At 65.1% G+C, this 55,700-nt stretch carries 54 protein-coding genes (2 of these 54 running past the window's edge); 22 read left to right on the forward strand and 32 right to left on the reverse strand.

From position 1 onward, the window contains the following. Positions 1 to 254, reverse strand: partial view of an ATP-binding protein gene (locus tag FJ938_RS13920; protein ID WP_140694537.1) — the start only. It extends 1,249 nt beyond the left edge of the window; the window shows 254 of its 1,503 coding nt (coding positions 1–254); it begins with the start codon at positions 252 to 254; its stop codon lies beyond the left edge, outside the window. A gap of 513 nt (positions 255 to 767) precedes the next feature. Here FJ938_RS13920 and FJ938_RS13925 point away from each other — a divergent pair. Both FJ938_RS13925 and FJ938_RS13930 read left to right on the forward strand, forming a co-directional pair. Continuing rightward, positions 768 to 1,073 carry a hypothetical protein gene (locus tag FJ938_RS13925; protein ID WP_140611998.1) on the forward strand — a complete coding sequence of 102 codons (306 nt, stop codon included), beginning with the start codon at positions 768 to 770 and terminating at the stop codon, positions 1,071 to 1,073. Between the two features lie 128 nt (positions 1,074 to 1,201). Next, positions 1,202 to 1,576: an endonuclease domain-containing protein gene (locus tag FJ938_RS13930; RefSeq protein WP_140694540.1), complete on the forward strand. Its 375-nt coding sequence runs from the start codon at positions 1,202 to 1,204 to the stop codon at positions 1,574 to 1,576. A gap of 77 nt (positions 1,577 to 1,653) precedes the next feature. Here the strand turns inward: FJ938_RS13930 and FJ938_RS13935 are convergent, their stop codons facing one another. The 3 genes from FJ938_RS13935 to FJ938_RS13945 form a co-directional block, all read right to left on the reverse strand. Then, positions 1,654 to 2,484, reverse strand: a complete 831-nt coding sequence (locus FJ938_RS13935; RefSeq protein ID WP_140612004.1) for an aldo/keto reductase — start codon at positions 2,482 to 2,484, stop codon at positions 1,654 to 1,656. A gap of 223 nt (positions 2,485 to 2,707) precedes the next feature. Then, a complete protein-coding gene (locus FJ938_RS13940; RefSeq protein WP_140694542.1) occupies positions 2,708 to 3,340 on the reverse strand; it encodes a PQQ-binding-like beta-propeller repeat protein in 633 nt (210 codons plus the stop codon). Positions 3,341 to 3,431: 91 nt separating this feature from the next. Beyond that, positions 3,432 to 4,652, reverse strand: a complete 1,221-nt coding sequence (locus FJ938_RS13945; protein ID WP_140694544.1) for a helix-turn-helix domain-containing protein — start codon at positions 4,650 to 4,652, stop codon at positions 3,432 to 3,434. Between the two features lie 115 nt (positions 4,653 to 4,767). On the opposite strand from FJ938_RS13945, the gene FJ938_RS13950 reads away from it, so the two are divergent. The 3 genes from FJ938_RS13950 (at position 4,768) to FJ938_RS13960 (ending at position 6,153) form a co-directional block, all read left to right on the forward strand. After that, entirely contained in the window at positions 4,768 to 4,953 is a 186-nt protein-coding gene (locus FJ938_RS13950) for a hypothetical protein (RefSeq protein ID WP_140694546.1), read from the forward strand. Beyond that, positions 4,950 to 5,702 (forward strand): thioredoxin family protein, encoded by a 753-nt coding sequence (locus FJ938_RS13955; protein WP_140694548.1) that lies wholly within the window; start codon positions 4,950 to 4,952, stop codon positions 5,700 to 5,702. The genes FJ938_RS13950 and FJ938_RS13955 overlap by 4 nt, the downstream gene beginning before the upstream one ends. 148 nt (positions 5,703 to 5,850) lie before the next feature. Beyond that, positions 5,851 to 6,153: a hypothetical protein gene (locus FJ938_RS13960; RefSeq protein WP_140694550.1), complete on the forward strand. Its 303-nt coding sequence runs from the start codon at positions 5,851 to 5,853 to the stop codon at positions 6,151 to 6,153. 26 nt (positions 6,154 to 6,179) lie between these two features. Here FJ938_RS13960 and FJ938_RS13965 read toward each other — a convergent pair whose 3' ends face one another. From FJ938_RS13965 to FJ938_RS13980, 4 genes are all read right to left on the reverse strand, one after another. Beyond that, positions 6,180 to 7,688, reverse strand: coding sequence for a pyridoxal-dependent decarboxylase (locus tag FJ938_RS13965; protein WP_140694552.1), 1,509 nt, complete (start codon positions 7,686 to 7,688; stop codon positions 6,180 to 6,182). Continuing rightward, the gene (locus FJ938_RS13970; protein WP_140694555.1) at positions 7,688 to 9,232 is read right to left on the reverse strand and encodes a hypothetical protein; all 1,545 of its coding nucleotides are present in this window, start codon (positions 9,230 to 9,232) and stop codon (positions 7,688 to 7,690) included. The genes FJ938_RS13965 and FJ938_RS13970 overlap by 1 nt, the downstream gene beginning before the upstream one ends. A gap of 40 nt (positions 9,233 to 9,272) precedes the next feature. Then, positions 9,273 to 10,529 carry a tetratricopeptide repeat-containing protein gene (locus FJ938_RS13975; protein ID WP_140694557.1) on the reverse strand — a complete coding sequence of 419 codons (1,257 nt, stop codon included), beginning with the start codon at positions 10,527 to 10,529 and terminating at the stop codon, positions 9,273 to 9,275. A 141-nt stretch (positions 10,530 to 10,670) separates the two neighbouring features. Then, positions 10,671 to 11,297, reverse strand: coding sequence for a TetR/AcrR family transcriptional regulator (locus FJ938_RS13980; protein ID WP_140694560.1), 627 nt, complete (start codon positions 11,295 to 11,297; stop codon positions 10,671 to 10,673). A gap of 356 nt (positions 11,298 to 11,653) precedes the next feature. Here FJ938_RS13980 and FJ938_RS13990 point away from each other — a divergent pair, with 356 nt between their 5' ends. From FJ938_RS13990 to FJ938_RS14000, 3 genes are read left to right on the forward strand one after another with little or no spacing between them, the layout of a single operon-like run. Beyond that, positions 11,654 to 12,130, forward strand: coding sequence for a (2Fe-2S)-binding protein (locus FJ938_RS13990; RefSeq protein ID WP_140694565.1), 477 nt, complete (start codon positions 11,654 to 11,656; stop codon positions 12,128 to 12,130). Then, the gene (locus tag FJ938_RS13995; RefSeq protein ID WP_140694568.1) at positions 12,127 to 13,110 is read left to right on the forward strand and encodes a xanthine dehydrogenase family protein subunit M; all 984 of its coding nucleotides are present in this window, start codon (positions 12,127 to 12,129) and stop codon (positions 13,108 to 13,110) included. The genes FJ938_RS13990 and FJ938_RS13995 overlap by 4 nt, the downstream gene beginning before the upstream one ends. After that, positions 13,107 to 15,401 (forward strand): xanthine dehydrogenase family protein molybdopterin-binding subunit, encoded by a 2,295-nt coding sequence (locus FJ938_RS14000; RefSeq protein ID WP_140694571.1) that lies wholly within the window; start codon positions 13,107 to 13,109, stop codon positions 15,399 to 15,401. The genes FJ938_RS13995 and FJ938_RS14000 overlap by 4 nt, the downstream gene beginning before the upstream one ends. Before the next feature lie 174 nt (positions 15,402 to 15,575). Here the strand turns inward: FJ938_RS14000 and FJ938_RS14005 are convergent, their stop codons facing one another. Together FJ938_RS14005 and FJ938_RS14010 are read right to left on the reverse strand one after the other, a co-directional pair. After that, positions 15,576 to 16,334 carry a slipin family protein gene (locus tag FJ938_RS14005; RefSeq protein WP_140612031.1) on the reverse strand — a complete coding sequence of 253 codons (759 nt, stop codon included), beginning with the start codon at positions 16,332 to 16,334 and terminating at the stop codon, positions 15,576 to 15,578. Further along, positions 16,331 to 17,698 carry a nodulation protein NfeD gene (locus FJ938_RS14010; protein WP_140694574.1) on the reverse strand — a complete coding sequence of 456 codons (1,368 nt, stop codon included), beginning with the start codon at positions 17,696 to 17,698 and terminating at the stop codon, positions 16,331 to 16,333. The genes FJ938_RS14005 and FJ938_RS14010 overlap by 4 nt, the downstream gene beginning before the upstream one ends. A 294-nt stretch (positions 17,699 to 17,992) precedes the next feature. Here FJ938_RS14010 and FJ938_RS14015 point away from each other — a divergent pair, with 294 nt between their 5' ends. After that, complete coding sequence (locus tag FJ938_RS14015) at positions 17,993 to 19,954, forward strand: autotransporter outer membrane beta-barrel domain-containing protein (RefSeq protein ID WP_246673312.1); 1,962 nt, start codon at positions 17,993 to 17,995, stop codon at positions 19,952 to 19,954. A gap of 91 nt (positions 19,955 to 20,045) precedes the next feature. Here FJ938_RS14015 and FJ938_RS14020 read toward each other — a convergent pair whose 3' ends face one another. The 7 genes from FJ938_RS14020 to FJ938_RS14045 form a co-directional block, all read right to left on the reverse strand. Then, the gene (locus tag FJ938_RS14020) at positions 20,046 to 20,927 is read right to left on the reverse strand and encodes a DMT family transporter (RefSeq protein ID WP_140694575.1); all 882 of its coding nucleotides are present in this window, start codon (positions 20,925 to 20,927) and stop codon (positions 20,046 to 20,048) included. 141 nt (positions 20,928 to 21,068) lie between these two features. Beyond that, a complete protein-coding gene (locus FJ938_RS14025; protein WP_140694578.1) occupies positions 21,069 to 21,755 on the reverse strand; it encodes an aspartyl/asparaginyl beta-hydroxylase domain-containing protein in 687 nt (228 codons plus the stop codon). Positions 21,756 to 21,969: 214 nt separating this feature from the next. Beyond that, on the reverse strand, positions 21,970 to 25,125 hold the full coding sequence (locus tag FJ938_RS14030) for an efflux RND transporter permease subunit (RefSeq protein WP_140694580.1): 3,156 nt from the start codon (positions 25,123 to 25,125) through the stop codon (positions 21,970 to 21,972). A gap of 4 nt (positions 25,126 to 25,129) precedes the next feature. Beyond that, complete coding sequence (locus tag FJ938_RS14035; protein ID WP_140694582.1) at positions 25,130 to 26,401, reverse strand: efflux RND transporter periplasmic adaptor subunit; 1,272 nt, start codon at positions 26,399 to 26,401, stop codon at positions 25,130 to 25,132. Then, positions 26,385 to 26,558, reverse strand: a complete 174-nt coding sequence (locus FJ938_RS29480; RefSeq protein ID WP_181169086.1) for a hypothetical protein — start codon at positions 26,556 to 26,558, stop codon at positions 26,385 to 26,387. The genes FJ938_RS14035 and FJ938_RS29480 overlap by 17 nt, the downstream gene beginning before the upstream one ends. A 155-nt stretch (positions 26,559 to 26,713) precedes the next feature. Next, entirely contained in the window at positions 26,714 to 26,938 is a 225-nt protein-coding gene (locus FJ938_RS14040; RefSeq protein WP_140694585.1) for a hypothetical protein, read from the reverse strand. Next, positions 26,938 to 27,792 carry a hypothetical protein gene (locus tag FJ938_RS14045; protein ID WP_246673314.1) on the reverse strand — a complete coding sequence of 285 codons (855 nt, stop codon included), beginning with the start codon at positions 27,790 to 27,792 and terminating at the stop codon, positions 26,938 to 26,940. The genes FJ938_RS14040 and FJ938_RS14045 overlap by 1 nt, the downstream gene beginning before the upstream one ends. A gap of 209 nt (positions 27,793 to 28,001) precedes the next feature. On the opposite strand from FJ938_RS14045, the gene FJ938_RS14050 reads away from it, so the two are divergent. From FJ938_RS14050 to FJ938_RS14060, 3 genes are all read left to right on the forward strand, one after another. Further along, positions 28,002 to 28,727, forward strand: coding sequence for a response regulator (locus tag FJ938_RS14050; protein WP_140694588.1), 726 nt, complete (start codon positions 28,002 to 28,004; stop codon positions 28,725 to 28,727). Beyond that, entirely contained in the window at positions 28,724 to 29,965 is a 1,242-nt protein-coding gene (locus tag FJ938_RS14055; protein ID WP_140612056.1) for an ATP-binding protein, read from the forward strand. The genes FJ938_RS14050 and FJ938_RS14055 overlap by 4 nt, the downstream gene beginning before the upstream one ends. 96 nt (positions 29,966 to 30,061) lie before the next feature. After that, entirely contained in the window at positions 30,062 to 30,691 is a 630-nt protein-coding gene (locus FJ938_RS14060; RefSeq protein WP_246671583.1) for a sulfotransferase family protein, read from the forward strand. An 87-nt stretch (positions 30,692 to 30,778) separates the two neighbouring features. On the opposite strand, the gene minE is transcribed toward FJ938_RS14060, so the two are convergent. The 4 genes from minE to FJ938_RS14080 form a co-directional block, all read right to left on the reverse strand. After that, on the reverse strand, positions 30,779 to 31,051 hold the full coding sequence (minE, locus tag FJ938_RS14065) for a cell division topological specificity factor MinE (RefSeq protein WP_140612058.1): 273 nt from the start codon (positions 31,049 to 31,051) through the stop codon (positions 30,779 to 30,781). Continuing rightward, positions 31,048 to 31,863: a septum site-determining protein MinD gene (gene minD / locus FJ938_RS14070; RefSeq protein WP_140612060.1), complete on the reverse strand. Its 816-nt coding sequence runs from the start codon at positions 31,861 to 31,863 to the stop codon at positions 31,048 to 31,050. The genes minE and minD overlap by 4 nt, the downstream gene beginning before the upstream one ends. Before the next feature lie 123 nt (positions 31,864 to 31,986). Continuing rightward, complete coding sequence (gene minC / locus FJ938_RS14075) at positions 31,987 to 32,928, reverse strand: septum site-determining protein MinC (RefSeq protein WP_140694591.1); 942 nt, start codon at positions 32,926 to 32,928, stop codon at positions 31,987 to 31,989. 227 nt (positions 32,929 to 33,155) lie between these two features. Beyond that, a complete protein-coding gene (locus FJ938_RS14080) occupies positions 33,156 to 33,779 on the reverse strand; it encodes a TetR/AcrR family transcriptional regulator (RefSeq protein ID WP_140694593.1) in 624 nt (207 codons plus the stop codon). A gap of 162 nt (positions 33,780 to 33,941) precedes the next feature. Between FJ938_RS14080 and FJ938_RS14085 the strand changes: the two genes are divergently transcribed. The 7 genes from FJ938_RS14085 to FJ938_RS14115 all read left to right on the forward strand — a co-directional run bounded on the left by FJ938_RS14085 (position 33,942) and on the right by FJ938_RS14115 (position 43,107). Further along, positions 33,942 to 35,105 (forward strand): patatin-like phospholipase family protein, encoded by a 1,164-nt coding sequence (locus FJ938_RS14085; protein WP_140694596.1) that lies wholly within the window; start codon positions 33,942 to 33,944, stop codon positions 35,103 to 35,105. 110 nt (positions 35,106 to 35,215) lie between these two features. Then, positions 35,216 to 36,001: an acetoacetate decarboxylase gene (locus FJ938_RS14090; protein WP_140612072.1), complete on the forward strand. Its 786-nt coding sequence runs from the start codon at positions 35,216 to 35,218 to the stop codon at positions 35,999 to 36,001. After that, a complete protein-coding gene (locus tag FJ938_RS14095; protein WP_140694599.1) occupies positions 35,985 to 36,815 on the forward strand; it encodes a 3-hydroxybutyrate dehydrogenase in 831 nt (276 codons plus the stop codon). Before FJ938_RS14090 ends, FJ938_RS14095 begins: the two co-directional genes overlap by 17 nt. A 284-nt stretch (positions 36,816 to 37,099) precedes the next feature. After that, positions 37,100 to 38,182, forward strand: coding sequence for an efflux RND transporter periplasmic adaptor subunit (locus FJ938_RS14100; RefSeq protein ID WP_140694602.1), 1,083 nt, complete (start codon positions 37,100 to 37,102; stop codon positions 38,180 to 38,182). Then, positions 38,182 to 41,286 carry an efflux RND transporter permease subunit gene (locus FJ938_RS14105; RefSeq protein WP_281409097.1) on the forward strand — a complete coding sequence of 1,035 codons (3,105 nt, stop codon included), beginning with the start codon at positions 38,182 to 38,184 and terminating at the stop codon, positions 41,284 to 41,286. Before FJ938_RS14100 ends, FJ938_RS14105 begins: the two co-directional genes overlap by 1 nt. An 11-nt stretch (positions 41,287 to 41,297) precedes the next feature. Next, positions 41,298 to 41,894: a hypothetical protein gene (locus FJ938_RS14110; protein WP_140694607.1), complete on the forward strand. Its 597-nt coding sequence runs from the start codon at positions 41,298 to 41,300 to the stop codon at positions 41,892 to 41,894. A gap of 103 nt (positions 41,895 to 41,997) precedes the next feature. Next, positions 41,998 to 43,107, forward strand: coding sequence for a patatin-like phospholipase family protein (locus FJ938_RS14115; protein ID WP_210243416.1), 1,110 nt, complete (start codon positions 41,998 to 42,000; stop codon positions 43,105 to 43,107). 165 nt (positions 43,108 to 43,272) lie between these two features. Here FJ938_RS14115 and FJ938_RS14120 read toward each other — a convergent pair whose 3' ends face one another. The 9 genes from FJ938_RS14120 to FJ938_RS30390 form a co-directional block, all read right to left on the reverse strand. Further along, positions 43,273 to 43,422 carry a hypothetical protein gene (locus FJ938_RS14120; protein WP_010910556.1) on the reverse strand — a complete coding sequence of 50 codons (150 nt, stop codon included), beginning with the start codon at positions 43,420 to 43,422 and terminating at the stop codon, positions 43,273 to 43,275. A 56-nt stretch (positions 43,423 to 43,478) separates the two neighbouring features. Further along, positions 43,479 to 43,763, reverse strand: a complete 285-nt coding sequence (locus tag FJ938_RS14125; RefSeq protein WP_140611503.1) for a PRC-barrel domain containing protein — start codon at positions 43,761 to 43,763, stop codon at positions 43,479 to 43,481. 220 nt (positions 43,764 to 43,983) lie between these two features. Continuing rightward, complete coding sequence (locus tag FJ938_RS14130) at positions 43,984 to 44,313, reverse strand: DUF2934 domain-containing protein (RefSeq protein WP_140694612.1); 330 nt, start codon at positions 44,311 to 44,313, stop codon at positions 43,984 to 43,986. Positions 44,314 to 44,419: 106 nt separating this feature from the next. Continuing rightward, positions 44,420 to 45,016 carry a BA14K family protein gene (locus tag FJ938_RS14135; RefSeq protein ID WP_140694615.1) on the reverse strand — a complete coding sequence of 199 codons (597 nt, stop codon included), beginning with the start codon at positions 45,014 to 45,016 and terminating at the stop codon, positions 44,420 to 44,422. A gap of 225 nt (positions 45,017 to 45,241) precedes the next feature. Beyond that, positions 45,242 to 45,748, reverse strand: coding sequence for a DoxX family protein (locus tag FJ938_RS14140; protein ID WP_140694618.1), 507 nt, complete (start codon positions 45,746 to 45,748; stop codon positions 45,242 to 45,244). A gap of 265 nt (positions 45,749 to 46,013) precedes the next feature. Then, a complete protein-coding gene (locus FJ938_RS14145; RefSeq protein ID WP_140694621.1) occupies positions 46,014 to 46,493 on the reverse strand; it encodes a tetratricopeptide repeat protein in 480 nt (159 codons plus the stop codon). An 88-nt stretch (positions 46,494 to 46,581) separates the two neighbouring features. Continuing rightward, on the reverse strand, positions 46,582 to 47,553 hold the full coding sequence (locus FJ938_RS14150) for an MBL fold metallo-hydrolase (protein WP_140694623.1): 972 nt from the start codon (positions 47,551 to 47,553) through the stop codon (positions 46,582 to 46,584). Between the two features lie 119 nt (positions 47,554 to 47,672). Then, the gene (locus FJ938_RS30385; RefSeq protein ID WP_348642282.1) at positions 47,673 to 47,747 is read right to left on the reverse strand and encodes a hypothetical protein; all 75 of its coding nucleotides are present in this window, start codon (positions 47,745 to 47,747) and stop codon (positions 47,673 to 47,675) included. Further along, on the reverse strand, positions 47,717 to 47,893 hold the full coding sequence (locus FJ938_RS30390) for a hypothetical protein (RefSeq protein WP_348642283.1): 177 nt from the start codon (positions 47,891 to 47,893) through the stop codon (positions 47,717 to 47,719). Before FJ938_RS30390 ends, FJ938_RS30385 begins: the two co-directional genes overlap by 31 nt. A 604-nt stretch (positions 47,894 to 48,497) precedes the next feature. Here FJ938_RS30390 and FJ938_RS14160 point away from each other — a divergent pair. The 3 genes from FJ938_RS14160 (at position 48,498) to FJ938_RS14170 (ending at position 53,789) form a co-directional block, all read left to right on the forward strand. Further along, the gene (locus tag FJ938_RS14160) at positions 48,498 to 52,616 is read left to right on the forward strand and encodes a Pls/PosA family non-ribosomal peptide synthetase (RefSeq protein WP_181169095.1); all 4,119 of its coding nucleotides are present in this window, start codon (positions 48,498 to 48,500) and stop codon (positions 52,614 to 52,616) included. A gap of 76 nt (positions 52,617 to 52,692) precedes the next feature. Continuing rightward, positions 52,693 to 53,145 carry a GNAT family N-acetyltransferase gene (locus tag FJ938_RS14165; RefSeq protein WP_140694734.1) on the forward strand — a complete coding sequence of 151 codons (453 nt, stop codon included), beginning with the start codon at positions 52,693 to 52,695 and terminating at the stop codon, positions 53,143 to 53,145. Then, positions 53,142 to 53,789: a 4'-phosphopantetheinyl transferase superfamily protein gene (locus FJ938_RS14170; RefSeq protein WP_140694626.1), complete on the forward strand. Its 648-nt coding sequence runs from the start codon at positions 53,142 to 53,144 to the stop codon at positions 53,787 to 53,789. The genes FJ938_RS14165 and FJ938_RS14170 overlap by 4 nt, the downstream gene beginning before the upstream one ends. Before the next feature lie 288 nt (positions 53,790 to 54,077). Here FJ938_RS14170 and FJ938_RS14180 read toward each other — a convergent pair whose 3' ends face one another. Together FJ938_RS14180 and FJ938_RS14185 are read right to left on the reverse strand one after the other, a co-directional pair. Further along, the gene (locus FJ938_RS14180; RefSeq protein ID WP_140694629.1) at positions 54,078 to 55,208 is read right to left on the reverse strand and encodes a KamA family radical SAM protein; all 1,131 of its coding nucleotides are present in this window, start codon (positions 55,206 to 55,208) and stop codon (positions 54,078 to 54,080) included. Between the two features lie 286 nt (positions 55,209 to 55,494). Beyond that, positions 55,495 to 55,700, reverse strand: the end of a protein-coding gene (locus FJ938_RS14185; protein WP_140694632.1) for an NmrA family NAD(P)-binding protein. It continues 691 nt past the right edge of the window; 206 of the gene's 897 nt are visible here — the last part of the coding sequence; the start codon falls outside the window, past its right edge — the gene reads right to left on this strand; the stop codon is at positions 55,495 to 55,497.

Genomic DNA, 55,700 nt, shown 5'->3' on the forward strand with positions numbered 1-55,700 from the left:
CCGCGCTCGGTATGCTCCTCGGCATCGATCACCAGATGGCCATAACGTTCGCCCAGCGACACGAAGTCGCCTTCGGGATCGACGATGGTCTGCTGCACCCAGGGCGCGCTCTGCTCCAGCAGCCGGCGCAAGAGATGCGACTTGCCCGAGCCCGAATTGCCCTGCACCAGAAGGCGGGTCGCCAGCAGCTCCTCGAGATCAAGGTTCGCCGGTGCGCCCGCCGTGGTGTGGCCCATCTCGATCGCAACGGTCATGTCTCGACTCAGGTTCTCCCTTCGCAGACGGGCTTATCAACCCCATCGCGGCGCGTCGAGCCGCACCGGGCAGAGGCTTCGCGTTGCGCACAGCCGTGAGGAGCAGTGAGTTGCCCTGGGGAGGCCAGCAGGCCAGGCGGAACTGGCGGGCAGCCGACCGATCGCCGCAGAGCCTGTGGATAGTAACCACCTGTTTACCATGGGCCGGCGTTCCGATTGAAGCCGTCAGGCATCCGCGTAGCCTGACCCTGCATCGCGACCCCAATGTGATGCACCCCAACGCCCCAAATGGCGGCCGGCGTTTTCAAGTTCTCTCCACAAGTATACGCCGGTCGCCGCCTTTCATCCTTGCCATACCCCGACGCCGCGCCGACGGCGCACAAAACCCGTTGTCTGGGGCAAAGCCGGGGTTGACCGGCCCGGACCGCGAGGCGACACTTCATGTGAAGGGCAGTTCCGGCAATGCCCACCGCCAGCCCGGACTGCGCAAGGCAAGTGCGAGGAGGAAATGCGATGGACGAGCCCGAACGGTGGCGCCACATGTCGACGGCGCCGAAGGACGGCAGCCGGATTCTGGTTACGGTCCGTCCCTCCGAACAGGGACCGGCGGAAGTCGACCTCGCCTACTGGTCACGCGCCGACCAATTCGCCGAAGAGGGCTGGCGCGCCTCTGATTCTTCCCCGGGCCGCGTCATCGAATATGCCGAGCCAGAGCTGAAATGCTGGATGCCCCTGCCCTCGGCCAACCTCGCCCGCGCCTCCATGCCAGCCCCCTGGGAAGGCGACGACGCCGGTCAGTTGGACGGCTCGGGGATTTAACGCTCTTCCTTCCCCTCTGCGATTGGCGAAGTCGGCGCAACCGCCAATCTCCCCCCAAGTGGGGGAGATGTCCGGCAGGACAGAGGGGGGCGCCGTAGAGCGCGGCCTCAATAACCGACCGGACAGCCATGCCGCATATGCCCATGCCTCCACAGAACCGCGCAAACGCCAAATCGATGCGCAAGGTCATGACCGACGCAGAGTTGAGGCTTTGGAACGAGCTTCGCGCGCATCGTTTGATGGGCCTGGGCTTTCGCCGGCAATTCCCGATCGCCGGCTACATCGTCGACTTTGCCTGTCCGGAGAAGAAACTGATTGTGGAAGTCGATGGTTCACAGCACGGCGATGCGGATCTTGCTGCGGCTGACGCGTTTAGGACGAAACGCCTGGAACAAGACGACTGGACTGTGCTGCGGTTCTGGAATGAAGATGTGATCCGCGACATCGACAATGTTTGCCGGCACATTGTTGTTACAGCGGGATTGGCTGAACCGACCGAATAGGCTGGCGATCCTTCGCGCCCCCCTCTGTCCTGCCGGACATCTCCCCCACTTGGGGGGAGATTGGCAGCTTCGCCCTCTCAGAACAAAAATGCAGCCGTCGCCGGGTTCGGCCCCGTCCGGCCGTCGCGCGAATCCATGCCGTCGATCGCCTTCAAATCCAGGGCGTCCAGTTCGAAGTCGAAGACATCGAAATTGGCCGCGATGCGGTCCTGGTGGATCGATTTCGGGATGACGATCAACCCTTGCTGCAGGTGCCAGCGGATCATCACCTGCGCCGTCGACTTGCCGTGCTTTTTGGCGATGGCTGACAGGGTTGCGTCGCCGATCAGCCGGCCGCTGCCGAGCGGGCTCCAGCTTTCGGTATGGATACCATGGCTTTCGTGGAACTCGCGCAGCGCGCGCTGCTGCAAACGCGGATGCAGCTCGATCTGGTTGACGACGGGCGTCACGCCGGTTTCGCCGATGATGCGCTCCAGATGATCCTTGTTGAAATTCGAAACACCGATCGATTTGATGCGGCCGGCCTGCTTCAGCTCGATGAGGGTCTTCCAGGCCTCGACATATTTGTCCTGGCTGGGCACCGGCCAGTGGATGAGGAAGAGGTCGAGCTGCTCGATGCCGAGCTTCGTCATCGTATCGTCGAAGGCGCGAAGTGCCGCGTCGCGCTGGTGCGCGCCGTTGCGCAGCTTCGAGGTGATGAACAGCTCGCTTCTCGGCACGGCGGCACCACGGATCGCCTCGCCGACGCCTTCCTCGTTCTGGTAACCCTCGGCCGTGTCGATCAGCCGGTAGCCGGCCTTGATTGCCCAGCCCACCACCTGCGCGGTGATGTCATGATCGACCTGCCACACGCCAAGGCCAAGTTGAGGAATGGTCGCGCCGTCGTTCAACGTGATTTGTTCGGGCATGATGGGGAGTCCTTTGCGTAGGAATGTCCGGGCGATCGCCCGACGCAGCCTATCTAGGCACGACCCGGGACGACGGCCAGTCGCTGGCGGACAAATTCGCGAGAGATGTAACTATGCCAAATTGTGGACAGCGGCGCGAAGCACCCCCCTCTGTCCGGCAGGACAGAGGGGGTGTGAAGGAACGCGACGCTGGTTCGTAGTCCGCCCTTTTGTCTCTGCACCCTCACCTCGGCCGGCGCACCGCGCGCACCACGCCGGCGGGGCCGCTGCCGCAGAAGAAGCAGTCGCCGCCATTGGATTCCAGCCCCGACACGTTCTTGCCGGCCGGCATGTCGAGCCTTTCGAGCACCTTTCCGGTCTCCGGATCGATGCGCCTGATATCGCTCTGGTCGCCTTCCCAGGTGGCGTGCCACAGTTCGCCGTCCACCCAGGTCACCCCGGTGACGAAGCGGTTGGACTCGATCGTGCGCAGGATTTTTCCGCTCTCGGGATCGATCTGGTGGATCTTGCGCTCCCGGTACTGCCCGACCCAGAGCGTGCCCTCGGCCCAGGTCAGCCCGGAGTCGCGGCCGCCGCCTGGCGCCGGAATGGTGGAGAGCACCCCGCCAGTATCGGAATCGATCTTCTGGATGCGGTCGCCGGCGAGTTGGAAGAAATGCCGGCCGTCATAGGCGGTGCCTGCATGGGCGGCGACATCGATCGAACGCAGCGTCTGCCCGTTTTTCGGATCGAACGCATTCAGCCTGTCGCCTGAGGCGAACCAGACATTCTTGCCGTCGAAGCTCACGCCCGCGACCTGGTCCACCCCTGAAAAGGGTCCGTATTCGCGCAGGATTTCGGCCGCCGAATGTTTCATGTCCTAGTCCTCAACCGTGGTCATTTTCCCTGTCCGTTTCTTTGGAAGATGATCCGTTCCCAAAACGGATTCCACTTTTCAGGACCATGTCCTAGCCGTTCGGCAGCGGCGCCGGGAGTAACAAGGTGGTCGTGAATCCCGCCACCGGTGGCGTCATCCAGCGGCGCGCACGGCCATGGCCGAAAAACTGCACCTTGCCGGCCTCGGCGAGCGGCTCGAGCGCCCGCTGCACGCTGCGCTGGCTGGTTCCGAGCGCCAGCGCCAGGGCCGAGCTCGACCAGGCCTCGCCATCGGCAAGCAAGGCAAGCACGGCCGCGTGCCGTTCCTCGATCGGCCGCGCCAGCACCATCACGGCGCGCGCCTGAAGCGGCGCCAGCGTGAAGCCGCGCCTGGTGGCGTTGATATGCGCCAACACGCCAAGCTCGGCGCGCAGCCGGCCGATCTCGACGCGCAGGCGGGCGCGGTGCGATTCATCGGCATGCTTGCCGCCGAAGGCCCGCGCCACGAGCTCCTCGCGCGACACATCCCCAGGCCACGCTTCAGCGAGCGCACGCGCCAGCGCGAACAGCACCGGCCGGCTCGCCAGCGAAACCGTTGTCTCGCCGCTGCGCACCGTATAGCGGAAGGCGTCGACGATCAGCGCTGGTGATCCCTGCAATGTCTCGACCTCTTCGAGCAGCAGCGGCCGCTCCGTGCCTTGCGAGATCAGCTTTGCCGCGGGTGTCTCCAGGGCAAGGGATGCGCTGTCGACCTCCGCCATGAGGCCGGCAATGCCGGCCTGGCGGGCGGCGTTACGGGCCCATTCCAGCGCCGCGCGCGCCGGCCGGGTCCGCAGGCGCCGCATGGCGATGCCGGCGACCGCGAGCTCATACGCGGCCCGGGCGGCCGGCGGAAGCGGCGTCGGGTCGAGCCCTGCCAGCACATGCTCGGCCTCGTCGAGACGGCCGATCAGCAGCAGGCGCCGCACCTTGAGGTGGCCTGCATGCGCTGCGTTCAGCCGGTCGCCATGCTTTTCCAGCGTCGCGCGCGCCGCGTCGAGCGCCTTCGCCGGCCAACCGAGGTCGCGCGAGACCAGGGCGATCTCGGCCTCGGCGACGACGCATCTGGCGCGCGCGACAGCCTCTTTCGGGCCGAAGGCGCGCGTGGCGCGCCGCAACAGCTGCTTGGCGCGCTCGAAGTCGCCGAGCTGCGCCATGGCGATGCCGCGCAACGCCAGAGCCGGCGCGTCCTCGCGCAAGGCGACCCGGTCAAGCGCGCCAAGCGGATCGCCTCCCGCCAGTGCCAGCGCCGCCGCCGTGATCAGCGAGTCCATTCAAATCCCGTCACACTTGTAACTCCCACCCCCGCAAAGCACCGCCCTAACTTAAGTCACCGCAGCCAAGCAGCAAGCCGCATCGGCGGCGCGGCGCAACAACGGAGAACACTGAATGTCCACCGACGCAACCAACGGCAGCACCGGGCGTGCCCAGCGCCACCCCTGCTGTGCCGGCCCCGAGGATGCGGATGCCATTGCTTTTGCACCGCCCGCCCCGCGCGGCTCCATTCTGGCTCAGGACGTCCAGGCAACGACAGTCCGCAACGACGCCATGACTGACAAAGGAGAAGACCAATGACCAAGCACACGACGATGAAGACCCCGCCGGTCGTTTCACGGCAGGAATGGGACGCCGCGCACGAAAAGATGCTGGTGAAGGAAAAGGCGACGCTGCGCGCCAAGGACGCGCTCGCCGCTGAACGCCGGCGCATGCCGTGGCTGGAAGTGGACAAGGCCTATGTGTTCGAAGGCCCCAATGGAAAGGCGAGCCTGCTCGACCTGTTCGAAGGCCGCCGCCAGCTGATCGTCTACCGCGCCTTCTTCGAGCCGGGCGTCTATGGCTGGCCCGATCATGCCTGCCGCGGCTGCTCGCTGGGCGCCGACCAGGTCGGCCACCTCGCCCATCTCAACGCCCGCGATACCACCCTTGCCTACGCCTCGCGCGCCCCGCAGCCCGACATTGCGCGGCTGAAGACGCGGATGGGCTGGGACATGCCCTGGTACACAATAACCGACAGCTTCGACAAGGATTTCGGCGTCGACGAATGGCACGGCCACAACGTGTTCATCCATGACGGCGAGCGCATCTTCCGCACCTATTTCATCAACAACCGCGGCGACGAGGCGATGGGCACGGTGTGGAGCTATCTCGACGCAACGCCGCTCGGCCGCCAGGAGGTCTGGGAGGACTCGCCCGAAGGCTACCCCCAGACCCCGCTCTACAGCTGGTGGAACTGGCACGACAATTACGAAGCCGGAGCCGACAAGAAATGGGCCGAAGTGGCCGCCGCCGGCGAAGCCGCCTTCCGCGACAAGGGCGACAAGTAAGGACTGTCCAGCTTGGGTTCCTCGCCCCCACCGAGTGCAGGGCTATCGCATGTGGGGCCAAGGCTTTCGCCCTACGAGTACCCCCACCCCTAACTTGCCGGGGCGAGGAACCAGATCCGACGGCTCGCAACCATCAAGGAAAAAGACCATGAGCGATATCCATTCCGGCATCGGCAGCGCGACCGCCGAAAATGCCACCAGCCTCGGCATCGCCGACTGGCTGTGCCTCGCCGCGGCGCCCACTTTCGCGCTGATGGCCTTGCTCTCCTGCCTTCAAGGGGGTGACGGCGCCATGCTGTGCATGGGCGCCTCGCCGCTGACCGGCTCAATCCTGACCGGCCCAATCCTGACCGGCCCGACCCTGACCGGAATGCCGGCGATGTATCTGCTGATGAGTGCTTTCCATCTGGCGCCGTGGCTGAGGGTGATCTCCGGCCGGCAGGTCCGATAGAGCCCTTCGCGCCGTGGCACCGTCGATCACCGATGGCGAATTGACGGTGCAGCGGCGGGATGAAAGCCGCGATCGGCCAGATACCTGTCGAGAGTGTCCACGAACCCGTCGATGTCGGCCTTTGTCGTGCGATGGTTGACGATGGCGCAACGCACCACCAGTTCGCCGTTGAGGCTCGTCCACGACGGCGCGGCCAGGCCGGATTCCTGCAGATCCAGCACCAGGTCGCGGATGAATTCAGAGTCCGCCCCGCGAATGCCGAAACAGACGATGTTGAGCGCCACGGGCGCTTTCAGCTGGAATGCCGGGTGGCGTTCCAGGGTTTCGGCGAGATGGCGGGCGAGCCTGCATGTGTGTGCTATCGAGCCGCCGATGCGATCGGTTCCAAGCGCTTCGATCGTCATCCACGTTTTCAAGGCGCGGAACCCGCGCGACAGGTCCGGACCGAGATCACAGGGCCAGGTTTCGCCGGCGGCGAGTCCGCGGTCACCGCGCTGCAGATAGGCGGCCGGCTGCGCGAACGTGCGCTTCTGGGCATCGCCGTCGCGCACCAGCAGGAATCCGGCATCATAGGGAACCTGGCCGCATTTGTGAAAATCGAGCGCCACCGACGCCGAATTCTCGATGCCCTTGAATAGTTCGCGCAGGGAATCGGACAGCACAGCGAGTGCACCGATCGCTCCATCGACATGAAACCAGAGTTTCTCCCTGGACGCGATTTCAGCGATTTCTGCCAGCGGATCGATCGCCCCGGTGTTTACCGTTCCCGCCGTGCCCACGACCAGGAACGGCAGGAAGCCTGCCGCCCGATCATCCCCGATAGTGTCGCACAGCGCGCCAGGCAGCATCCTTCCGGCATGGTCGACCGCGACTGTCCTCAGATTTGCCGATCCGATACCGGACAGCTGCATTGCCTGCGCGATGCAGGAATGGGCTTCGGCCGATGTATAGGCGACCAGCTGGCGGTCACAGTCGCGCAGCCCGGTCTCGCGGACGGACTGACCCAGCGCCTCGGTCTTGGCGATCGTCACCGCGACGAAGTTTGCCATTGACGAGCCGGTGAGGAACAGGCCGTTTGCCCCGGCGGGGTAGCCAAGCGCCTCGCTCATCCAGCGCACGATCTGCTGTTCGACCACGAGACCGGCATGGTCGCGGCCGCCGCAATTCATGTTCAGGCCGCCGGCGACGATTTCCGCGACCATGCCGATCGGCGTGCCCGCGCCATGGACCCATCCCATGAACGCCGGATGCAGGTTGCCGGTGGCGAACGGCACGATGTGCGCGCGCACGTCGTCCAGGACATCGCCCAGTTCGCGGGACCGCTTCGGCAGCGGGCGGACAAACCTGGCGCGCGCCTCATCGCTGGGCCGCTGCCATACCGGTCTCTGCCTGATCGTCTCGACATGGGTGATCATGTCGTCCAGCAGGTCGTGCGCGAGTTCGCGAAACTGATCCCAGTCCGATGGATCAAGGCTGCCGGAGGTGTCGGCCGCTTCTGCTGCCGCCACGCGCTCCTGCTCGATCGCCCGCGACATCAGGCGCCTCCGCGATGATGAAGGACCGCCGACAGTTTGTGGAAGAAGACGTCGAGCCTGGCTTCCATCGGAGCGAAGGCCTGATGCAGCGGCTGGCCGGCCGACATCGCCTGCGCAACGCCGATTACATCGGGAGCGGAGGCGGCAACGCGCAGGACCGTGCGCGAACCGAGCCGCACGGCTTGCCCGACATGGCAGATCGGCCTCCCATCGAGACCGCGCATCGACAGCTGGATGCTCTGGCACGCCTCGAACGACGCGAAAGCGCCGGCCCCGTTCATGACGGTCAACGGGACCATTGCACGGGAGCCGAGGTGGTCGCCTTCATCATCCTGATGCAGCAAGACGCCTTTCATCGCACCGATTCGAGACCGCACCAGGCGGACAAACTGCTCCTTGACGAGGCTTTGCCGGGATTCGTCGATCGCGGCGTAGCGATCGAGATGGGCGAGCGCCGCGACCCAGCGCAGCCCCAGTCCCAGGTTCAATTCCGAGTTGAAGCCGAACCGCATCCGTTGGCGAAGGGCCGCGGGCCAGTCCTGCGCCGCGCTGTATTCCGCAAGGCCGGCTGGAATGTCGGATTTCGCGGCAAGTTCCTCGGCAAATGCCGCAGGGATAAGGAGAGCGCCGGAAAAAGGGGGACCGGCGACGAATTTGGATCCGGTCAAGGCCACCAGAAAACCATCCGCGAGGTCCTGCCTCAAGCGCGAGATCGAGCCGCGGAATTGGCAGGCGTCGACGATGACCCGCACCCGGCCCGGGGCAAGGGCCGCGACGTGGCGCGCCGCCTGTCGGGTTACGGCCGGCAGCCCGGTCTTGGACGCATCGAGCACATGGACGAGGACATCGCGATCCCGCCTCAGCTCCATCTCGACGGTGGCAATGATGTCGGCATCGATGTCATGCTGATGGCGAGGCTCGCCCGTCTCGTTGCGGATGGCGATCGTGCGCACCTCGATGCGGTCCGGCGGCAAGCCCTCGAGCGGCGCACCAGCCTCGACGGTGCTGCCGAGGGCGGTCAAATCCGAATAGTGGAACCCTGCCGCCGCCCGTGGAACGCCGTTTCCCGTTTCATCGGGCGCGACAAGCACATTGGTCAAGGGGCGCCTGGAGACGCCCGCGACCATGCAGAGAGCGAGAAGCTCCGCATCCGTTCCGGATGCCGCGAGCACCACATGCGCGCCAGCGCAGCCGAGATTGCCGGCGATCCGGTCCCGGATGTCGGCGAACCATTGCTCGGAGGCGACAGGGGAAGGCGACGCGATGTCGATGAGACGCGCGAGCTCGGCACCGGCCGCCTGGAACCCTTCGCGGGAGATGTTGCTTGCCGTCGTCGACGAGAATGAGATCTCGTCGTCCGCCGGGGTGGTGCGCGTGCCATAGCGGTTGCGCCGCGTGATCGCGTCCGGCCAGATGCGCCTGTCGCCGCCCGTCTGCAGCAGGAACGAAACGGATGCCGGCGAATCCACGCGATGGTCGAGGCCGATCGTTTCCAGGTCCGGGCGCATCGGCACCGGCAGGATCCCGCGCTGAATTGCAGGCATGATGGTCTCCGAAGTCAGGGCAGTGGTGAGTTGGTTGCGATCAAAGCGGCGTCGAGTTCACGCGCGCCGCGCGCCGTGCCAGCGCGTTTTCGAATGCCGCGAAGAGCTTGCGCATGGCGCTCTTCTTGTAGGGAAAGACACTCTCCCAATCCATCGAATGGACGATCATCGCCACATCCGCCTCGAACACCAGCAGCCGGCCGTTGGCGAGTTCAGCGCAATCGATGGCGAAATAGTCCAGCCCGAGGCGCCGGTGAAGGGCTTCGAAGGCGTGCGCGTGCCGCACCGCGAAGTCGCTGTCGAATCTGGCCATCCACGACGCTTCCTCGGCACGCCTGTCTTCGTGCTCGGTCATGCCGGCGTTCAGATAGTGGACCATCCAATGTTCGGAAACCGCGAGATGGCTGGCATAGGGGCGCCCATCGATGAACGCGACGCGCTGCTTGCGGAATTTGCGGTCCGTCCCGCTGTAGTCGATGAATGGCGTGACATAGAATTCGGCCTCGGCATGCGAAATCAAATAGGCCGAAAGCTCCGATCGCGTGGAGATCTTCTCCATGCCCTTGCCGGCATGCGTGCCGGCCGGGCGCACGATCACCGGAAACGCCTTCGCCGCGAGGATTGCTGCGACCTCGATTTCCCCGCAAGCCAGTCTCTCGATAACGGCACGGTCAAGGCGCGCGGCGGGTGGGGCAAGGATCGAAGGCTCGTCCTTCAGCGCCTCGGCGACGCCATGCCTGGACAGCGCCATGATGCGGCGCGGCGCATTGTTGACTATCGGCCCGGCCCAATCGCCCAGCAACCGGTCGAGGTTCGCCAGCACGGCCAGGTTCGCCGCCGACTCGCCGACAGCCACGAACGCGACATCATGCTCGGGCACGTCCTTCAGATCGGCCGTGTCGGCATCGACATAATAGAGCAGCAGGTTCGTGTCGGAATCCTCGAGCAGGAATTCGATCGGCGTGTTGGCCATGAAGTCGCCGGCCGTCATGAAGACAAGGACGTTCAGGCCCGTGCCGCGTCCGTTGCGGACCCGGTATTGGCGGCTGATCTCGAGCGCCGCCTTCTGGCTGAGCGCCGCCTTGTCTTCCTCGCCGATCGCATGAAGCAGGATGGACACGTCCAGGAATGCCGCGGCATCGGTGATATCGGCGGAAATGCGCCCGAACAGCCCGTTCCACAAAGGCGAGATATCCCGCCCCTCGAAGACGGCCCGCACGATGGGCGCCTTGCCCATGATGAGGTTCTGATCGTGGAATGTCTCGATTTGAACTGCCGCGCTTTTCAAAGCGATCAAGCCTTCTGCCACGCGGTGGTTACGGCCGGTTCAGCCTCCACGCCGCCTGCACGATGTGCAGGTGGCACTTTGGGCTCCGGCGCTTGTGCGAGCCTTGTGGCCCGGCGGGCGGATCGCAGCGTTGGCCGCTGCTGGCCTCGGTCAGCGATCGGCCTTCGTCGATGTCCCCGCCCCGAACCGCAAGCCGTCCATCAACAGCTTGACCAGCCGGCGCGAGCGGTCGCGCCACTCCGGCGTGTCGGGCGCGGAGTAGATGCCTGAGAGCGCGTGCAGCACGTCCGAGGCGTCGACGTCGCCGCGGATGGTGCCGTCGGCCACCGCCGCCTCGACCAGTTGCCGCATCGCCTGCGAGACGCGGCCCGACGTGTCGGAAAACAACGTCGAATTGGTGGTGAGCAGGATACGCAGGCTGGTCGCCAGGCCGCGCTTGGTGGCGATATAGTCGACGAAGCGCCGCATCCATTCTTCCAGCGCGACATCGGACGGATGCTTTTGCGCGAGCTCGCCGGCGGCGGCGCACAGCCCCTCCACCTCGCGCCGGTAGACGACCTCGACCAGATGCTCGCGCGTCGGGAAATGCCGGTAGAGCGTGCCGATGCCGACGCCGGCGCGCCGTGCGATCTCCTCCAGCGAGGCATCGATACCGCGCTCCGCAAACAGCTCCGCCGCCACCTCGACCAGCCGGTCGCGATTGCGCCGGGCATCCGCGCGCAGCGGCTTGCCCGCCGTGGCGGTCTGTTCAGCAATGATCGACGGCTCAACGGCCAATTTTTTCTCCACTGTCGAAATATGGGGCTTGAACCCGGCCGGGTCAGCCCCCACGTAAGAAACGGAGGCTCCTCCGCTTTAGTGGAGTGCCTTTATCATATAATCAGGGGAACCGGTATGTCACGTCTGCAAACTGCCGAGCGTGTAATCTCCCCCCTCGAGGGGGAGATGTCGCCGAAGACGACAGAGGGGGTCGCCCCGCATGAAGCGCCAACTTCCTTCCGCCGCAGGAGGTTGCATCCGGTCGAACCGACCCCCTATGCCCTGCCGGGCATCTCCCCCTCAAGGAGGGAGATCAGCAGTTCCGCCGTCTTCACCCTATCCGCCCCGCGTCAAGCAACTGGAGCCAGGCGCCCATGACGAACAAAATCCCCGTCCATCTCGACATCAACGGCCAGCACCACGAATTGCAACTCGAGCCGCGTGTCACGCTGCTCGACGCCTTGCGAGACCGCCTCGGCCTGACTGGCACCAAGAAGGGCTGCGACCACGGCCAGTGCGGTGCCTGCACCGTGCATGTCGACGGCGAGCGCGTGCTGGCCTGCCTGACGCTGGCAGCCCAGGCCGAGGGCCGCGCCATCACCACCATAGAGGGGCTTGCAAGCGAGGGCGAACTGCATCCCGTGCAGGCTGCCTTCCTCGAACAGGACGCCTTCCAGTGCGGCTATTGCACGCCCGGCCAGATCATGTCGGCGGTGGCCTGCATTCGCGAGGGCCATGCCGGCTCGGACGATGAGATCCGCGAATACATGGCCGGCAATCTCTGCCGCTGCGGCGCCTATCCGCACATCGTCGCCGCCGTGCGCCAGGCAGCCCTGGAGGTCGCGTCATGAAGGATTTTTCCTATCTTCGAGCCAGCTCGACGGACGCCGCGCGCCAGGCGGCCGCCCTGCCCGGCGCCATGCTCTTGGCTGGCGGCACCACGCTGATCGACCTCGCCAAATGCGGCGTCGCCGAGCCCGACACGCTGGTCGACATCACCCACCTCAAGGGGCTCGACCGGATCTCGGTCGACGAGCGCGGCGCCACCATCGGCGCGCTCGCCCGCATGGGCCATGTCGCCGACCACGCCGACATCAAGAGCCGCTTCCCCGCCGTCTCGGAGGCGCTGTGGCAAGCGGCGTCGGCGCAGATCCGCAACATGGCGACCATCGGCGGCAATCTGATGCAGCGCACACGCTGCCCCTATTTCCGCGATCCCGCGAACTTTCCGGCCTGCAACAAGCGGCAGCTCGGCAGCGGTTGTTCGGCGATCGGCGGCGTCACCAGGGGACACGCGGTGCTCGGCACCAGCGCGGCCTGCATCGCCATGTACCCCGGTGACCTCGCCACCGCGCTGGTCGCCTTCGACGCGACCGTCCGTCTCGGCGAGCGTCAGCTTTTAGTCGACGACTTCTTCCTGCTGCCCGGCGCCACGCCGGATAGGGAGCATGCGATCGAGCCTGGCGAGATGATCACCGCCATCGAAATCCCCTCCTCCGTCGCGGCCCGCCGCTCGACCTATCTGAAGATCCGCGACCGGCAGTCCTATGAATTCGCCGCGGCCAGTGCCGCGGTCGGGCTCGAACTGGAAGCCGATGGCCGCACCATCCGCGACCTGCGCGTGGCGCTCGGCGGCGTCGCCACCAAACCCTGGCGCGCGCGGGCGGTGGAAGACGCCTTGAAGGGCAAGGTGCTTGAGCCGGACGCGGTGCGGGCGGCCAGCCTACTTGCCGTCGAAGGCGCCGTCGACCATGGCGCCAACCATTACAAGATCGAGCTCGCGCCGCGCGTCGTCGCGCGCGCCATCCTCAAATTGGGAGAAGCGGCATGACCGTTCACACAAGACATGGCGATGCTTCCGACGGCGCGCTGGCGGAAGCCGTCGGCGGCCGGCTGTCGCGCGTCGACGGCCCGGCCAAGATCACCGGCGCGGCGAAATACGCCGTCGAGCAGCAGCTTGAAGGCCTCGCCTACGCCGTGCTGGTCGAAAGCACGATCGCATCGGGCAAGGTGCGCGCCATCGACACCAAGGCGGCCGAGGCGGCACCGGGCGTGCTGCGAGTGCTCACACCAGACACCATCATCAGCCTGAAAACCGCCTCGGACTGGTTCGGCACGCCGCCGCCCGACAAGCCCTATTGCCCGCTGGCGCGTGACATCACCTTCTCGGGCCAGCATGTCGCCGCTGTCATCGCCGAGACCTTCGAGCAGGCGGTGGCCGCGGCGGCGCTGATCAAGGTCAGCTATGACGAGACGCCGGCAATCGTCGACCTCAGCGACGGCAAGGCCGGCGACGGCATCCCGATCGACGCCATGACCAAGGAATGGGGCGACGCCCAGGCCGCCTTCGCCTCGGCCCCGGTACGGATCTGCGCCGCCTACAACACCCCGCGCGAATACCAGGCGCCGATGGAGCCGCATGGCCTGATCGCGCGCTGGGAGGGCGACAGGCTGACCGTGTGGGAGCCGAGCCAGTGGCTGGACGGCATGGCCCGCACCTACGCCGAATGGTTCGGCGTGCCGTTCGAGAATGTGCGGCTGGTCTCGCCCTATATCGGCGGTGGCTTCGGTTCCAAGGCGCTGGCGCTCAGCCATGGCGCGATAGCGGCATGTGCCGCCAAGATGCTCGGCCGGCCGGTGCGGCTGGTGATGACGCGCCCGCAGACCTTCACCGGTTACGGCGGCCGCGCCGCGACGCGACAGACGGTGACGATCGGCGCCGACCATGACGGCCTGATCCAGTCCATCGTGCATCGCGGCGTCAACGAAACATCGATCGACGGCATGTGGGTCGAGCCTCTCGGTTCAGTCACCTCGATCATGTACGCGACCCCGAATTTCTCCTCCAGGCAGAATGTCGTGCGGGTGAATTCGGTGGTGCCGGGCGCCATGCGCGCGCCGGGCGAAAACCCGAGCGCCTTCGGCATCGAAAGCGCCATCGACGAACTCTCCTACCAGGTCGGCATCGATCCGCTGGAGATCCGGCTGCGGAACTACGCCGAGCAGGATCCGCATGCGAAAAAAGCCTGGTCGACCAGGCAGTTGCGCGAGGCTTTTGCCGTGGGCGCCGAGCGCTTCGGCTGGGTCAGGCGCACGCCGGAGCCGCGCTCGATGCGCGACGGCAACCAGTTGATCGGCTGGGGCGTCGCCGCCGGCACCTATCCGGTGCGGCGCGCCTATGGCGAGGCGATCGTGCGCATCCTGGCCGACGGCTCGGTCGAGGTCGAAAGCTCCTCGATCGACATGGGCCAGGGCACCTACACCATCCTGGCGCAGACCGCGGCCGAGACGGTTGGCGTAGCCGCCGACGACGTGGTGGTGAAGCTCGGCGATTCCCGCTTTCCCCGTGCCGGCGTCACCGGCGGCTCACGGCTGGCCGGCGTGATGACGGGTGCCGTCTACAAGGCCGCGACCGCGGCGCTCGACCAGTTGGTGGGGCTTGCGATCAGCGATCCGCGCTCGCCCTTCCACGCCCTGCAGGCTAACACGCTGGTCGTCGCCAACGGCCGCCTCGCCTCCCCGCGCGGCAACGGCCCCGATATCTCGATCGCCGAACTGCTCAAAAGCGTCGGCCGCGATCGCATCGAGGCGACAGGCGACACCATGCCGGCCAATTCGAGCGCAGAGGACCGCTACAAGAACTACACCACCATCGCCATGGCGCTGCCGCATACCGAGGGCGACTACTCCCGCCACTCCTGGTGCGCGCATTTCGTCGAGGTGCGTGTCAACGAGGATTTCGGCACGGTGCGCGTGTCGCGCGTGGTGTCGGCGCTGGATTCGGGCCGGCTCTACAACCCGAAACTCGCCGAAAGCCAGTGGAAGGGCGGCATCATCATGGGTATCGGCCAGGCGCTGCTCGAGGAAGGCATCATGGACCGCCGCCACGGCCGCATCGTCAACAACAACCTCGCCGATTATCTGGTGCCGACCAATGCCGACATTCCCGACATCGAGGTGATCTCGGTCGGCATCCCCGACCTGCATTCCTCGATGCTCGGTGGCAAGGGCGTCGGCGAACTCGCCATCGTCGGCGTCGCCCCGGCAATCGCCAACGCGGTATTCCACGCCACGGGCAAGAGGGTTCGCGATCTGCCGATCACGCTGGAGAAGCTGATTTAGGACGGAGTAATCTCCCCCTCGAGGGGGAGATGTCGCCGAAGGCGACAGAGGGGGTCGCCACGCGTGGAGCGCCAACTCCCCTTGCGGCGCAGGCAAGGCCAAGCCCGGTCGAACCGACCCCCTCTGGCCTGCCGGCCATCTCCCCCTCGAGGGGGGAGATTACGCACTCCTTCATCACGTCCCCTGCCCCTTCAGGAATTGGCTGAGCAGATCCACCGGCAGCGGGAACACCACCGTGGACGAGCGCTCGCCGGCGATGTCGTGCAAGGCCTCGAAATAGCGCAGTTGCATGGCCTGCGGCTCGGCCGCCAGCATGCGGCCCGCCTCGACCAGTTTCGCCGCCGCCTGCTGCTCGCCATCGGCATTGATCACCTTGGCGCGCCGCAGCCGTTCGGCCTCGGCCTGCTTGGCGATGGCGCGGATCATGTTTTCGTTGAGGTCGACATGCTTGATCTCGACATTGGACACCTTGATGCCCCACGCATCGGTGCGCTGGTCGAGGATTTCCTGGATGTCGCTGTTGAGCCTGTCGCGCTCGGCCAGCATCTCGTCGAGTTCGTGCTTGCCGAGCACCGAGCGCAGCGTGGTCTGCGCCAGCTGGTTGGTGGCGGCCATGAAGTCTTCGACCTGGATGACCGCCCGCTCGGCGTCGACGATGCGGAAATAGAGCACCGCGTTGACCTTGACCGAGACATTGTCGCGCGAAATCACGTCCTGCGGCGGCACATCCCGCACCACCACGCGCAGGTCGACCTTCACCATCTGCTGGATGAAGGGGACAAGGATGATGAGACCCGGCCCCTTGACCCCGGTGAAGCGGCCGAGCGTGAAGACCACGCCGCGCTGATATTCCCGGAGAATGCGTATGGACGCGGACAGGAATATGATCACGACCAGTGCAACGATCAGATAGGCCACGTAACCAATCATCATTGTCTTGCTCCATTCCTTCCCGCGTCGCGCCGCCGCACGGTCAGCACGAGGTCGGCGATGTCGGTCACCTCGACGCTGTCGCCGGCCGCGATCGGTTCATCGGCCTTCGCCCGCCAGCGCTCGCCCAGGGCCAGCACATGGCCCTCGCCACCCTGCCAATCGAGGATCTCGGCCAGCTGGCCACGCATCGCCTCGCCGCCGACGCGCGGCGGGTTCTTGCGCGCCGCCCAGAGATAGGTGCCGCTCAGCAGCGCCAATCCAAACGTCAGCGCGGCGGCGGGACCGATGACCGCCCATGACATGGCAAAGCCCGGCCCCTCGACCCTGAGCAGCATGGTTGCGCCGAACAGAAAGGCGGCGACGCCGCCGAGCCCAAGCACGACGGTGGGATTGAAGGCCTCGATGATGAGGAAAACGACGCCGAGCAGCATCAGGGCAAGGCCGGTATAGTTGATCGGCAGGAGATCGAGCGCGTAGAGGCCGAGCACGAGGCAGATGGTGCCGATGACGCCGGGCGCCACGGCACCCGGGCTGGTGAACTCGAAGACGATGCCATAGACGCCGACCAGCATCAGGATGACGGCGGTGTTGGGATCGGTGATTATGGAAAGCAGCCGGATGAACCAGCCGGGCTCCAGCGTCTCGACCGGCAGCCCTTTCGTCGCCAGCACGACTTTCCTGCCGGCCACATCGACGGTGCGCCCATCGGCCATCTGCAGGAGTTCGGTGGTGTCGCGGGCGACGAAGTCGATCACATGTTCCTGCAGCGCCGCATTGGCCGAAAGGCTCGCCGCCTCGCGCACGGCCTTCTCGCCCCAGTCGCCATTGCGACCGCGCAGTTCGGCGAGCGAACGGATCAGGGCGACGGCGTCATTGGTCACCTTGGCCATCATCGCGTCGCCCGCGGGCCGTCCACTGGCGTCCTTCTGGTCGCCCTTCTCGCCGCCCGGAAGCGACGGCAGCCCGCCAAACTCCACCGGCGTCGCGGCACCCACATTGGTGCCGGGCGCCATGACAGCGACATGGGTGGCGTAGAGGATATAGGTGCCGGCGCTCGCCGCATGGCCGCCGGCCGGCGCGACATAGCCGATGACCGACACCGGCGACGCCAGTATATCGGCGATCATCTCGCGCATCGAGGTGACCAGCCCGCCCGGCGTATCGAGCTGCAGGATGAGGACTGCCGCGTCCCGTTTGGCCGCGACATCAAGCGCTTCCTCGAGCTGCCTGCTGCTTGCCGGCCCGATGGCGCCGTCAATTGCGACGCTCAAGGCGACCCTCTCGCTCTCGGCCGAAGAGAAGGGACAAAGAACAGCCGCGACGACGAAGGCCGCGGCAAGAAGGGCCACCCGCGCGAAGGTCACGCTCAAAGCTCCATGGATTCAATATGGGGTTGTATTTGGGCGAGTCCATAGACGACGCGACATCGGCGATCGTGACGGCCGAATCGACGGCCGGAAGGGCAAGATGGCGGGCAGGCCAGAGGAGACACGCCAGAATCCCAGCCCTCGGCGCGGCGCGTGAATCCGTTCGGCGCGACGCTCTTCAGGAGCGAGCGCAAATCAGCAGGCTTGGGTCCGCGAACGCGCGCAACCGCCGGTCTCCCCTGCGGAGCAGATCGGCGGCTTCAGCGCCAATCAGCTGCCAGCGGCGTGCCGATGTCCACCGGTACCGCTGACGTCGACGGCCCCGGCTCGACCTGGGCCAATAGCGGAGATCTCAATGTCGGCATCAGCGGCACTGGCATGCTGACGATCGCGAATGGCGGCACGGTGTCGACCGGCGGCGCGATCAACATCGCCGTCCTGGCGGGCTCTGTCGGCACGTTGAACATCGGCGCGGCGAGCGGATCGCCCACGGCGGCCGCGGGCGCGCTCAATGCGGCAAGTGTCCAGTTCGGACCGGGTGCGGGCGCGATCAACTTCAATCACACCGACACGAACTACACGTTCGCGTCGGCGATCAGCGGCGCGGGCACGATCAACCAGATCGCCGGCACGACGAACCTGACCGCCGATTCGAGCGGATTCACCGGTGCAACCAATGTCAGCGGCGGACGGCTGGCCGTGAACGGTTCGCTGGCCAGCTCGTTGGTGACGATCTCGGGCGGCACGCTGGGCGGCAACGGCACGGTTGGCGGCATCGTCGCACAGTCGGGCGGCATCATCGCACCGGGCAATTCGATCGGCACGCTCAATGTCGCCGGCTACATCGACCAGGCGGCGGGCTCGATCTACCAGGTCGAACTCACCTCGACCGGCCAGTCGGACCTCATACTGGCGACGGGCACGGCGACCATCGCCTCCGGCGCGGTCCTTGACGTCGTCAAGACGGACGCCGCGCCTTATGTGCTGGGCACGCACTACACCGTGCTGCAAGCCGATACCGGCGTCAACGGCACCTACACGCTCAGCGGGGCCGGTCCCTTCATCGGCCTTGTCGCCAATTACGACCCGACGCATGTCTATCTCGATGTGGTGCAGGCAAAAACCTTCGCCGCGGTCGGCCTGACCCCCAACCAGATCGCCGCCGGCGGCGGCGCCGAAAGCCTTGGCGGCGGCAATCCGCTCTTTGATGCCATTATGGGCCTGCCGAGCGAAACCGCTGCCCAGGCGGCCTTCGACCAGCTCTCGGGTGAGATCCATGCCTCGGCCAAGGGCATGCTGCTCGAAGACAGCCGTTTCGTCCGCGACGCCGCCAGCAATCGCATCGCCTCTGCCTTCGGCGATATCGGTCCGGCGGCACTGCCGGTCATGGCCTATGGCGAGGGTGGACCGGAGATGGTCGCCGCCGACACCGATCGCTTCGCCGTCTGGGGCCAGGCCTTTGGTTCGTGGGGCAACACGGACAGCGATGGTAATGCCGCCGCCTTCGACCGCTCGACCGGCGGCCTGCTGGCCGGCGTCGACACGCTGGTCGGCGGCTGGCGTGTCGGCCTCATCGGCGGCTACAGCCATTCCTCTTTCGATGCGGACGCCCGCAACGCCTCCGGCAAGAGCGACAACTATCATCTTGGTCTCTATGGCGGCACCAATTGGGGCGCCATCGCCTTCCGCACCGGTGCGGCCTACAGCTGGAGCAGCCTCTCGACAAAGCGCTCCGTCGCCTTCAACGGTTTTGCCGATCAGCTCTCGGCCGATTACGATGCCGGCACGGCGCAAGCGTTCGGCGAACTCGCCTACAAGGCCGATACCGGGCGCTTCAAGGTCGAACCCTTCGCCAACCTGGCCTATGTCAGCCTGCACACCGACGGCTTCACCGAAACGGGCGGTGCGGCGGCCTTGGCCAGCGCCGGCACAAGCACCAACGCCACCTTCACCACGCTGGGCCTGCGAGGCTCGACGGGCTTCATGCTTGGCGGCGTCGACGCCACCGCGCGCGGCATGCTCGGCTGGCGCCATGCCTTCGGCGATATCACCCCGACTTCCAGCTTCGCCTTCGCGGGCGGAGACGCCTTCACCATCGCCGGCGTGCCTGTCGCCAGGGACGCGGCGGTAGTCGAGGCCGGTCTCGACCTCGACATGTCGGCCAATGCCACGCTCGGCCTCTCCTATACCGGGCAATTCGGCGGCGGCACGGTCGACCAGGGCGCCAAGATCAATCTGGGCCTGCGGTTCTGAACCAGAGCATGATGCCGAAAAGTGTGACATCATGCTCTATCTCTTTGATTAGGGCCGGCTTTTGCAGCCTGAGCCGGCACGTCAGTCGATCCTACTCCGGCGACGGCACCGGCGGCTTCGATGTCAGCGCGGTGCCGGCGGCCGCGACGATGACGGCGGCGATGCCGGCGAGTTGCGGCACGGTCAGGCTCTCGTGCAGGAACAGGAAGCCGGCGAGTGCGCCGAGCCCCGGCTCGAGGCAGGTCAGCGTGCCGTAGATGCGTGCCGGCATCCGGGTCAGCGCCACCATCTCGAGCCAGAACGGCAGCGCGCTGGAGAACAGGCCGACCAGCAGCGCACTGAGCAGGATCGACGGCGCGAGCAGCCCCGTTCCGGCCTCCGCCACGCCGAACGGCAGCACCAGCACCGCGGCGATCGCCATGCCATAGGCCGTGGTGCGCGAGCCGAGTTCCGCGCCCGCCTTCTGGGCGAGCACGATGTAGAGCGCCCAGAAGCCGCCGGCCGCCAGCGCCAGCATCACCCCGGTCGGATCAAGCGGCTGCAGCGAGTGGACAAAGGGCGAAAGCAGGACGATGCCGGCCACGGCCAGCGCGATCCAGGCGAAGTCGCTGGCGCGCCGCGAGGTCAGCGTCGCCACCAGAAGCGGCCCGGAAAACTCCAGCGCCACCGCGACGCCGAGCGGAATCCTGGCGAGTGCCGCATAGAACAGGAGGTTGAGCGCGCAAAGCGTCACGCCATAGGCGACGAGCCACGGCAGGGTGGCGCGCGACGGCCGCATCTGCCACGGCCGCAGCACCGCGATCAGCATCAGCGCGCCGATGACCAGCCTGAGCGTCGTCGTGCCCTGCGCGCCGATGACCGGAAACAGCGTTTTGGCGAAGGTGGCGCCGATCTGGATCGACACCATGGCGCCCATCAGCGCCGCGACGGGCAAAGGCGCCGCTTCGCGACGGGCAACCGGGGTCAATGTCACTTGATGCTATCCTCCATGCCGCAGGCGTCAGCTCCCTGGCGGCCTGGGGATAGGCCGAACCGGCCCGCCTGTCGTGAGGCAGCGGAAACGGCTTGATGGGTCAGGACCGGTGCGCGAGGCGAACGGCCTGCAGCCGCCGCCTCAGCCGGCAAATGACACGCCCCTGCGGCGCATCCCGGCCTGCACGCCAAGCAGGATCAGCCGGGACAGGATTTCCATGTCCAGCGGCATGCTTGGGCGCCAGACGTCGAGCAGCAGGGCCACCCGGGCCTCATCGGCGTTGTTCATCACCTCATGCGGATATGTGTCGTCCCACAGCATGCCCTCGCCGTCGGTGATCCGCCTCTCCTGATGATTGATCATCATGACGGTTGCCGGGCGGCCATCCGCCTGCCGCGGAATGGCCAGGCCAAGGTGAAATCGCATGATGCCCCGAAAAGGCCCGCGATGGCTGGGAATGTGTTTGCGCGGTGCCAAGAAGGAAACCGCCGCCGATTTGACTTCCGGGCATTCGGCCAGCAGCCGCGCAAGAACTGGCATCCGCGCGAGGTTCTCCGGCACCGCGATGTCATAGGCCTTGAGCACGAACATGCGCCAGTCGAGACCGTCATTGGCCGAGATTTCGGCCTGCTCCGGCATGATGTCGTGGAAGCGCGGCACTTTGTTCAGGCGCACCGCAAGCGCTTCGTCGCGGATGCCGCGCCAGGCACTGGTGAATTTCGCCGCGTTCGGAAATTCGGTGGCTACATCAAGGATAGCCGGCGCGTCTATCCGTTTTTCGTAGACACGCCGGATCACATCGGATGCAAGATCGTAGATGCGCGACATTTCATGGCCTCCGTGACACTATAAACGGACATCCGACGGTCTGGATCACACATTTTGTTCACCGCGTTGCTGCCTTCGACGCCAGCCGTGGCCCGGTCTTGACATCGACGATCTCGGGCCTGGCGCTGTTGACCGCGCCGTTCCGATTTCATGAGCGCAATGAGCCGCCCCGCGGCCACCGGGCCACGTTCCAAGCTTTTCATGGGACGTTTCCCTATTGCTGGGTGGCCGTCACCGGCGTTTTGCCCGTATCCTGCCCAGGATCCTGTTTGGCCGCCCTGCTCTTGAAGATGCGTCGCACCGTCACGAACAGCAGCGGCACCAGGAACACGCCGATCACGGTCGCCGCGATCATGCCTCCCATGACGCCGATGCCCACCGAGTTCTGCGCGCCGGAGCCGGCGCCGCTGGCGATCGCGAGCGGTGTGACGCCGAGGATGAAGGCCAGCGACGTCATCAGGATCGGCCGCAATCGTTGTCGCGCCGCTTCCAGCGTCGCCTCGACGAGCCCCATGCCCGCGGCTTGCCGCTCGATCGCGAATTCGACGATCAGGATGGCGTTCTTGGCGGCCAACCCGATCGTGGTCAGCAAGCCGACCTTGAAATAGACGTCGTTGGTCTGGCCGAACAGGCTTGCCGCAAGCAGCGCGCCGAAGATGCCGATCGGCACCGACAGCATGACCGCGAACGGGATCGACCAGCTTTCATAAAGTGCCGCAAGGCACAGGAACACAACCAGCGCCGAAATCGCATAGAGCGACGTCGCCTGGTTGCCCGAAAGCCGTTCCTGATGCGACAGCCCGGTCCATTCATGCGAATAGCCGGGCGGCAGTTGGGCGACCAGCCTGTCGATCTCGTCCATCGCCGCGCCCGAACTCACGCCGGCCGCCGCGGCGCCCTGGATCTCGACCGCGGCCGATCCATTGTAGCGTTCGAGCCGGGGCGAGCCGAAGGTCCAGTGGCTGGAGGCGAAGGCCGAGAACGGCACCATGTCGCCGCTCGGATTGCGCACCTGCCATTTGTCCAGGTCTTCCGGCTGCATGCGGAAGTTGGCGTCCGACTGCAAATAGACCGGCTTCACCCGTCCACGATCGATGAAATCGTTGACGTAGTTGCTGCCCCAGGCGGTCGAGAGCGTGTTGTTGATGTCGGCGAGGCTGACGCCCAGCGCGCTTGCCTTTTCCTGGTCGATGTCGATCGAGAATTGCGGCTGGTCCTCCTGGCCGTTGGGCCTGGTATTGGCAAGCAACTTGCTCTGCGCGGCGAGGCCCAGAAGCTGGTTGCGCGTCTGGATCAGTGCGTCGTGACCGGCGCCGTTGACATCCTGCAGGTAGAAGTCGAAGCCGTTGGTGTTGCCGAAGCCCTGGATGGCCGGAGGCGCAAGCGCGAAGACCTGCGCGTCCTTGATCTTCCTGAACGCGCCCATCGCGCGACCGGCGATCGCCTGAGCCGCCGCGGCCGGCGATTTGCGCTGGGCGAAATCCTTCAACCGCACGAAGCCGATGCCGACATTCTGCCCGGCGCCGCCGAAACCGAAGCCGGAGGCGGTGAAGACGCCGTCGACCACGTCCTTTTCGTCCTTCAGATAGTGGTCGGTCACCTGCGCCAGCACGCGCTCGGTGCGGTCCTGCGTGGCGCCGACCGGCAGTTGCACGCTGGTGATCAGGATGCCCTGGTCCTCTTCCGGCAGGAACGAACTCGGCAACCGCGCAAACAACCAGCCGACGCCGATGACGATGGCCAGGAACACGGCGAGGAAGCGCCCCGACCGGTTGATGATGCCATGCGAGCCATCGCGATAGGCTGTCGTGCCGCGGTCGAACATGCGATTGAACCAGCCGAATGGACCGGTCTGCGTCGCATGGTTCTTCGGCCGCCGCAGGATCGTGGCGCAAAGGGCCGGTGTCAGCACCAGCGCCACCAGAACGGACAGCACCATGGCCGAGACGATGGTCACCGAGAACTGCCGGTAGATGATGCCGGTGGAACCGCCGAAGAACGCCATCGGCACGAACACGGCCGAAAGCACGGTGGCGATGCCGACCAGCGCGCCGGTGATCTCGTTCATCGATTTTTCCGTCGCCTCTTTCGGCGACAGATCTTCCTCTTGCATGACGCGCTCGACATTCTCGACCACCACGATGGCGTCGTCGACCAGCAGGCCGATGGCCAGCACCATGGCGAACATGGTCAGTGTGTTGACGGAATAGCCGAACAGCGACAGCACGCCGAACGTGCCGAGCAGCACGACCGGCACGGCGATGGTCGGGATGATCGTCGCCCGCAAATTCTGCAGGAAGATGAACATCACCAGGAACACCAGCACGATCGCCTCGGCCAGCGTCTTGACCACCTCCTCGATCGAAAGCCGCACGAAGGGCGAGGTGTCGTAGGGATAGACGACCTCGACCCCTTGCGGGAAGGTCGAGCTCAGGCGATTGATCGTCGAGCGCACCGCCTCCGCGGTGTTGATGGCGTTGGCGCCGGTCGCCAGATTGATGGCGACACCGGCCGCCGGCTTGCCGTTGTAGTGGGCTTGCGTCGTGTAGCTTTTGGCGCCGAGCTCGACCGTGGCGACATCGTTGAGGCGGACCAGCGAACCGTCCGTCTGGCTCTTCAGGATGATGTTGCGGAACTGTTCCGCGGTCTGCAACCGGCTCTTGGCGGTCACCGTGGCGTTGAGTTCCTGGCCCTTGCGCGCCGGCAGACCGCCGAGCTGGCCGGCCGAGACCTGCGTGTTCTGCGCCTGGATCGCGGCCGCCACGTCACTCGGCATCAAGGCATATTTGGCGAGCTTGTCGGGATCGAGCCAGATGCGCATGGCATAGCCCGAGCCGAAAAGCTGCGTCGAGCCGACGCCTTCGACGCGCTTCAGCGTGTCGTTGATGGTGGCGTCGATATAATCGGCCAGATCGGTCGAGTTCATCTTGCCGTCGCTGGAGACGAAACCGATGACCATCAGGAAGCCGGTCGAGGATTTGGAGACGGTGATGCCGTTACTCTGCACCACTTGCGGCAGTTGCGACTGGACGAGTTGCAGCTTGTTCTGCGTCTGCACCTGGGCGGTGTCGGGATTGGCGGCACTGGTGAAGGTCAGCGTGATCGAGGCCGAACCGGTCGAGGTCGATGTGGCCGTCATGTAATCGAGATTGTCGATGCCGGTCATGCCTTGCTCGATGACCTTGGTCACCGAATTTTCCACCGTCTGGGCGTCCGCGCCCGGATAGGTGGCGCTGATGTTGACCGTGGTCGGCGCGATCTGCGGATATTGCGAGATCGGCAGCGTGGTGAGCGCGAGCAGGCCCCCCAGCATGATCACGATGGCGATCACCCAGGCGAAGATCGGCCGGTTGATGAAGAATGTGGACATCGGCTCAGTTTCCGGTCGAGGCGGCGGGCGCCGGTTGCTGGCCGGCGCTGGCCATCTTGGATGGGGCGAATGCGGCCGATGTCTGCCCGCGATCCTTGATCTCGCCGGTCGCCTCGTCGATCGTCACTTCGACACCCGTCGCATCGCCGCCGGGCCGCACCAGTTGCAGGCCCTCGACAATGACACGATCGTTGTCGCCGACGCCCGAATCCACCAGCCAGGTGTTGCCGACGCTGTTGCGCACCGCAAGCACGCGCGTCTCGACCTTGCCCTGCGCGTTGATGACCATGGCGGTCGCCTCGCCCTTTGTGTTGCGGGTGACGGCGCGCTGCGGCACCAGGAAGCTGTTCTGGGCGACGCCCTCTTCGACCAGTGCCCGCACATACATGCCCGGCAGAAGCAGGCGGTCGGGATTGGGGAACTCGGCCCTGAGCGCGAAGGTGCCGGTCGTCTGGTCGACATTGGCGCCGGCGAATTCCAGCTTGCCGGTCTGCGCGTAGATGGTGCCGTTCTCGAGCTTCAGCTTGACGCTGACATTGGGACCGCTGAATTTCAGCCGCCCTTCCGAGATCGCCTGGCGCAGATTGAGCAGATTGGTGCTCGACTGCGTGACGTCGACATTGATCGGGTCGAGCGAACGGATGGTGGTCAGCACGGTTGCCTGGTTGGTGGTGACCAGCGCGCCCGGCGTCAGCGTAGACTTGTCGATGCGGCCGGCGATCGGCGCGGTGATCGAGGTGCGATCGAGGCTGATGCGCGCCGTCTCCACGCTGGCCTTGGCCGAAGCCACATCCGCCTGGGCTTGCGCCAGCGTGGCGGCGGCGTCGTCATAATCCTGTTTGGAAACAACGTTCTGCTTCAAGAGCCCGGCGTAGCGGTCGAACTTGGCCTGCGCGGTCGGCACCGCCGCTTCCGCCTTCTGCTGGGCCGCGACGGCACTGTCATAGGCAGCCTGGTAACTGGCCGGGTCGATCAGATAGAGCGGCTGTCCCACCACCACCTCGGCGCCTTCCTTGAACAGGCGCTGCTGGATGATGCCGTCCACTTGCGGCCGCACCTCGGCGATCAGCGAAGCCGCCGTGCGTCCCGGCAATTCGGCCGTGATCGCGACCGACTGCGGATGCAGCGTGACGACGCCGACCTCCGGCTTACCGACACCGCCCATGCCGGCGGGTGTCTTGCCCTGCTCCTGCGAACACGCCGCCAAGAGAAGGGCAGCAGTAAACGCCGCCATCCAGGGGGCGAAGCGGCGCGGATGATTAGACTGGATCGGCATGGCCTGTATCTTTCCCTGGAGTTTCGGTCGCCGTCTGGCTGTCCGCGAAGGTGGGGTTGAAAGGATCGACGAGAGTGCCGGTGATGGCGAGCGATGTGGTGACGATCGGTGTCACGGCGCCCGATGTCATGGCGCCCGATGTAATGGCAAAGGCCACGCCGGTACGGCGTCGAACACGACTTCGAAGCGGCTCATGCTGCGCTCCTTCTCCTCGGCCAGAGAACACCCGACAATTTCGAGTTGATGGCCGCGATGCCCATCCATGGCATTATGCCGATCATCGACGACATGCCAAGCACCTTGCCGGGTGCCTTACGCGATCTTTCGGCGATAATGTCCGTGGCGGTGCGGCCGCGAGACGGGCAGCGACAGGCGCCAGGCGGCGAAGTCCAGGCGGATCGCGCCCTTCAGCGTATCGGCCGGCAGGGCCAGCGGCAGGCCGCTCCCGGGCAGCGCCGTCCGGCGGCCGGGACGGCCGAGCGACAATTTCGGGCTGACCGAAGCGATCAGCCGCAGCATCATCAGGGCTTCCCACATCACCGTGCTTCCATTGGGGTATCGAAGGGTGGGAGGCGGTACAGGACCGCCATCCCACAAGCCCGGCCGGCCCGAGAACGGGTTGGGCATCGGGCCGGCCGGCGCGGCCGGTCAGGATTATCCGCCGTTCCCGGGCTGGGGCGGCGGCAGGCCATCATTGGGCAGGCCGCCTTGGCCGGCTGCGTCATCCGGCGGGCCGGGGGTGGTCCGTGCGGGCGTTCCGCCGAAGCGAGGATTTCGAGCTGTTCGGGCGTGAGCTTGGCGCGCAGCACGGTGATCGCGTCTTTCAGCTTGGCGGCCGAGGCCGCGCGCGCCGTGACGTCGTCGGCCAGCCTCTCCTGGAAGGCGAAGGGATCGGCCTTGCCGCCCAGGCCTGCGTCGGGGCCTTTCGCCTGCGGCCCGCCATCTGGTCCGCCAGCACCACCGCGGCCGCCAAGACCATGATCGGGCCGCGCAAGCACCGCCTGCAGCGCGCTGGTATAGTCGCGCCACGCGTCGAGCTGTTCGCTGCGGATGCCGACGCGCGTCTCCAGCACCGCCAGCCGGGCCGCCAGCATGAAATCCGGCGGCAGTCCCATGCGGCGGGGGCCGAAACCTTCCGGGCCAAAGCCCTGCCCGCCCCAACCCTGCGGACCCCAACCCCGTGGACCGTGCCGCATCGGCCCATGCGGGCCAAAGCCCTGCGGGCCCGGCCCGTTCTGGCCGCACAAGGCCATCGGCCCGTGGTCAGGCCCATCCTGCATAGCCATGGCTGGCGGCCCACCAGGGGCGCCGTCGGGATCTGGCTGCGCGGCCAGAGCGGGGTGGATAGCGGCGACGGAAAACAGGCCGAGCGCAAGAAGTCTGCTTCGCATGACGGTGTTCCTTTCTCTCATGCATCGGATGGCCATGACGATAGGAAGGCTGTTTGTCCGCTTCGCGTCGGCATGTTGCCGAAGGTTTCCGCAACGGGGCAATTTGTTTCCGAATGTTTCCAGCGGCCCGCTGGCAACATTGCGTTGCAATTTTCCATGCCGCTGGCGCGCGCTCTTCCTATAATCACGGGTCAAGCAAGGGCACGAGCATGCAGTCACATCCCCACATCCTCGTCGTTGACGACGACCGCGAGATCAGGACGCTTCTCGGCCGCTATCTCGACGGCCAGGGTTTCCGCGTCTCGGTGGCGGCGGACCGGCGCGAATGCGAGCAGAAGCTGGCCTCCGGCCAGTTCGACCTCGTCGTGCTCGACGTCATGCTGCCGGACGGTTCGGGGCTCGACATCTGCCGCGCCTTGCGCGACCGCAAGCCGCAGATCCCGGTGATCCTGCTCACGGCGCTGAAGGAAGATGTGGACCGCATCATCGGCCTGGAACTCGGCGCCGACGACTATCTCGGCAAGCCCTTCAACCCACGCGAACTCATCGCCCGCATCCGCGCCGTGCTGCGGCGCGCGGTGCCCGAAGAGGCGCCGGCCCCCCGCCCGCGCATCTACCGCTTCGCCAGCTACCGGCTGGAGCCCGACACCCGCAAGGTGACGGATGCCCGAGGCGAGCTTATCGACCTCACCGGCGCCGAGTTCGATCTCTTGCAGGTTTTCCTCGACCGCCCCGGCAGGTTGTTGTCGCGTGACCAGCTGCTCGATCTCACCCAGGGGCGCGAGCGTGATCCGCTGGAACGCTCGGTCGACGTGCTGATGAGCCGGCTGCGCCGCAAATTCGCCGATGCCGGCGACGGGCCGCTGTTCAAGACCGTTCGCAATGGCGGCTACCAGCTCACCGCGCGCGTCGAGGCGGTGGAGGCGCAGGCGTGAATTCGCTGCGCCGCCGCCTCATCCTGCTGCTGGTCATCTCGATCGTCGGCGTCGTCGGCCTGGCGACGGCCGCCATCCTCAGCGTGCGCGGCGGCGGGCCGCCGCCGGAGCTGACCGTGCCGTGGGTCGCCCAGCAGATGGAGCTCGTCGCGCGGCTGCTGCCGGGGCCCATTCCGGACGTGCTTAAGGTGCAGTTTGCCGATCATCCGGCCGGCGGCAAGGTCGACCGTGCGGAAACGGCGATGCTCAACGATATCCTGCACCGCCGCGGCCTCGACTTGCTGGCCATCATCAGCGCGAAGCCGGACCAACCCGGCCAGATCGCATCGGTGCAACTGCCCGACAGCCGCTGGGCGATCATGGAGGTGCCGCACCTCAAGCCGCCTCGGCGCGAATGGCTGGTGCTGGCCGGCTGGATCTCGCTGATCGTGGCCGGCGCCACGGCCGTCTCGGTCTATTTCACCGCCGTGCTGATCCGGCCGCTGGAAATGCTGGAGGCCGCCGTCTCCAAGATCGGCAGCGACGGCATGCTGGCCGCGGTGCCGGAAGTCGGTTCGGCCGAGGTCAAGGCGACGGCGCACGCGCTTAACCAGCTCTCGTCGCGGCTGAAGACATCAATGGAAAGCCGCATGCGGCTGGTGGCCGCTGCCGGCCATGATTTGCGCACGCCGATGACGCGCATGCGGTTGCGCGCCGAATTCCTCGACGAGGAGCGCGACAAATGGCTCCACGACCTCGACGAGCTCGACCGCATCGCCGACAGCGCCATCCGCCTCGTGCGCGAGGAGGTGAACCAGGATGCCGTCGAGCCGATCGACCTGGAGAAGATGGTGCGCGACATATCAGCCGAGATGGCCTCGCTCGGCCATGCCGTCTCGATCGGGCATCTGGACAAGGTTTCGATCCGCGCCGGCGCGCTCGGCCTGCGGCGCGCGCTGCGCAACCTGATCGTCAACGCCGCCACCCACGGCAAGGCCTGCACCATCACCCTTGCCGTCACCGACAGGCGCGCGGTCCTGACTATTTTCGACAACGGCCCGGGCATTCCGTCCGACCTCATCAACAAGGCCTTCGAGCCCTTCTTCCGCGTCGACCCCGGCCGCCAGCAATCCATTCCCGGCGCCGGACTGGGCCTCGCCATCGCCAAGGAAATCATCGAGCGCTACGGCGGCACGGTCACGCTGGAGAACCGCACGGGCGGCGGACTGGCACAGACGGTGATGTTCGCCGCGGCGTGAGCGTCGGCGCCGTTCGCCCCGCCCGAAGCCGATGGCGACCGGCGTCTACTTCTCGTGCATCTTCGGCGTGCGGACTGATATGCTCCCGGCAACGGCTTGCGGATCGAACGGGAGCGCGCGGAGATGTCGATCAAGGTAATCGGAACTGGCTTCGGCCGAACGGGCACGGATTCAATGCGCGAGGCGCTGGCCATTCTCGGCTTCGGCCCCTGTCATCACATGCATGAAGTGATGGGCAACGAGGAGCAGAAACGGATGTGGCGTGCGCTGGCCCAAGGTGCCGCGCCGGACTGGAACCAGCTGCTCTCGGGATATGCCTCCTGTCTGGACTGGCCCTCGGCGTACTACTGGCGTGAACTGATCGAATTCTATCCGGATGCCAGAGTGATCCTGACCTACCGCTCGGCCGAAAGCTGGTGGGAGAGTTTTGAAAAAACGATCGTGGCGGCACTTAAGCAAAGCGTGGATCAGGAATCGCTGGGCGTTGCCCTGATCGCCAGGCAGGTGTTCGGCGGGCGGCCCGGCGATCGGGCGCATGCCATTGCCTGCTACGAGGCCAATGTCCGTGCGGTGTACGCCAGGGTTGCACCGGAGCGGCTGCTGGTCCATGCACTCGGCGATGGCTGGGAACCGCTGTGCAGCCATCTCGGCGTTGCGATACCGGATCAGGATTATCCCAACCGCAACGCCGCCGAGAGCTTCAGGTCGAGATTTTCGCTGAACTGATCTGGACGAATGCCGGCGGTGCCGGGCCCCGGCGAATCTGGGTTCCTCGCCCCCGCTGGCGTGGGGCGAGGAAAAAGCATGGCGTTTTTACCCCGCCATCGCCAGCGGCACGGCGCTCTTGTTGGGGATCTGGATGTCGATTTCCAGCGTCGACATGGTCTCGCCGCGGTCCATCGAGACCTGGATGTAGTCCTGGTCGATCTGCACATGCTTGGCGATGACAGCCAGAATCTCTTCGCGTAGGACCGAAACGAGATCGGGCTGGCCACGGCTGCGGCGCTCATAGGCGAGCAGCACCTGCAGCCGCTCGCGCGCCACCGGCGCGCTGGTGCGCCGCTTGAAGAGGTCGAGGATGCTCATGCGGCCCTCCTTCCGAGAAGCCGGTCGAGGAAGCCCTTGCGCTCGAAGGGAACGATCACCGGCAGGTCTTCGCCTTCCAGGCGCCGGGCCGCTTCGAGATAGGCCTTGGCGGCGGCGTTGGTGGGTTCGGAGAGCGTTACCGGCGCGCCGAGGTTGGAGGCTCTCAGCACGTCCTGGCTCTCGGGAATGATGCCGAGCAGCGGCACCGAGAGGATTTCGAGCACGTCGTCGATCGACAGCATCTCGCCGCGCGCCGCGCGCGCCGCGTCATAGCGGGTGACCAGCACGTGCTTGGCGATGTGCTCGCCCTGTTCGGCGCGCATGGTGCGGGCGTCGAGCAGGCCGATGATGCGGTCGGAATCGCGCACCGAGCTCACCTCCGGATTGGTGACGATGACCGCCTCGTCGGCGAAGCGCATGGCGAGCTGAGCGCCGCGCTCGATGCCGGCCGGGCTGTCGCAGAACACATAGTCGAACACCTGGCGCAGCCGGGCGATGACTTCGGCCACGCCCTCCTCGGTCAGCGCGTCCTTGTCGCGCGTCTGCGAGGCCGGCAGCAGATAGAGCGTCTCCAGCCGCTTGTCGCGGATCAGCGCCTGCGACAGCTTGGCGGTGCCCTGGATGACGTTGACGAGGTCGAACACCACGCGCCGCTCGGCGCCCATGATGAGGTCGAGGTTCCTGAGGCCGACGTCGAAATCGACCAGCGCCACCTTCTTGCCGGTCTTGGCCACGGCAGCGCCGAGTGCGGCCGTCGAGGTCGTCTTGCCGACGCCCCCCTTGCCCGAAGTGACCACCACTACCTTGCCCATATAAATCCAGCCTCCGTTGGCGTTTTTATGTTTTCGTTTCGCCGTGGCCAGCACGGCGCCTGATCAGAACCGCCGACACTCGCACGCGAAGCCGGCCCGAAGCTTGCGCCTCGGGAGCCGGCCTCAGCCGAGCGGCAACACGCACAGCGCATCGTTTTCGAGGAAGGCCTGCACCGCCTTGCCGCGCGACATCCCTTCCATCTCCTCGGCCGTGGTGTACCAGCCGTCGACCGCGAGCAGCTCCGCCTCGTTCTTGCGGCAGAAGATGCGCGCCGAAATATTGCCTTCCGAGCCCGCGATCGCCCGGCCGCGCAGCGTGCCGTAGACATGGATCGAGCCGCCGGCGACGATCTCGGAACCCGACGCCACCGAGCCAAGCACGATGACGTCGCCGTGCGGATGGAAGACCGACTGTCCGGAACGGATCGGCGCCTTGATCATCAGCGTGCCAGCGGCGGGTTCGGGGGGCATCTGGACAGCACCCTGCCCCACCCTTGGAGCCTCGGTCCCGGCCGCATCCGTTGTTGCCGCCTCCGTCCGGGCCACCGCCGTCCGGGCCGGTTCGATCCGGACCGCTTCGAGCCTTGCCAGCGCGGGATCCGCCATCTCGTCCTGCGAGGCCTGCAAGGCCTCAGCATGGACCGCATTTTGCCCTGACGGTTCCGCCCGGGCCGGCGCCTCGGCGGCCGCCGCCTCCAGCTCTTCCGCCCGCGCCTTGCGCGCGGCCCGGCCAAGCAGCCCCTCCGCCGTCGCCTCCTTGGCGCCGGCCAGCAGCGGCGGCAGGTCAGGCCCGAGCGAAGCACCCTCCATCTCGATGGCATAGACACGGATGCCGCGCGCCCCAAGCGCGGCGACCAGCAGCGCGATGTCCTCGACGGCAGGCTTCAGCACATTGAGATCGAGCACCACCGGCCGCCCGGAAAAATAGCCCGGCGAATTGCCGATCCAGTGATCCAGCCCTTCCAGCCAATCAGAAATCGGCGCCTCCGGCGTCAGCGTGAACGCGACGAAGGAGCGGGCGCGGAAACGAATGGATTTGGCCTCGAGGGGGGCGGCAAAGGTCACGGCTGGCGAATCCTTACTCAATGGTTAAAGGGTGCCGGCGGAATGGTTAACAAATGGTTAATGGAGGCGATCAACTTGGCAGCCAGGAAGAGAATTCAAGGTCGGCCGAGTGCCGGTACCGCATGCCTGCCTATGACGCCGCGAATGTCTTCATTGGGCCAAAAGCGGAGCGTCCGCTTTCGGGAGATTGGCTGGAAAGTCGCCTTTCCAGTGTGGCGCCCGTGCGGTCATGCCCATTGTTTCCAGGCGTTCTGCTGGTCCGACCGCGATGCACCGAGCGCCCGAAGCACTGCCTCGATGGTCAGTTGCGTCAATTCGGGCCGGGGGCCACGATCGAGGATGCCTCGCGTCACCTGCAGCCATATACCCGTGACGATGTCCACCGCGAGCTCCGCGTCGCGTATGCTCATTCGATCCTGGGCTATTGCCTGAGTGATATCCGCCTTCAGATTCGCCCGAATACCACGCGCATACTCGGCGCGCGACTGAGAACTCTGAACGACCAGCCTTGCCCAATTCGGGTCCGAAATCGCCTTTTCCAGGAATTTCGCGAAGGCGAAGGACAAGCGTTTGAGAGGATCCTCCAGTGCGAGGCGTGCATCCGTCAGCACCGCGTCGAAGCTCTCGCCGAGTTTCTCCCCTACAGCCGCGGCCAGTTCGTCGATGCTCTGGAAGTGGTAGTAGAAGGTACCCTTCGCTATCCCAGCTGCCTCCACCACGGCATCGATCGTAACGGCCTCGCGAGGGCGTTCTCCCATCAGCATCATCCCGGCATCCAAGATCAGCGTACGCGTTCTTTCCCGCTTCTCCCGTCCGATCTCCGCCCTGCGCGCCAAATCAACCTTTGCCATCCGTCCTGCCTTTTTTGCATTGCACCATTACGCAAATGTCATATTGACCAAATAGTCGATTTGACGCATTTGTACAATACGAAACTTACCAAGCGAGCCGGGCAGCAGCTCGAGCTCCGGTGTTCGCAACACAAGCGTATCTGACAATAAGGAATGGCATCAATGAATGTTCAGTCCCAGCACTTCAAATCAAGGCCGCTGCCGTTCGAATGCATTGCCCTAGTGCTGCAAGGTGGAGGCGCGCTCGGGGCCTACCAAGCGGGAGTCTATGAAGCTCTTGCGGAAGCCGACATTCATCCGGACTGGGTTGCCGGCGTGTCCATCGGTTCCATCAACGCGGCGATCATTGCCGGTAACGCGCCTTCCGAACGGGTCTCAAAGCTGCGTGCGTTCTGGCGCGAGATCACGGCGAACCCTCTGCTCGACTGGGCTAGCACTGCAGATGCGCTGGCTCCCAAAGGCGACCTGTCCCGCGCGATCTTCAATCAGTTCAGCGCGGCTTGCGCGGCAATAGCCGGCGCGCCGGGCTTTTTCAGCCTCCGGCAACCCGCTCCCTGGCTCCGCCCGGGTGGAGCAATCGAGGGCACAAGCTTTTACGAAACCACCCACCTGAAGAGCACGCTTGAGCGGCTCGTCGACTTCGACCGGATCAACGCAGGCGGCATGCGTTTCAGCGCAGGCGCAGTCAACGTGTGCACGGGTAATTTCGTCTACTTCGACAATCAAACCCATACGATCCGTCCAGAGCACGTGATGGCCAGCGGCTCGCTCCCGCCAGGCTTCCCGGCCATTGAGATCGAGGGGGAATTCTACTGGGACGGTGGCCTCATCTCGAACACTCCGTTGCAATGGGTGGCCGAGAACGGGCCTCGGCAGGACACGCTCGCCTTCCAGGTGGACCTATGGAGCGCCCAGGGTGATTTTCCTCGCAATCTTGCCGACGTGGCAACCAGGCAGAAGGAAATCCAGTATTCCAGCCGCACGCGCGCCAACACCGAGCAGTTCAAGCAGCAGCAGCGGTCCCGGCACGCGCTTGCGGGCTTGCTCGCAAAGCTTCCCGCCGACCTGCTCGGCAGCGATGAAGCCACCATGCTGAGCTCTCTTGCCGACCACAAGGTCTACAAATTGGTTCACCTGATCTATCGGTCCAGACAGTACGAGACGCACTCGAAGGATTACGAATTCTCCAGGCTGTCGATGGAGGACCATTGGCAAGCCGGTTACCACGACGCGGTGCGCACGCTGCGTCAGCCAGAGGCACTGGGCAGACCGAACAATCTGGAGGGAGTCAGCACGTACGATCTCACCGAGGACGGACAGGAGTAGCGGCCGCGACGCGGCTGCGCGATCGAGATCGAGGTCGTGCTCCAATCCTCCAAGCTCAAACGGGCTTTTCCTGAAACCCAGCAGACCGCTCCACCCAAGGAACACCAGCCATGAACCAAGACACTGTCAGGGAAACGGCCTTTGCCATGCCTCTGACCAACCCCGCCTATCCGGTCGGTCCATATCGTTTCCGAAATCGCGAGTATCTGATCATCACCTATCGGACGGATCCGAGGAAGTTGCGCGAGCTTGTGCCGGAACCGCTTGATGTGCCCGACCCGTTGGTGAAGTTCGAGTTCATACGCATGCCCGACTCTTCGGGCTTTGGCGACTACACGGAAAGTGGACAGGTCATTCCTGTCTCCTTTCGCGGCCGCCATGGCAGCTACACCCATTGCATGTTTCTTGACGATCACCCGCCGATCGCAGGTGGCCGCGAACTGTGGGGTTTCCCGAAGAAGCTGGCCAGTCCCACGCTCCGCGTGGAGACCGATACTCTTGTGGGCACGCTCGACTACGGCCCGGTCCGCGTCGCCACCGCAACGATGGGCTACAAGCATCGGGCTGCCGAACTCGCATCCGTAAGGACCTCACTCAGCGGACCCAATTTCCTGCTCAAGATCATCCCCCATGTCGACGGCAGGCCGCGCATCTGTGAACTGGTCGAATACCGTTTGGAAGACATCGATCTCAAGGAAGCCTGGCACGGCCCGGCATCGCTCGATCTTTGGTCGCACGCGCTCGCCCCCGTGGCAGAGCTGCCGGTTCTGGAAGTGGTATCGGCGATGCACATCGTCGCCGATCTGACCCTGCCGCTCGGCACGGTCGTCCATGACTATCTTGCCGACACGAAGCCACTGTTTAGCAAAGGAAAAACCCATGCGTTCGCTGAATGAAACGTTGTCGGTGAAGCAGGCTGCAAATCCCGACGGCCGTCTTATCGACAAGGTCGTGATGATCACTGGCGCCGCGAGCGGCATCGGCAGGGAAATTGCACTCACCTTTGCCAGTGAGGGAGCTATGGTGGTCATCGCGGATCTCGATCGGCAGGCGGCCCAAAGAACCGCGGCCGAGATCGATCCCACGGGCAAACGTGCGCTCGGAGTCGCGATGGACGTCGGCGATGAGGAGCAAGTCGAAATCGGCATGGGCCAAGCGATCCAAGCCTTCGGCCGGTTGGACGTCCTGGTCAGCAATGCCGGTATCCAGATCGTCGGCCCACTCGTCGAATTCGAATTCGCAAAATGGAAGAAACTCCTTTCCATCCACCTCGATGGTGCCTTCCTGACCACCCGCGCCGCCTTGCGGCAGATGTACAAGCAGAACAGCGGCAGCATCATCTACATGGGATCGGTACATTCCAAGGAAGCATCGCCGCTCAAAGCGGCTTATGTGACAGCCAAGCATGGCCTGATCGGCCTGGCTAAGGTCGTGGCGAAGGAGGGTGCCGCGCATGGAGTTCGTGCCAATGTGATCTGCCCCGGTTTCGTTCGCACGCCGCTGGTGGAAAAGCAGATTCCAGAACAGGCCCGCGCGTTCGGAATATCTGAAGCGGAAGTCGTCAAAAACATCATGCTGAAGGAGACCGTCGACGGCGAGTTCACGACTGTTCAGGACGTGGCGGAAGCAGCGTTGTTTCTCGCGGCATTCCCGTCTAGCGCGCTGACCGGCCAGTCGCTGGTGGTCAGCCACGGATGGTCCATGCAGTAGCCACGACTTTGGAACCGAGCCGGCGACGAGACATGGGGGCCGTAAAGCGCTACGGACGTCGGCCAGTTGATGGGCTTGGCGCCTTGGGCGGGTCTCGCTTCCCATCTCGTTCGAAGTGGCCTTCCATTTGCCATGGCCTTTTTGCATGGCACGATTGCGCGTAACTCATATTGACTAGATAGTCGATTTGACTTACTAGTCTAAATCGAAATGAGCCACTCAGTTCGGCCCGTGGCTCGCCTTTTCCAGTTCCCTGCAACCCGATCTTTCGAGCGGAGGCTTCCATGCGCCTGTCGTGGCGTCTTTCCCTTTTGGCCGGCATCGCCGGCCTTTGTCTTGCCGGCTGTTCACAAAAGGAGGCCGAGGCGCCGGCAGCGCCACGAACGGCGCGCGTGATGGTGGTGACGCCCCACAAGTTCATGCTGGTGACGCAAGGCGCCGGGCGCATCCAATCGCGCTATGTCAGCCAGGTTGGCTTCGAGGTCGGCGGCAGGCTCGTCTCACGCGATGTCGACGCCGGCGCAACGGTCAAGAAGGGCCAGAAGCTCGCGACACTGAGCGCGGTGGATTACCAGAACAAGGTGACCGCCACGGCGGCGGACCTCGACGCGGCGAAGGCCGTGCTCGTCCAGGCCGCCGCCCAGGAGGACAGGTTTCGGCTCCTGCTCGGGAAGGGCTTCGCCACGCATTCGCAGTATGACGACGCGCTGAAGTCACTGCGCCGCGCGCAGGCGCAAGTTCAGGCGAGCGACGCCAATCTGCGCATCGCCCAGAACCAGCTCGCCTATACCGAGCTCAAGGCGCCCGACGACGGCATCGTGACCGCGACCGGGGCAGACCCGGGCCAGGTGGTGGTCGCCGGACAGATGGTGATCGAGATTTCGCGCAATGACGAGCGCGAAGCCGTCTTTGCCGTCGCCAGCGAGGACGTCATCAGGGCAAGCCTTGGCATGCCGGTGAACGTTGCGCTTCAGGCCCACCCTGAAATCGCGGTGACCGGCACGGTCCGCGAGATTTCGCCCGAGGCCGACAGCGCCACGGGCACCTATCAGGTGAAGGTTGCCATGCCTGCTCCGCCCCCGCAAATGCGGCTGGGAGCAATCGTCGTCGGTCGGGTCGAAAGCGACCAGGGTCACATGGTTGCGACACTTCCCCCGAGCGCGCTGCTGCAGTCGGGAAACGAGCCGCAAGTTTGGGTGGTCGGCAAAGACGACAAGGTGGAGCGTCGCAAGGTCCAACTGCTGCAGTTCGATGCGAATTCCGTCACCGTGAGCGAGGGACTGTCCGCGGGCGACCAGGTGGTGGTCGCCGGCGTGAACTCGCTGGCTGACGGCGAAGTGGTCAAACCCAATGCGGAGGTAGAGTGATGGCCAGCTTCAACCTTTCCGAATGGGCCGTTCACAACCGCTCGATCGTCGTCTTCCTGATGCTCGTCTGCGTGGCGGCTGGTATCACCTCCTACGAGCGTCTCGGTCGTCAGGAAGACCCGGATTTCACGGTGCAGACCATGGTGGTCCAGGCAAACTGGCCCGGGGCCACCGCGGCTGACACGATGCAGCAGGTGACGGACCGGATCGAGAAGAAGCTCGAGGAAACTCCGAACCTCGACTACCTCAAAAGCTACACCAAGCCGGGCCAGGCGACGATTTTCGTCTACCTGAAGGAGTCCACCAAGAAACGTGACCTCGACGGCATCTGGTATCAGGTCCGCAAGAAGGTCAGCGACATAAGTCAGACCCTGCCGCAAGGCGTGGTCGGGCCGTTCTTCAATGACGAGTTCGGCGACGTCTTCGGCTCCATCTACGGCATAACCTATGACGGTTTCAGCCCGCGTCAGGCACGTGATTTCGCCGAGACCGCGCGGGCCGAATTCCTGCGTGCTCCCGACGTAGGCAAGGTCGACATCTATGGCGACCAGGACGAGAAGGTCTATCTGAATTTCTCACCGCAGAAGCTCGCCAACCTGAAGCTCAGCCTCGATGACGTGCTGACGGCGATCGCCCACCAGAATGCCGTCGTGCCTTCCGGAATCATCAACACGCCCAGCGAGAACATGCTGGTCGACATGACCGGCTCCTTGTTGGCACCCGGCGACATAGCCAAGCTCAATTTTTCCGTGAACGGGCGCTTCTACAAGCTCTCGGACATCGCCGAGGTGCAGCGCGGCTATAGCGATCCGCCCAGCAAGATGTTTCGCGTCAACGGCAAGCCGGCCATCGGCATCGGCATCAACATGCGCGACGGCGGCAACAACCTCGATTTCGGCAAGGGATTGCACGCGGTGGCGGAGCGGCTGAAACAGCGCTTCCCGGTCGGTATCGAGCTCAATCTGGTCTCGGACCAGCCCGAGGTCGTGCGTGAGGCGATCGGCGAATTCACCAAGGCCCTCCTCGAAGCGGTCGCCATCGTGCTCGTCGTGAGCTTCCTCAGCCTCGGCCTGCGCGCCGGCCTGGTGGTCGCCCTGTCCATCCCGCTCGTCCTCGCCATCGTCTTCGCGTTCATGGAAGCGGCAGGAATCAGCCTGCAGCGCATTTCGCTCGGTGCGCTGATCATCGCTCTCGGCCTTCTGGTCGACGACGCCATGATCACGATCGAGATGATGATCTCCAAGATCGAAGAAGGCATGCCGAAGATCAAGGCAGCGACCTTCGCCTATACGTCCACCGCCTTCCCAATGCTGACTGGGACGCTGATCACGCTGCTCGGCTTCCTGCCGATCGGGTTCGCGGACAACAATACCGGGCAATACACCTTCTCGCTGTTCGCCGTCATAGGCGTGGCGCTCATCGCGTCATGGTTCGTGGCCGTCCTCTTCGCGCCGGTGCTCGGGCTGACCCTCTTGCCCAAGCACATGAAAGCGCATGGGGCGGCGGAGCCAGGGCCACTCATGCGGCTGTTCCGACGCCTGCTGGCGTTCACCATGCGGCACCGTTTTCTCACCATCGCCGCATCCCTCGTTGCCTTTGGCCTCTCGCTCTACGGCATGGGCTTCGTCCAGCAGCAATTCTTCCCGGCCTCCAACCGGCCTGAACTGCTGGTGACGATGACGCTGCCCAAGAATGCCTCCATCACCGCTACCGAGACGCAAACCAAACGGCTGGAGAAGGCGCTTGCGGGTGACGCCGACATCGACCACTTCTCCTCCTATGTCGGCGGTGGCGCCATCCGGTTCTATCTGCCCCTGGATGTGCAGCTCGACAACGACTTCATGGCCGAGACCGTGGTCGTGGCCAAGGACCTTCAGGCGCGCGATCGTGTGCAGGCCAAACTGCAGGCGCTGTTCGCCGACAAATTTCCGGACGTGACCGCGCGCATTTCGCGCCTGGAACTGGGGCCGCCGGTCGGCTGGCCCGTGCAATACCGGGTGAGCGCGCCTACTCCCGACGACGCCAGGAAATATGGCGAGCAGGTGGCCGATATCCTGCGGGCTTCCGGCCTCGTGCAAACCGTCAACTTCGACTGGGGCGAGAAGAACAAGACGTTGCGCATCGTCGTCGACCAGGACCGCGTTCGGCAGGCGGGGCTTAGCTCCGAACAGCTTTCCCAGGCCCTCAACCGGGTGCTCAACGGCTCGACGGTCACGCAACTGCGCGATTCCATCTACCTGGTCGACGTGGTCGCACGCGCCCAGAACGACGAGCGTTCCAGCATCGAAGCCCTGCGCCACCTTCAGATCACCACGCCGACGGGCGCATCCGTTCCGTTGCGGGAGCTCGCCGACTTCAAATATGACCTCGATGAAGGATATGTCTGGAGGCGCCGGCGCCTGCCCACCATCACAGTCCAGGCACAGCCGCTGCCGGGGCTGCAGCCGGCCTTCGTCCACCAGCACGTTGCCGCTGCGCTGGATACCCTTTCCAAGTCGATGCCGGCGGAAACATCGATCGAGACCGGCGGCACGGTGGAAAAGACCGCGCTCAGCAACGCTGCCCTGCTGGCCCAGTTCCCGCTGATGATCACCCTGATGCTTACGGTGCTGATGGTCCAGCTCGGGAGTTTCCGGCAGGTCGCCATGGTCATCAGCGTGGCGCCTCTCGGGCTCATCGGAGTTGCCATCGCGCTGCTGACCACCAGCACGCCGATGGGCTTCATCGCGACGCTCGGCATCATTGCGCTCGCCGGCATGATCATCCGCAACTCGGTGATCCTGGTGCACCAGATCGAACATGAGCGGGCCCAGGGGGTCGAGCCGTGGAAGGCGGTGATCGATGCCACCGTCCACCGGTTCCGGCCGATCATGCTCACCGCGGCCGCGGCGATTCTCGGCATGATCCCGATCATGCACGACGTCTTCTGGGGGCCGATGGCCTACGCCATCGTCGGCGGGCTCGCCGTCGCCACCATGCTGACGCTGGTTTTCCTGCCAGCCCTTTATGTGATGGTGAACGGAATCCGGGAAAGCGACGAGCCGTTGGCGGCGCCCGAGCCCAGCGCCGACGCAATCCCGATCCTGGCCTTGTCGGATCGATAAAGGAGGCAGCCATGCTGGAAACACGCCCTACTCTCCTTGACCGCTTTCTCACGACCGATGCCGCCAGGTGCGCGGAACCCGACGGGACGACGCGCGAATATGTCGACAAGATGCTGGCCGCAGCGCTGCAGGAGGCGCAGTCGGTGGCGCGTTCCTACGACACCAAGGCGCAGATCGTGGGCGTGGGCTACATCCTCGCCCTCAACCTGATCCTGCGCTTCGGGGACCTGCTGCCGTCGCATGCCCCGCTCGGGCCGCTGTTTTACGTGGCGGTCTGGGGGATCGTCATCATGCCGATCGTGCAGTTCGGGCAAGTGCTCTATCCGAGCCGTAGGCGGGCTGACAAGGAACTCAACCGCAAAGTGGCCGGTGCCTGCGCCGTCCCGCCCATCTACCATGTGGATCCCGGATTTTTCGCCGATGTGCGCGACCTGGTCCACCTGGCCCTGCAATCCGATTGGACCTCGGTGATAGCTGCTGAATTGCTGAAGACCTCACGCGTAAGGGAGATCAAACAGGCGCGTTTCCATCGCGCCCTGCTGATGACCGTCGTCTCCTTCGCCGTGCTCGGAGGCGAACAGCTTTTTCGCAGCTTCGCCTTAGCTTGAAAAGAAACCACGTCAGGCCCCGATAGCTATGCTGAGGATCATCCTGCTTTGCCTATGTGCAATTCAACTCACAGGCTGCATCGCCGCCTATCCACGCGATGGCGTGCCTATAGAACGCATGGCTGCCGCCGAAGTGAGCGGCTATCCCCGGGACATACGCGTCTGGGGCGATTCCGACGAAAGTTTCCCGCCCGATCGTCTCATCGCGTTCCGCGACGAGAGAATCAAAGCGGCAAAGGCCGACTCTTCCATCAAGCTGCGAGAGCTCGACGCGCTTACCATTTCGGGCGGCGGCAGCAGCGGTGCCTTCGGCGCCGGAATCCTGGCGGGCTGGACCAAAGCCGGCACCAGGCCAAGGTTCGACATTGTCACCGGCATCAGCACCGGATCGCTGATCGCGCCCTTCGCGTTCCTTGGCCCGGCTTATGACGATCGCCTGAAGCTTGCCTTCACAACGATCAAGGACGCCAACATCTACACCGAGCATAGCTTCATCGGCGTGCTGTCGAGCGCCTCGATCACCAGCAACGCTCCCCTTGCCAAAATGCTCGACGAAGAAGTTACCGAGGACATGCTCGATCAGATCGCCGCAGAATCCGGCAAGGGACGGAGGCTCTTCATTGGGACGACCAATCTCGATGCGGATCGGCCAGTGATCTGGGACATGGGCGCTATCGCGGCGAGCCGTCGTCCGGACCGGCTGAAGCTCTTCAAGCAAGTCATGCTGGCCTCGACCGCCATTCCAGGGATATTCCCTCCCGTCGAGCTGCAAGTGACCGCCTCCGGCAAAACGTATCACGAAATGCACGTCGATGGCGGCACCAGCAACCAGGTCTTTCTAATGCCCGCCGGCTTGAGCATGCGCGAACTCGATCGGACGTTCCACGCCCGGGTCAAGGCGCGCCTCTATATCATCCGCAACGGCCGGACGACGCCGGTGCCAGGGATCGTGAAGGCCACACTGCCCGACATCGCGGAAAAGGCAGTCTCCTCCCTGATCAAGACGCAAGGGATCGGCGATCTTTACAGGCTCTACGCCATCGCCAGGCGCGACGGCATCGCCTACAACTTCATAGACGTTCCGGCCGACTTCACCGATGAGCCGAAAACCCCGTTCGAGAACAAGTTCATGCGGGCTCTGTTCGAAAAAGGCTATGAAATGGGCCGGGACGGCGTGCCGTGGAAAAACGTGCCGCCTCGTTTTTCGAGATGAGCTGGTTCGAGCCGGTGGTCCCGCCGTGCCCGCTGGCCGTTCCGCCCGCTCCGGAAGGTCGGCCTGAATCTTGCCACTGGCTATCATGCGAGGCGCTTACCGGACCGCCATACGGAACGTTCAATGTCGTGGATGAGCCGTATTGCTGCCGCTTCGGCAATTCCCTCAGTGCCTTTTAAAATACTGCACCTCCTTCTCATGCTTCTCCGCCGCCTCGCGCGTGTCGAACGTGCCCAGGTTCCGCCGCTTGCCCGTCTTCTCATCCTTCTTGCGTGAATAAAGCCGGTATTTTCCGTCCTTGAGTTTCCTGATCATCGGTCTCTCCTCTTCGAAAAGACGAACGGCCCGGTCATCGCCGGGCCTTCAGATTGTCAGTCGCGGTGCTCGGGCATGGCTTTCAGCTGGTCCTTGGTCCAGTTGGTCACGGCGTGGACGTCGCCGTCTTCGTCGCGCATGAAATCGAGTTCGCTGGCGGCGACGGCGACCGGCTTGGCGCCGATGCCGAGAAAGCCGCCGACGTCAATGACGACCTGGCTGCCGTGCAGATGGTCGACCGAGCCGATCTTCTCGTCGCGGGGCCCGTAGATGGTGGCGCCTTCGAGTGTGTCCGGGGTCAGTTCGGCCGGGCTCAGCCTGACGTGGTTCGTGTGGTCCATGACTTCAATCTCCTTGGTTGGGGGACAGGGTGAACCTCCGAGGCGGCCAAGGGTTCCGATGCAAGTGAAGGAGCTGTCGCCTATGTCGATGACGCCGTCCAGGCAGCCTTCGCCCGTCAGGATGGCTGCCCGGCGGCACCGCGCTTTCATGGCCGGCTTCAGCAATTCGGCGAACCGTGCGCGGCGCCTGTCCGCCCGGAATTGCGTGAAAACAGGGCCGTCAGGATCCGGCGCGCTTCTTCGCCTCCAGGTTACGCGCGGCCTGTTCGATCGCGGCGCGGTCGCTGCCCAGGCGGTCGAGCAGTGCCTGCGCCTCGTCGCCCGATATGCCGGTTCGCATGGCGAGATCCTCCACCGCCAGCACGTCCGAGCTGGCGATCTCGCGGGTCTGAGGCAATGCGTCGTCGGCCGTCAGCGGCAACGCGGCCTCCCTGTCGATCTCCATCTCGGCCTGGTGCCAGTGCCGCTCGTGGTCGCCATGCACGCCGCCTTCGCGCTGCCAGATCTGGTAGGCGCGCTCGCGGATCCTGTCGTTCCTGTCGTCGCTCATATCACTTCCTCCACCATGTGGGAAATGAACGCCGCGCCGAGGCGAACGATCCAAAAAATCTGCGTGATCGGGAAGGCGCCGGCGCCTTTCATCGCCATCGGGCCCGCTACTCGCATTGCCGTCTCGGCCCGCCCGAATATGGCTGGTAGCTGTTGTCCTCCGGCCGGTAGGAGCGGTAGCGGCTGAAACAGCTATCGACATGGTCGGCGGAAGGCTCCGCCGCGGCGGCCGAACCGGCGCCGCCCGCCTCGACATAGCTGACTTCGGCCGAAGGCTGCGCGGACTGGTCGCCGGCATCAAGGTAGGGCGAACTGCAGGTGCGCTGCCGCCCGCTGTAGGACATGTAGCTGTTGTCGTCCGGATTGTACGAGCGGTAGTGGCTGGCGCACCATTGGACATGCGACGGCGGCAGCGCGGCCTGCCTTTCGGCCGCCGGAACCGCGCTTGTCACGGTCGGGTCGGGCGCCGGCTCTTTGGGGGCCAGGTCAGTCGGCGCGGGCTGGTCGGCCGGCACGCGTTCGAGATTTTGCGCCGCCTTGTCCACCGGCCGCGCGTTTCTTGTCCACAGCTCCGACACGCTGACGGTCGGCCTTGCCTCATGCGGGGCTTTGGCGGCAAGCAGCCAGGCGGCGAAGCCCAGCCCGCTGCCGAAAACGGCAAGAGTCAAGACGAAGCCGCAGACCAGTCCAAAAATCGCTTTCACGTCACCCTCCGTAAGCCCTCGCTCATAAAATGCGGAGCATCAAGGCTGGTTCCAGCAAAGTGCGTGCTGCAAACGCCGGCCAGCCCCCTCTCCCGTCACTATACGGGGAGATGAGGCGTGGTCCGCGCAGCGGACGAAAAGCCAACTGCTTGGCTTTTCGAGCAACGAACGCCGGCAGGCGGGTGAGGGGCAGCGCCGACTTCGGCAACTGGCAATCCGAAGCAACTATCCTGGCCCTTGATGACGTCGGGGCGCCAGCAATGCCGCCACCATGTCCTTGTCGCGCTGCCGCTGCCCTAGATAGAGGGCCAGCAGACAGTCCAGCGAAATCCTGCCGGCGCCGGCGGTGGCCAGCACGAACATGCCGCCTGATATCGCCAGGTCCTTTTCGAAATGCAGCAGCTCGTTCTGGCTGGCGAGGTTGGCGTGAAACAGCGTGGCCGTGGCCAGGCAGAACAGGCCGAGCCCGATGGCCCCCAGCCGCGTCAGCAGGCCGGATGCGATGGAGAGCCCTGCCCCCAGTTGCAGCGCGATGGTGGCAACGAACAGCGGCAGGCCGACGCCAAGCGCTGCCATCGCCTTGCCGGCGGCGTCGAAATGGGTGGCAAGCGTGGCGCCCTCATGCAGGAAGATGAGGGCAAGCAGCAGCCGGCCGGCGAGCAGGGCCGCGTCCCGCAGGTACAGCTTGGTGACGAGGCCGTGCAGCCTCGCGGCGGATTCGGTCGGTATCATGGTCAGCCTCCATTTTTGCTAAAGGGCCGGAGCCGGCGCGAGGGAGAGGATGCCGGCTCCGGCAATGGGCGCCAGCCACGAGCGCCCAAACTTTGTGGGGACTGGCGTCGGCGCCAAGGCCTCCTCATCCGGTCGCTTCGCGGCCACCTTCTCCCCACGTCCTTGGGCAGGGCAATCGCATATGGGCCAAGGCTTTCGCCCTACGAGTACCCCCACCCCTATCCCCTCCCGCAAGTGGTCCCGCGAGGGGAGAGAAAGGCCGCTGCTATTTCGTCACCTTGGTGTCGATGGCCTTCTGCAGGTCGGAAAGCTCGTCGCAGCCGGCGGGGCACAGTTTTTGCAGCGATGCCAGTTGCTCCCTGGCCTTGTCCATGTCGCCGGTTTCGACATAGAGCTCGCCCAGATATTCGCGGGCGGCCTTGTGGTCGGGCTTCAGCTCCAGCGCCTTGCCGTAGTAGGTCAGCGCCGTCTTGGTGTCGCCGGTCTTGCGCAGCGTGAAGCCGAGCAGATTGTAGACATCGGCCTGCTGATTGTCCTGCGCGAGATCGCGCAGGTCGGCCAGCGCGCCCTTGTAGTCCTTGGCGTCGATCTTGGCCTTGACGGCGGTGAGGTCCGGCGCATCGGCGCCTTCTACGTCATCCACCGCATAGGCCGGCATGATCGTGGCGACGGGAACGACGGTCAGCACGGCAATGGCGCCGAGCAGGCCGAACAGGGCGTTTCTGCCCAAAAGAGACCGTTTCATTGTCATTCTCGCTTTGATTGAGTGCTGGGGTTGCGAGACCGTTTCGAAATTCGCTCTGGCGCCGCCAGAGTAGGGTTTCCAAACGGTCTCAAATTTGAACCGGGGTGAAGCCATAGGCACCGCCGTCCTTGACGAAGACGCCGGTGCCCGGGAACGGGAAGTGCGAACCGCAGACGCGGATGTTGTCCGCGATCACCCGGTCGATGATCTTGTGACGCGTGGTGATGGCGGTCGGCCCATCCTGGTCGTAGCTGCCCTGCCACTCCGGATGCGGCGCGAGAAGCGCCGGCACATACATCGTGTCGGCCGAGACCATGAACTGCTCCTTGCCGGAATTGGCGAGGTACACCGAATGGCCGGGCGTATGGCCGGGTGCCGCGATGATCTGGATACCGGGCGCGACCTCGGCGCCGTCCTCGACCAACTTCCAGTTCTTCCATTTGGGGAAGTTTTCGGCGATGCGCTTGCCGGCCGGCTTGCGGCCTTCCGGCAGTTTCGCCAGCCGGCTGGGGTCGGTCCACCAATTGTATTCGGTGGCGTTGACGATCAGCTCGGCATTGGGGAACACCGGCGTGTTGGTGCCCTTCTCCATCAAGCCCCAGACATGGTCGGGGTGGAAATGCGAGATCATGATGGTGTCGATCGCCTTGTAGTCGATGCCGGCGGCCGCCATGTTGGCCGGCAGGTGCGTGGCGTTGGTCTGCCATTGGCCGACGCCCGAGCCGGCATCCATCATGATCAGCCGGCCGCCCATCTTGAGCACCAAGACGGTGAGTGGAATGGGCATGAAGTCGGTGGTCAGCCCCGCCTTGGCGAGCGCCGCCTTGGTGTCGTCGACCGAGACATCCTTGATGAAGGCCGGGTCGTGCGGCTTGCGCCAGATGCCGTCGTAGACGGCGGTGATCTCGATGTCGCCGACCGTGTATTTGTAGAAGCCGACGCTGGGTTCCACCAGCGTTTCGGCGAAAGCGGGGCGAGTGAATTCAAGCTTGCCGGCAAGGCCGAAGGCGGCAGCGGCGGTGGCGGACTGAAGCACTGTACGGCGTGTCATGCTGAACATTGTGATCTCCTCTGGTGAGTGGTGGCTGTCACGGATGGAAATGGCGGAGGCCCCTGCCCTCCGCCGCTGATTGCGGACCGGGGCCGGAATCGTCGGGATCCGGTGCAGGCCCCATGAACTCAGTTGCCCCAGATGCCCTGGCCTGGCTCCTCCGCATCGGATTTCATCGCCGCCCGCGCACCGTGCCGGACCATCTCTGGCTGTCGGATCGAGGCGGTGTAGCTGGTGTCGATCTGGTGGCGGCCGGCTTGGCGCGGCGCCCCGGAAGATGGGCGCTGCCGGCAAAGGCGGAACTCGAGGCAAGCACCATCGCAGCCACGCTGAGAGCGAGCTTGGTCATTTCGGTAAGTTCCTTGTCCCGTTTCCTCGGCGCGGGTTGCTGAAATGGCCCCGCTATGGTGAAGACCCGGCAAGGCCGCGCTTTATTCCCCGGGCCTGAAGATTTTTTTGGAAGGCTGGAATCTGGTGGCAGCGGCCATGCGGAGAGGGCGCCCAGACACAATCCAGAAACAATATTCAACAGTTCGGAAAAACTGGCGAAAAGATCGGATGGCATAACCATCCCTCAGCGACCGGAAATTGGCCGCCGCGCGGGCGAACGGGGTTCGGTACGGGGCAATGCAACGAGGTTCGAACGGAAGGATGGGGGTGCTGTTCGGCATGTCGGGCGCCGCCGGCAGCGCCGAGGCGATATGCTCCGTGCCCTGCTCCCGAACATGTGAAGACAGAGCGCCGAATATGTGATATCGGGCCGGCCAAAGAGGGGTGCGACTCGGCGGTCATCGATCGCCGGTCGGAATTCCAGGCTCTTCCAATATGGAAGCGCCAGTCATTCCACCTCCATCAACAACGGTCAAATTGCAGCGGCGGCACAGCCGAATGCCTGCCGGCGCGGCGGCATGAGCGAGATGTGCCTGTTCGGTCAGGACGAGAAAGTTTTGGAAATGGATCACGGTGTCGATGTCGCCGAACTGGACAGGGAGATATCGGGCGGAGACCCCGAAGGGGCTCGCCTGGACAGCGTCGATGCACTTGTAAGGATTGCCTCCGGTTCCGGCACGGATAAACGCGCCCAGATTTTGACGGGCGCCGATTTCGCCCGGCAGGGTCAGCCCGGTGAGCGGCTCGATGCGGTCTTCGAACAGCTCGCCGCGACGTTCTCCGCCTTGCCGGCGGTGATCTCCGGGGGGCGTGTCTGGACCTACGAAGAAATGGACAAGCGCGCCAACCAGTTCGCGCGCCTGCTGATCGAACGCGGCGTGCGGCCCGGTCACCGGGTTGGGCTTATCCTCGACCGGTCGGCGGAAACCTATGTCGCCCTGCTCGGCGTGATGAAGGCGGGCGCGGCCTTCGTGCCGCTGGCCACCGCCTTTCCCGAAGAGCGCATGTCGCTCATCATCGAGGACGCCGGCGTGGGGCTGATCGTCACGATCGCCGCCTACGCGTCGCGGGCCGAACTTCTGCCCGTCCCCTATGTGCTGATCGACAGCGCCGCCGCCGAGATTGCCGCACGGTCCGACGCGCCGCTGGCGCCGCCTGCGGCGGCATCACCCGACGACACCTGCTACATCCTCTACACGTCGGGCACCACCGGCCGGCCGAAGGGCGTGGTCATCAAGCACCAGAGCTTCGTCAACTTCATACGGGTGGCCGCCGCTTCCTACGGATACCAGCCGGGCGACCGCGTCTACCAGGGCATGACCATCGCCTTCGACTTTTCGGCCGAGGAGATCTGGGTGCCGTTCGCCGCCGGCGCGACCGTTGTGCCGGCGCCGGGCCAGCTGCCGCTGGTAGGCGAGGAGCTCGCGGATTTCCTGCGCCATCATGACATCACCTGCATGGCCTGCAGCCCGACGCTGCTGTCGTCCATGACCAGTGACGTGCCCAGCCTGCGCACGCTGCTGGTCGGCGGCGAGGCCTGCCCGCACAATCTGGTGGTGCGCTGGTCGAAGCCGGGCCGGCAGATCCTCAACACCTATGGCCCGACAGAGGCGACCGTCACGGCGACGATGGCCGCACTGACACCGGACAGTCCGGTGACCATCGGCGCGCCGCTGCCCACCTATTCGATCGTCATCCTCGACCCGTCCCTGCCGCAACTCGCCGAGCCCGGCGAACTGGGCGAGATCGGCATAGCCGGCATCGGGCTCGCGGTCGGCTATCTCAACAGGCAGGACCTGACGGAACAGAAGTTCATCGCCGATTTTGTCGGCCTGCCGAACAATCCGTCGAAACGCATCTACCGCACCGGCGACCTTGGCCGGATCAACGACAATGGCGAGATCGAGTATAACGGGCGCATCGACACCCAGGTGAAGATCCGGGGCTATCGCATTGAACTCGGTGAGATCGAGGCGGTGCTGCTGGACCAGCCGGAGATCGCGCAGGCCGCCGTCACCACCTGGGAGATCGAGCCCGGCCGCGTCGAGCTCGTTGCCTATTACGCGCCCAAGGCCGGCCAGCCGCCGCTGTCGCGCGCCGACATTGCCCAGACGATGAAGCGGCGCCTGCCGGACTACATGGTGCCCTCCTATCTGGAGGAACTGCCGGCGATCCCCATGACGGTTTCCAACAAGGTCGACCTGCGCCAGCTGCCGAAGCCGACAAGTGTGCGGCTTTCGGCCGGCCGCACGATGGTGGCGCCCGGCAATGACGACGAGCGCTTCCTGGCCGATGCGCTGTGCGCCGTGCTGAAATTCGACGACGTGTCCGTCGAGGACAATTTCTTCGACGATCTCGGCGCCAACTCGCTGCTCATGGCCCATTTCTGCGCGCGCGTGCGCACCAGGAAGGAATGGGCCACGACCTCCATGCGCGACATCTATCTCTACCCGACGGTGGCGCGCCTGGCCAAGCACCTGCGCGTGCCGGAAGAGATGACGACGGCCACCAACGAGCCCGTCCTCACCCGCCAGGCATCGAATTTCGCCTACTGGACCTGTGGAATGGCGCAGCTGCTGTTTTACGGGGTCTACAGCTATCTAGCGCTCTGGGCGGTCAATCACGGGCTCAACTGGGTCTATGACGCGCTCGACGACCCGGTCCAGCTCTATCTGCGCTGCGTGGCGCTTTCAGCCGGTGTGTTCTTCGGCATGTCGGGCTTCGCCGTCGCCGCCAAATGGCTGCTGGTCGGCCGCTGGAAGGCCGAGGCGTTCCCGATCTGGGGCCTGCGCTATTATCGCTTCTGGGTGGTCAAGACGTTGATCCGCTCGGCGCCGGTCGTCCTGTTCCGCGGCAGCCCGCTCTACAGTCTCTATCTGCAGCTGCTGGGAACCAGGATCGGCAAGAACGCGGTCATCGAATCCCGCTCCGTGCCGGTCTGCACCGATCTGATTTCCATCGGCGCCCGGACCATCCTGCGCAAGGAATCGATGATCCTCGGCTACCGCGCCCAATCCGGCTACATCCACACCGGGCCGCTGACCATCGGCCGCGATGCCTTCGTCGGCGTCGGCTGCACGATCGACATCGACACCTCGATCGGCGACGGCGGCCAGCTCGGCCATTCTTCCTCGCTGCAGCGCGGGCAAAGCATTCCCGACGGCGAGCACTGGCATGGGTCGCCGGCCGTGCCGACCACGGCGGACTATTGCAAGATGCGCAACGTCAATCCGTCCAACATCCGCCGCTTCCTCTTCGAGGCGGCGCATCTGGTCGGCCTGTTCGCCATCGTCACGCCCCTGCCGCTGCTGTTCCACAGCTACTGGGAAAATGTCGGCGACGACTATCAGGAGACGATCGGCGTGGTCGCGATCGGCACCACGGTCACGCTCTTCGGCTATATCGCCGCGGCCTTCCTCGCCGCGACGCTGATACCGCGCCTGACGAACCTGATCCTGAAGCCGGGCCGCACCTACACGCTCTACGGTTTCCGCTACTGGCTGCAGACCGTAGCCGAATTCACCAGCAACTCCCGCGTGCTCGGGCTGTTGTTCGGCGACAGCTCGGCGATCGTGCACTACATGCGCGCCATCGGCTGGAAGCTGAACAAGGTGGTGCAGACCGGCTCCAACTTCGGCTCCAACCAGCAGCACGAAAACCCGCTTCTGTGCGAGATCGGCACCCAGACCATGGTGTCGGACGGGCTGTTCATGATCAACATGCACAAATCCGCCACCGCCTTCAGGCTGGAGCCGACGAAGATCGGCGAACGCAACTATCTCGGCAACAACATCTACTATCCGCCGGATGGACGCACGGGCGACAACTGCCTGCTCGGCACCAAGGTGATGATTCCGGTCGACGGGCCGTTGCGCGAGAATGTCGGGCTCCTGGGCTCGCCTCCCTTCGAAATCCCCCGCATGGTGAACCGCGACAAGGAGCTTATCGCCGGCATCGACGAGGAAGACCGGCGCCAGCGCATCCCGCACAAGAACCTGCACAATCTGGTGACGGTGCTCCTGTTCGTGGCGGTCCAATGGGTCATGCTGTTCGCCACGCTGGCGATCTGGGACCGCGCGCTGAACTACTATACCGAATGGGCCGAGGTCGCGCTCTTCGTCGCCGTGCTCTTGACGTCCGCGATCACCATTCCGTTCTACATCCTGATCGAGCGAGCCAGTCTCGGCTTCGGCAGGCTGAAGCCGCGGATGACGACGATCTACGATGTCACGTTCTGGCGCCATGAACGCCACTGGAAGCTTGCGGATTCGCCGATCGTGCGCCTGTTCAGCGGCACGCCTTTCCGGCCGATGATCCTGCGCCTGCTGGGTGTCAAGGTGGGCAAGCGCGTCTATGACGGGGGCGCCAACCTGACCGAACGCTCCCTGGTGGAGATCGGCGACGACGTCACCCTCAACGAGGGCTGCGTCATCCAGGCCCACTCGCTGGAAGAAGGTGCGTTCAAGTCCGACTATATCCGCATCGGCAAGGGCTGCACGCTCGGTCCCTCCGCCTTTGTCCATTACGGCGTCGTGATGGGCGAAGGGTCGGTGGCCGATGTCGACGCCTTCGTGATGAAGGGCGAGGAGCTGGAGCCCTACTCCATCTGGCGCGGCAACCCGGCCAAGCTGCACCGGTTCGTGGAACCGGTCACGGACGGTGGCGCCAAGGCCTCCGCTTGAGGCCCGGCATGGCTGTTCGACGAGCGGATCTCGATACCCCGGAGACCGGACCGTGACGGACTGGCCGGCCAGGACCATGGATATCCGTCTCGCGCCCGTGACCAAGGGCAACCGGGCCCTGGCCGCGTCGCTGGAACTGGCCCCGGACCAGGTGGATTTTGTCGCGAGCAATGCGGAGTCGCTGAAGGAGGCGAGATCCGACCGGGATGCAAGGCCCCGCGTCGTGATGGCCGGCGACCGTGTCGTCGGCTTCCTAATGTACGAAGCGCCCGACGATGACGACGAGGCGCGCATCTACCGCTTCATGATCGACCGCGCCTGGCAGGGCAGAGGCTATGGCAAGGCCGCGTTGCGCCAAGTGCTGGACGAGATCGCCGGGCTCGGCCATGTCGGGCACGTTTCGATTTGCTACGAACCGGAGAACGAAGCGGCGCGCCGGCTCTATCGCGCCGCCGGTTTCGTCGAGGAAGGTCTCGACGAGGACGGCGAAATGATCGCCGACCTCGTCCTGCCGGCGGACGGTCGTTGACGCGGCCGCCCTCCGCCGAAGGCGCGCTGCTCGAGGCCATGGCGGCAATCGCGCCCGGGGGCGTCCGGACCGGATGCCGGTTGATACGCGAGGCTGACGAAACCCATCTGATGCCCGAGGAAGCGCGTTCCATCCCCGCGCGCCAGCCGGCCATGCGGCGCGCCAGCGGAGCGGCGCGCTTGGTCGCGCACAGGCTGCTGGCCGATATCGGCATCCGCGACGTCGCCATCTTGCGCGCGCCGTCGGGCGCTCCGGTCTGGCCGCGCGGCATAACGGGTTCGCTCGCCCATGACGACGAGATGGCCGTGGCGGCGGTCGCACCTGTTGGCCGCATCCGCTCGCTGGGCATCGACGTCGAGCCCGCCCAACCCCTGCCGGACGACATTTTCGAAATCGTCTCGACAAATGCCGATCAGATCGGCACTACCGACCGGCAGCTTGCCGGCCGCATCCTCTTCTGCGCCAAGGAGGCGGTCTACAAGGCGGCCCATCCGCTCGATCGCCAGATCCTCGGCTACGAGGATATCGCCGTGGACCTCGGCACGGGCCGCGCGATGACGAGGACGGGCCGCAAGGTCAGCCTCGCCTACTGCGCCGCCCCGCGCGTGGTGGTGCTAGCGTTTGTCGGCGGGGATGGAGTTTAGGTTCGGGCACGATTATTCCTGCCGCGCTCCTGCGTCATGAGCTTCTAAAGGCAGAGATCTTTTGCGTTGGCGCTGCCCCTCACTGTCCTGCCTGACATCTCTCCCCGTAAACGGGGCGAGAGAGCTGGCCGCGATGCTGGCTCCAAGTTGGCGATTGGCGAAATCGGCGACGAGCGCCCCTCTCCCCGTCACTATACGGGGAGAGGAGGCCGGCAGGCACGTGAGGGGCGGCGCTGACGCCGGCCATTATGGATGGTCGCTATGACGCCGCAGGAAAGCCTTCCGGCGTCAGGAGCCGGCAGTCAGTTTCTTCGACTGGTCCTCCCGCTCACCGACGATCTCGCGATAATCTCTCACCGCGCCATCCAGTCCGCGTATCCGCCAGCTGTCTCCGTCGCGTTTTTCGAGGTGACACGGTCCGAGCGGCACCTTGCCGCCGCCTTCGGGCAGGTCGAGCACGTAGACCGGGTTGCAGATGCCGGACAGCCGCGCCCTGAGCGCTTCCACCAGCGCCTGCCCTTCGGCGATCGTGGTGCGCCTGTGCGCCATGCCGCGCGCGAGGTCGCCATGGTGCAGATAATAGGGTTTGACGCCGAGCCGGTACATCAGCTCGCGGCAGAGCTCCTCCAGCACCTCGACATTGTCGTTGACGCCTTTCAGCAGAACGCTCTGGTTGAGCAGCACGAAGCCCGCCTGCCGCATCGTCCGGCAGGCTGCCTCGGCAGCGTCCGTGATCTCCCGCGCGTGGTTGAAATGGGTGACGACGGTGACCATCAGCCGGCCCTGCAGCGCCGCGACCAGCCCGGATGTGATGCGCGAAGGCAGCGCCACCGGCACGCGCGTGTGGATGCGCAGGAGCCGCACATGGGCAAAGGCCTCGATGCGGGCGCGGATCTCGGCCAGCGCCTTGTCCGGCAGCGACAGCGGATCGCCGCCGGTCAGGATCACCTCGCGGATCTCGGGATGAGCTGCGATGTAGGCCAACGCCGGCTCCAGCGCCTCGCGCGTATAGCCACGGCCAATCGAGGTCAGCGATTCCTTGCGGAAGCAGAACCGGCAATAGACCGCGCATTGATAGGTCGGGAACAACAGAACCCGGTCGGCATGGCGATGCGTCAGCCTGGGCACCGGGCTGAAGTCATGGTCGGCGATCGGGTCGCCGAGTTCGCCCTCCGCCTCCTCCAGTTCGTCCGGCGACGGGATCACCTGTGCCCGGATCGGATCGGCGGGATCGCTCCAGTCGATCAGGTCGAGATAGGCTTTCGGCGCGCGCACCTTGTGGCGGCTGGCGGCTTCCCGCGCGGCTTCGCGCTCGGCGGGCGACAGCGGCAGCGAGGCCAGGTCGCGCACATGGCGCACGCCCTGACGGACATCGTCCTGCCAGGTGGTGTCGGCGGGGGCGGTAGGGGTTGCGGTCATCCAAAGCTCCTTGCACTTGGGCCGCTGAATAAAGCATTGGAGGCAAGGGCTGAAGGTTCTTGCTGGCCGAAACGGCCAGAAAGCTTGGGTTCCTCGCCCCCATGAAATGGGGGAGAGGTGGCTCGGCGAAGCCGAGACGGAGCGGGGGCAGCGCCGGCCTCGCGCATTATGTCCAGAGGTTCCATTTGCAAAGCCGGAGCTTTACGAGGCCCCTCTCCGGCCGCTTCGCGGCCACCTCTCCCCCGCCTTCGGCAGGGCGAGGAACCCAAGGCATGCGGCGCCGCGCCTAGCCACCTGTTCCGCTCGTCGCCGCCAACGCCACGAAGGCGCTTTCAATCGTCTCGAACGTCAGCTCCGGATAAAGCGCGCCCGCTTCCGGGCTAGCCGTTTCCAGCGCGGTCTCGCCACGGATCCAGAACGCCCGCAGCAATCCGAGGCCGGGGACTGCCGCGATCATCCTCTCCAGCTCTTCGGCGCTCTGCCGCACGATGC

It is taken from the genome of Mesorhizobium sp. B2-4-14, assembly GCF_006442155.1.
Lineage (GTDB): Bacteria > Pseudomonadota > Alphaproteobacteria > Rhizobiales > Rhizobiaceae > Mesorhizobium.

What these genes read in the sequence shown, in the direction of transcription:
- FJ938_RS13925 (WP_140611998.1), top strand. Translation starts at nt 768, where the DNA reads ATGGACGAGCCCGAACGGTGGCGCCACATGTCGACGGCGCCGAAGGAC.
- FJ938_RS13930 (WP_140694540.1), top strand. Translation starts at nt 1,202, where the DNA reads ATGCCGCATATGCCCATGCCTCCACAGAACCGCGCAAACGCCAAATCG.
- FJ938_RS13935 (WP_140612004.1), bottom strand. Translation starts at nt 2,484, where the DNA reads ATGCCCGAACAAATCACGTTGAACGACGGCGCGACCATTCCTCAACTT.
- FJ938_RS13940 (WP_140694542.1), bottom strand. Translation starts at nt 3,340, where the DNA reads ATGAAACATTCGGCGGCCGAAATCCTGCGCGAATACGGACCCTTTTCA.
- FJ938_RS13945 (WP_140694544.1), bottom strand. Translation starts at nt 4,652, where the DNA reads ATGGACTCGCTGATCACGGCGGCGGCGCTGGCACTGGCGGGAGGCGAT.
- FJ938_RS13950 (WP_140694546.1), top strand. Translation starts at nt 4,768, where the DNA reads ATGTCCACCGACGCAACCAACGGCAGCACCGGGCGTGCCCAGCGCCAC.
- FJ938_RS13955 (WP_140694548.1), top strand. Translation starts at nt 4,950, where the DNA reads ATGACCAAGCACACGACGATGAAGACCCCGCCGGTCGTTTCACGGCAG.
- FJ938_RS13960 (WP_140694550.1), top strand. Translation starts at nt 5,851, where the DNA reads ATGAGCGATATCCATTCCGGCATCGGCAGCGCGACCGCCGAAAATGCC.
- FJ938_RS13965 (WP_140694552.1), bottom strand. Translation starts at nt 7,688, where the DNA reads ATGTCGCGGGCGATCGAGCAGGAGCGCGTGGCGGCAGCAGAAGCGGCC.
- FJ938_RS13970 (WP_140694555.1), bottom strand. Translation starts at nt 9,232, where the DNA reads ATGCCTGCAATTCAGCGCGGGATCCTGCCGGTGCCGATGCGCCCGGAC.
- FJ938_RS13990 (WP_140694565.1), top strand. Translation starts at nt 11,654, where the DNA reads ATGACGAACAAAATCCCCGTCCATCTCGACATCAACGGCCAGCACCAC.
- FJ938_RS13995 (WP_140694568.1), top strand. Translation starts at nt 12,127, where the DNA reads ATGAAGGATTTTTCCTATCTTCGAGCCAGCTCGACGGACGCCGCGCGC.
- FJ938_RS14000 (WP_140694571.1), top strand. Translation starts at nt 13,107, where the DNA reads ATGACCGTTCACACAAGACATGGCGATGCTTCCGACGGCGCGCTGGCG.
- FJ938_RS14005 (WP_140612031.1), bottom strand. Translation starts at nt 16,334, where the DNA reads ATGATGATTGGTTACGTGGCCTATCTGATCGTTGCACTGGTCGTGATC.
- FJ938_RS14015 (WP_246673312.1), top strand. Translation starts at nt 17,993, where the DNA reads ATGTCCACCGGTACCGCTGACGTCGACGGCCCCGGCTCGACCTGGGCC.
- FJ938_RS14025 (WP_140694578.1), bottom strand. Translation starts at nt 21,755, where the DNA reads ATGTCGCGCATCTACGATCTTGCATCCGATGTGATCCGGCGTGTCTAC.
- FJ938_RS14030 (WP_140694580.1), bottom strand. Translation starts at nt 25,125, where the DNA reads ATGTCCACATTCTTCATCAACCGGCCGATCTTCGCCTGGGTGATCGCC.
- FJ938_RS14035 (WP_140694582.1), bottom strand. Translation starts at nt 26,401, where the DNA reads ATGCCGATCCAGTCTAATCATCCGCGCCGCTTCGCCCCCTGGATGGCG.
- FJ938_RS14040 (WP_140694585.1), bottom strand. Translation starts at nt 26,938, where the DNA reads ATGTGGGAAGCCCTGATGATGCTGCGGCTGATCGCTTCGGTCAGCCCG.
- FJ938_RS14045 (WP_246673314.1), bottom strand. Translation starts at nt 27,792, where the DNA reads ATGCGAAGCAGACTTCTTGCGCTCGGCCTGTTTTCCGTCGCCGCTATC.
- FJ938_RS14050 (WP_140694588.1), top strand. Translation starts at nt 28,002, where the DNA reads ATGCAGTCACATCCCCACATCCTCGTCGTTGACGACGACCGCGAGATC.
- minE (WP_140612058.1), bottom strand. Translation starts at nt 31,051, where the DNA reads ATGAGCATCCTCGACCTCTTCAAGCGGCGCACCAGCGCGCCGGTGGCG.
- minD (WP_140612060.1), bottom strand. Translation starts at nt 31,863, where the DNA reads ATGGGCAAGGTAGTGGTGGTCACTTCGGGCAAGGGGGGCGTCGGCAAG.
- FJ938_RS14080 (WP_140694593.1), bottom strand. Translation starts at nt 33,779, where the DNA reads ATGGCAAAGGTTGATTTGGCGCGCAGGGCGGAGATCGGACGGGAGAAG.
- FJ938_RS14085 (WP_140694596.1), top strand. Translation starts at nt 33,942, where the DNA reads ATGAATGTTCAGTCCCAGCACTTCAAATCAAGGCCGCTGCCGTTCGAA.
- FJ938_RS14090 (WP_140612072.1), top strand. Translation starts at nt 35,216, where the DNA reads ATGAACCAAGACACTGTCAGGGAAACGGCCTTTGCCATGCCTCTGACC.
- FJ938_RS14095 (WP_140694599.1), top strand. Translation starts at nt 35,985, where the DNA reads ATGCGTTCGCTGAATGAAACGTTGTCGGTGAAGCAGGCTGCAAATCCC.
- FJ938_RS14100 (WP_140694602.1), top strand. Translation starts at nt 37,100, where the DNA reads ATGCGCCTGTCGTGGCGTCTTTCCCTTTTGGCCGGCATCGCCGGCCTT.
- FJ938_RS14105 (WP_281409097.1), top strand. Translation starts at nt 38,182, where the DNA reads ATGGCCAGCTTCAACCTTTCCGAATGGGCCGTTCACAACCGCTCGATC.
- FJ938_RS14110 (WP_140694607.1), top strand. Translation starts at nt 41,298, where the DNA reads ATGCTGGAAACACGCCCTACTCTCCTTGACCGCTTTCTCACGACCGAT.
- FJ938_RS14120 (WP_010910556.1), bottom strand. Translation starts at nt 43,422, where the DNA reads ATGATCAGGAAACTCAAGGACGGAAAATACCGGCTTTATTCACGCAAG.
- FJ938_RS14125 (WP_140611503.1), bottom strand. Translation starts at nt 43,763, where the DNA reads ATGGACCACACGAACCACGTCAGGCTGAGCCCGGCCGAACTGACCCCG.
- FJ938_RS14130 (WP_140694612.1), bottom strand. Translation starts at nt 44,313, where the DNA reads ATGAGCGACGACAGGAACGACAGGATCCGCGAGCGCGCCTACCAGATC.
- FJ938_RS14140 (WP_140694618.1), bottom strand. Translation starts at nt 45,748, where the DNA reads ATGATACCGACCGAATCCGCCGCGAGGCTGCACGGCCTCGTCACCAAG.
- FJ938_RS14145 (WP_140694621.1), bottom strand. Translation starts at nt 46,493, where the DNA reads ATGAAACGGTCTCTTTTGGGCAGAAACGCCCTGTTCGGCCTGCTCGGC.
- FJ938_RS14150 (WP_140694623.1), bottom strand. Translation starts at nt 47,553, where the DNA reads ATGTTCAGCATGACACGCCGTACAGTGCTTCAGTCCGCCACCGCCGCT.
- FJ938_RS30390 (WP_348642283.1), bottom strand. Translation starts at nt 47,893, where the DNA reads ATGACCAAGCTCGCTCTCAGCGTGGCTGCGATGGTGCTTGCCTCGAGT.
- FJ938_RS14160 (WP_181169095.1), top strand. Translation starts at nt 48,498, where the DNA reads ATGGATCACGGTGTCGATGTCGCCGAACTGGACAGGGAGATATCGGGC.
- FJ938_RS14165 (WP_140694734.1), top strand. Translation starts at nt 52,693, where the DNA reads ATGGATATCCGTCTCGCGCCCGTGACCAAGGGCAACCGGGCCCTGGCC.
- FJ938_RS14180 (WP_140694629.1), bottom strand. Translation starts at nt 55,208, where the DNA reads ATGACCGCAACCCCTACCGCCCCCGCCGACACCACCTGGCAGGACGAT.